Here is a 49,567-nt window from a genome sequence, read left to right on the forward strand (position 1 = left end):
ATCGCATAAATGTTGTAGGATGTTGCATCCTCAGCGATTGGTGTACCATTGCGGTCATAGATAGTTCCTCGTTTTGCAGGAACTGTTCGAGTTGTTTGGTGGACCCTGCTTGCTTCCTTAACTAGGTCAACACCAAATTTTGAGCCTGTACCAATAATTACTGCAAAGTTAACCAAAAAAACAGCAAAGAGACAGACGGCCAGAAGGCTCAAATTCTTTCCCACTAGTCTGCGGTTTTCTGCTGGAGATTTGCGATTTTTAATGGCAAAGCGTATGATTCTTTCTTTCCAGTTTTTCATTTACTACTCCGCCGATCGGATATTTTCATTATTTAATTGCAAGTCTTGAGAATTTGCAATCCCGGTCAAACGTTCTGATCGGATCAATTCATTAACTTCTTGTTTAGCATCATCCAACTCTGTCTTTTTTTCCTCAATTTGTGAATTGACTGTTGTCAAATCACTCTGAACCTGCAAAAGTTGAGTCTGCATATAGACTACACTGATTGCTAAGACAAGTGCTGTGATGGCAATTGAAAAGTAAAAGGCCTTTTCAACACGCGAAAATTTTTTTATACGAGCTTGTAGCAATTGGCTCGTTGTTCCTCTGTTTTCTGCCATTATTTCCTCTTACTTGTGAATTTTTCTTGCCACTCGAAGCTTGGCTGAGTGGGAACGATTATTGGCTTCCAATTCTTCCTTGCTTGGTAAAATCGGTTTCCGAGATACCAATTCCATTTTGGGCTTGAGATCGTCTGGGATGAAGGGCAAACCTTTAGGAACTTCAACTGTGGAAGCTTCCTTAAATAACTGTTTGGTCAAGCGGTCCTCTAGCGAATGGAAGGTAATCACTGATATTCTGCCATCTAGAGCCAGCATATCCATAGCCTGCTGGATTGATTCATCTGCAGCACCCAGTTCATCATTGACCTCTATACGGATAGCTTGGAAAATTTGTTTAGCTGGGTGTCCTTTTTTCTTGAGCTCCTTTGCCGGTTTGGCAGATTTAATAATCTCTGCTAATTCCGTCGTGGTCTCAATCGGTTTCTGTTCACGCGCCTGTTCAATTTTTCGAGCAATTTGTTTGGAAAACTTGTCTTCTCCATATTTGAAAAAGATTCGAACCAATTCGTGATAGTCATAATGATTAACGACTTCATAAGCAGTCAAATTAGCTTCCTGATTCATGCGCATATCCAGTGGTGCATCCTTCTTATAGGAAAAACCACGTTCACGCTGATCCAACTGCGGGCTTGACACACCTAAATCATAACAAATTCCATCAATTTCAGTCACACCTAAGTCATGTAAGCGATTCTTCAAATGACGGAAATTATCCTTGATGAAGGTGACCATTCCCTTTTCGATATAGGGTGCCAAACGTTTTTGCGCATTATCAATGGCATTCTGGTCTTGGTCAAAGGCATAGAGATGCCCTTTCTCGCTTAACTTACTTAATAAATACTCGCTGTGTCCTGCTCCTCCCAAGGTCGCATCAACGTAAATACCATCAGGTTTTACATCTAGCATATCAATGGTCTCATGGAGCATGACCGTTACATGATGAAATTCTTTTGTCATATCTTATCTATTTTACCACAAATCCGACTAGCTTGCACCCACTAAAGCCAAAACATTCCATTGCTACTTTATTCCTTGTATTCAAGAGGTTTCTCAGCTACTTGAGCTAGCGCTGAGTCTACTTCTAGATTTAAGTGTTGATGAACTGCCTCTGCCACTGCTCTTGGTATACCAACTGCAACAATCTCGTCCACACTGGCTTCCTTGATTTTTGTCAGAGATTTGAAATATTTCATCAAATTCTGCTTGCGTTTGGGGCCTAAGCCGTCAATTCCATCCAATTGAGAAGAGAAGGAATTTTTCGAACGGAGTTGACGGTGGAATGTAATGGCAAAGCGGTGTACCTCATCCTGAATGCGTTGCAAGAGGAAAAATTCCTGAGAATTGCGAGACAACTCTACCACCTCAAGCGGATCTCCAAAAAGCAATTCATGGGTTTGGTGCTTGTCATTCTTTTGAAGTCCTGCGATGGGAATGTCTAAGCCCAGCTCCTCTTGGATAACTTGCTTAGCAATGTTAACCTGTCCCTGACCACCATCGATGACAATTAGATCTGGCGGTGTCAAACCGTCACGCTGGACCCGTCCATAACGTCTACGAATAACCTCTCGCATACTTGCATAGTCATCTGGCCCGACCACCGTCTTGATTTTATACTTACGGTAATCCTTCTTGCTCGGTTTTCCGTTAACAAAAACAACCATAGCAGAGACTGGACTAGTCCCCATAATATTAGAGTTGTCAAAAGACTCGATACGGACTGGGGTTGGAATTTGTAGAAGTCGCCCAAGATTTTCAATAGCTCCTTGAGTCTTTTCAACTGATTTCTCTAATAGATTAAACTTCTGCTCTAAACTAACACGAGCGTTTTTGATAGCCAGATTAACCAGTTGCTTCTTCTCCCCTCGTTGGGGCTTGAGAACCTTTGTATCTACCAAAGCCTTGATAGCTTCTTCGTCAATATCTTGAGGGATCAGGATTTCATTGGGGATCAGGTGAGATTTCTCCTGGTAAAACTGCCCCACATAGGTCAGGAAATCCTCGTCTGGATCATTGTAGTAAGGGAAGAGATTGACATCGCGTTCAATCAGTTTACCTTGACGGACAAAGAAAACCTGAACACACATCCAACCCTTATCCACGTAGTAACCAAATACATCACGGTTTTGAAGATCTTTTGCCATGACTCGTTGCTTAGTACGAAGGGTGCCAATGGCCTGAATCAAATCACGGTATTCCGCTGCACGTTCAAACTCCATACTTTGGGCAGCCAAAGCCATCTTACTCTTGAGTTCATCGATGATTTTGTCGTCTTGTCCCTTGAGAAAATCAGAGACTTCTTGGGACATTGCTTTAAAATAGGCTTCATCCTTTCGACAAACCGTATGAGCCATGCACTGGCCGATATGGTAATAAAAACAAACCTTAGATGGTGGATTGGTACACTTGCGAAAAGGGAAAATCCGATCCAATAGCCGTTTGATTTCATTGGCTGCACCCACATCCGGATAGGGACCAAAATAGAGACCTCCGTCTTTTTTGACCTGACGGGTGATAATCAAGCGAGGATAGCGCTCATTTGTGATTTTGATGAAAGGATAGGACTTATCATCCTTGAGCATAATATTGTACTTAGGCTTGTTTTCCTTGATGAGATTAATCTCTAAAAGAAGGGCCTCAATATTAGACTCCGTAACAATAAACTCAAAATCCACAATCTCAGACACCAGGGCTTCTGTCTTGGTATCATGGCTCCCACGGAAGTAGGACCTCACCCGATTGCGTAGATTTTTAGCCTTTCCTACATAAATGATAGTACCGTTTTTATCTTTGTGAATGTAACAACCAGGGCTAGTCGGTAAGAGCTCCAGTTTTGATTTGATCAAGTTATTCATAATTCCATTATAGCAAAAAGCCCCCTGTATTGCTTAAATCAGAGAGCTCCAGTTCCCTTAGAAAATCACTTATTCCCCAGACTCATATAGTTCTTGAACTTCTTTTACATCTTGAGCTTGGATTCCATAATAGGAGCCTGCTGGTTGCATAACCGAAACTTCATTGGTGTGTTCCAAACCAATCGCATGACCTAGTTCATGCTCTGCTGTATGCATGATACGATCATAGGTATAGCCATAGTTTGGATTGGATAGATAATAATGATTCAAGCGAACGGTCACTGAAATAAATTGTTTGGTTAGGAGATTTGTCTGACTCTCCGCTTCGCCAGCAACAGCAGTCGAACCATCATTCATTTCGGTAGCGAAAATATCTGCCTGATCCGCTTCTGTCACAAGCTCAAAGTTAAAAGCCCCTGTCTGGTTCCAGTTAGCAATAGCTTCAAGGTAGGCCTTTTGGAAAGTGGCATCCATTTGAGGATCAATATAGATAGTTGCTTGCGCCTTTGACCATTTTGCTCCTGAATCTTGATGATGATCTGTCTGAGATAAACCTTGCAACTTGCCAGTTTCTTGCCATTGATTCCAACCTGCTTGGCCGACTCGAACCACTTTGCTAACTTGATTTAAAGTAGCAGGCAAATCCCCTGTCACATACCAGAGAATCCCAAAAGTGATGAGAATGAAGAAGATAAGCGTCCATACAAGGCGCCAAAACACACGTAAAATCCCTAGTAAAAACCGACATAACACACGAATAATCCAGCCCATAATTGCCCACCTTTCTAAAAAAATAAGAACCCATCTTTAAGCCATGGATTCCCATTCTAAAGATAGATTCTTAATTCTACTAAAACAAACTGAAAGAAAGCTAAAATTAAGACAAACGTTCTTCCAAAACAAAATCGATTGGCAAGGTAGTTAAAAAACGTTCCAATTGCTTTTCCCAATAATACCACTCATGGGTTCCTGCACTATGGCTATAGGTCACATCGAAACCAAGTTTCTTAAGATTTTTAACTGCTAGATTATTGGCAGAATAGAGATAATCTTGTTCGCCACACCAAACCCAGAGTTTGGTCTCCTTGTCTGACTTTTTGGCAAGGGTCTCAAGCGAGTAAGGGCTATTCACCCAATCATTAACTTTGCCAAAAACACCTCGCCAGTAGGCACGCGTTCCTAAATCTTGACTCTCAGGAGAAAACTCCTCGAAGCTAAGCGCCCCAGAAAAGCTAGCGGCATGGGAGAAACGGTCAGTTGACAGTGCTAACTTAAAGGAACCGTAGCCACCCATTGATAAACCAGCAATGAAGGTTTTATCTCGCTCGTTGGTCATATTGGGGAAGAAGCGTTTGAGCACCTTAGGCAATTCTTCTGCTAGAGCTGTGTAATAGTTATAGCCATATTGAGTATCTGTATACCAGCCATTGTTTGTATTTGGCATGACAACAATCAGATTAGTCCCTCGCAACAAGCGCTCTACATTGGTCCGCTTGAGCCAACTGTTGTGGTTCCCTGACATTCCATGAAGGAGATAGAGAACTGGAATATCTTTACTGTTTGGATCTGTCACCCGAGATGCATCAGGATAGAGAACATTTACTCCCCACTCCATATCTAAAACTTCTGAGTAATACTCAATCTTCATTACTGCCATAACTTGCTCCTTATTCGTTTGAGATAAGAAAAAGCCGAAACTCGACTTTCTCTCTTGCTATTTAATCCTTATTTTGCTTCCATGACTACTGGTAAAATGGCTGGACGACGTTTCGTTTGTTCAAAAAGGAATTTAGCTAAATTGTCACGAACCTTACCTTTTAGATCAGCCCAGTCAAAGTCCTCCCCTTGGAGATAGTCTTCAACTGTTTGGTTCACCAACTCTGTACTTTCGCGCAGAATATCTCGACTCTTCTTGAGGTAGACAAAGCCACGTGTATGCACTCGTGCTTTGGCAATGATTTTCTTCTCGCGACGGTTAACAGTGATAGCCACGATGAAAATACCATCTTCTGACAAGACCTTACGGTCACGAAGAACAACATTTCCAACATCCCCAATAGCATTTCCGTCAATCAAGACATCACCTGCAGCAACTGCACCAGACGGGACAAAGTCCCCATGTTCATAAGACATGGTTGTGCCCTTTTTCGGGATAAAAATACGTTCTGGCAACAACCCAACAGCCATAGCAGCCTTGGCATGAGCATCCAATTCACGGTATTCACCCTGGATTGGGAAGAGATACTGAGGTTGTAAAAGATTAATCATCAATTGAAGATCACGCGCATTCCCATGTCCTGATACACGTAAACTTTGAGTAATCGGCTTAACGACACCACCTGCTTGGTAGACCATATTTTCTACACGTGCCATCACAGCTTCTTTAGCGATTGATGGCGTTGTAACGATATAAACCAAGTCTCCATCCTTGATTTCAACATAGCGGTGACGACCGATAGACATTTTACGGAGTCCGTTAATCGGTTCACCCATACGCCCAGTTTCAAGAATAATTAACTCGTGGTCTTCAAAACGAGACATATCTTTAGGTTTAATCAAGAGACTTTCGTTAGCCAATGACAATTTTTTCAAGCGAATGGCTGTACGAACGATATTTTCAATATCAAACCCAGTCAAAACAACGCGACGTCCTGTCTCTGCAGCAGCATCAAAGACTTGCTGAATACGAGAAAGGTTACTTGCAACAGCGGCTACAATGATACGTCCATCCCAGTCAGAAATGGTTTGCGTAATTTCATCACCAACTTCACTTTCGCTGGCTACTTGAATATTACTGTCTGCGTTTGCTGAGTCGCTTAGAAGAGCTAAAACTCCTTCGCGACCAATTTCTGCTAAACGACCGAAGTCAGTCGCATATGATTCGCTAGCCGTTTGGTCAAATTTGAAGTCCCCTGTATAAACGATACTTCCTTCAGATGTTTTCAAAACGACACCCAGACTCTCTGGGATAGAGTGAGTTGTGCGGAAGAAGGAAACCTCCGTACCGCCAAAGTCGATTTCTGTATTTTCATCAATAACATGGAAGTCATCGAATTTTTTAGCACTATCATTTCCTTTAACAAAAAGCTTAGCAAGCTCAATTGTCAACTCTGAACCAAAAACAGGAACTTTCACTTCTGACAAAAGATAAGGAAGAGCTCCAATCGCATCCGCATGTCCGTGCGTTAAAAAGACACCTGCAATACGGTCGCTATTTTCAAACAGATATTCCATATTTGGAATAACGACATCGACACCCAACTGCTCATTTTCAGGATATTTTAAACCTGCATCTAAAACAAAGATTGAATCGTTAATTTCTGCGATGTACATGTTTTTCCCGTTTTCACGAACACCGCCTAAAGTTGTTAATTTAATATTGGTCATTTTCCCTCCGAAGTATTACTATAACGTGTTTGTAGAGCCTTCACAACTCACTTTTTGTAAAAGTCCAATTTACTTTTATCCGAATCTTTTCCTCTCATTATACCATTTTTTTACTAATTTTCAAAATGAAGATAGGATTTTAACTAGAGAACATTCACCACTGATAACCGAATCGCCTTGCTTTGTTTTCTCTTTGCGAAATCGCTGTCCGCCAAAGGACCTAGGGCCTTACTTCACAAGCAACTACTCGGTAAAAAATCGTAATAAGGAGCTTACTCACAAATAAAAAAAAGATTTAGAAGCTCTAAATCTTTTTAATCATCTTTAGTTTGGATAAATGTAAGTAACTTTACCTAAAAATTCATGTGGATTAAAGAAACCACGATAGTTAGCAATTTGTTTTTGACGTCTGTAGTTTGCTTCCAATACCTGAATAGAATTTTCACTTTGTACATCTGTCACATAAGCAACGTGTCCATATTCACCACCGTCCCAAACGGCGATTGCACCTACTACTGGAACATCTCCTACACGATAACCTTGAGCACTAGCATAAATCGCCCAAGTATTAGCATTTCCCCACCAGTTGCTAGCCCAAGGAGCCAATTCTTTTACGCCCCATGTACACTGACCAACAGGATATGAGTTCCCATAGTCTGTCGGAGTATTCACGACAACATCATCATCTGAAGCAGGATTCAAAGTACTAGTCGCCTCAGAAGCCGGAGCACCGTATGAATAAGTAGCCTGAGCTGGACCGCTTACTTCTAACACATCCCCTGGGTGGATCATATCAAAAATGCTTTTCCCGTTATTTGCTGCCAACTCATAAGGATCCATGCCATTTGCAGTAGCAATACCAAAAAATGAATCTCCGTCTTGGACAACGTAAGAAGATGCACTAACAGTTTGAGCTCCAACTGTCGCCAAAATAGCTGTAGATGTTAAACCAAGAGTCAGTTTAGCAACTGTTTTTTTCATAATAATTTTCTCCTAAAATTTTATTGATTATTTTTAATTTTTTTGTTGACAAGAGAATCATACCTGATTTACATGTCAGTTGTTTTAGAATTATGTTGTAGTCATGTTACAAATATGTATACTTTTACTACATAACATTCTAAAGAACAAATAATTTAAAAATTATAAGAGACAACAAAAACTGAGATAGATTATCTCAGCTTCTTTTCTTCTATTTTTCCATTAAAAAGTCATAGATTTCCTGTACTGTTCCAAGTGCCATCATTTCTTGATCTTTAACAGTTTGTTTGAGATTTTGATAAATCTGACTTTCAGCGATGTCCCGCTTGGCAGCATCTTTATTTACTTTCATTACACCATTTTCAATCGTAACAAAACCAAGTTCTTCAAAAATCTGAATCATTTTGACTAGCAAAATCTGTTCTATCTTCAAATAAGCTGATAAGTCCTTGAGCTTATAACGAATATCAAATTCCGGGAACTGGTAGATTGTCTTATAAAGCTTAGCGAATTGCTCTCTTGTACCATAACCTGTCAAATAGTATGCTTTAGCGATATCATTTTTAAAGTAAATAGCAGAGAAATTCTGTTCTTGTAACACTTGTTTGAGAAGACTGAGATTCTCGGGAATATTTTTTACAACGATTGCTGGGCTAGAAAGCATTTTTGGTAAATCACTGGTAAAATCTAGGACAGGCACTCCCTCTGGTAGCTCTACACTCTTACTACGGATGTTAAAAAGTTGAACACCGTCCACACGGGCATCTACCATCATCAACTGGAGGGTTGTTTGCCCATTCCATTGGTTAACAGAAAGGGTAACTGCCAATTCCAGTTGTTTTACCTGAGAAAACTCTGTAGCCTTTGATCCTTGACCAAAAGCTACTACCTCAAAGCTCGCGGTCCCTTTGGAAATCTTTAATTTTAGATGACTATCTCCCGCTCCCATAGAACGAGCATTTTCAACTTGAAAATCTCGAATATAAAAAACAGGTTTTTGGTTATCCATTCCAAAAGGAGCTAATCGTTCAAAGCTTTTAACCGTCTCTAAACTTAGGCTTTCCAAATCTAATTCTTCATCTAGATATAATGTATTCTTGCCCTTGGCATCTATCCCTTTGTCTTTTACATAGGTTTCTAAAATTTCCGACAAGGTGTCTAGCTGTTCCGCTTCAAGTGTCATACCTGCAGCGCCTGCATGCCCACCAAAGGCTATAAAAAGTTCCCGATGCGGATTCAAGGCTTCAAAGATATCGACTGCTTCAATACTTCGAGCACTCCCCTTGGCACGGCCATCTTCAATATTCAGAACAATAACTGTCTGCCCTAATTCTTCCAACAAGCGACCAGCTACAATCCCAAGCACTCCTGGGTTCCAACCTTCTTTGGCTAAAACTTGAACACTTTTGTTAGGGTCTACCAAGCTTTTAGCTTCTTCATAAATAGCCTGAACAATTTCCTTGCGTTCTTCATTTTTATCTTGAATCATGAGGGCAATCTCACGTACCTCTTCATCATCAAAGCCAGTTAGTAACTCAATAGCAGGATTAGGATCATCCAAGCGTCCTAGGGCATTTAATCGTGGTGCTAACTGAAAACCAACAGTTTCTTCTGTCACATCACTGCTAGAAATCCCTGCTATTTCAAATAACTCTTGAAGCCCGATTCGTTGAGTGTTGCGTAAAACTTCTAAACCGTACTGAAGCATGATGCGATTTTCATCAGTCAAACTGACCATATCAGCAATTGTCCCAATAGCAACCAAATCAAGCAACTCAACCTGCACTTCTTCCAAGAGGGCACAAGCTAGTTTAAAAGCCACCCCACAACCCGCCAAATGTTTAAAAGGATAGTCTGCTTCAGGATGCTCCGGATGAACGATTGCATAAGCATCAGGTAAGACCTCCGGTAGAGAATGGTGATCCGTTACAATAACATCTACTCCCATAGATTGAGCCAAGTCAATAGCCTCATGACCTGCAACTCCATTATCTACGGTTACAATCAAGGATATCTCTTGTTGCTCAATGAAGTACTTGTAAACACTGGCATTAGGACCATAACCATCTGTAAAACGATTAGGAAGATAGACTAAACACTCGGCTCCTAGTTGTTCTAATGTTTCTTTAAGGATAGAAGCTGATGTCATCCCATCTGCATCGTAGTCTCCATAAACGAGAATAAATTCACCCTGCTCTATAGCACGACGAATGCGATTCACTGCCTTATCCATATCGTGGAGAAGATAGGGATCATGCAAATCATCTAGACTTGGTGCCAAAAAACGAGACAAACTATCTTCATCCTTAATACCACGGCTAAATAATAGACGAGCAGCTTCAGGCCCTAGCCCAGCTTTCTTGGCGATTTTTGTAAAATCCGCATCCTCAACTTGAGGTGCAAATTGCCAATTATAAGTCGGAATAATCAAAATTCATCCACTCTTTCTTACGATTCTATCCCTTTATTATAACATGATTTCAAGTTTTTCTCCTCTTTATTTCCTTAACTCTTTCAATCAAAATCCCAAAAATCTCCGGTCCTTATCAAAGTTAAAAATCTATACACCAGTTGACAATTCTATACCTTTTCAACAAGACGTAGCCAAAATTTTAAAACATCTTCTCTTTATGCTACACTATTGACATGGAACATCATTTTAATCATCGAGCAGAATCTTTCGATTCTCCCAAAAATCAATTTCTAGCAGACCTTGTAAATGCAGAGATCAAGCAACAAGTCTCTGAGCTATCTACCAAATCAATCCTGGATTTTGGAGGAGGAACTGGACTTATCGCTCTTCCTCTAGCCAAACAAGCCAAGTCAGTGACCTTGGTTGACATCGCAGAAAAAATGCTGGAGCAAGCTCGTATCAAGGTTAAAAACCAAAAACTTGAAAATCTACACTTGATTCAACAAGACTTATTGCTTAAGCCATTAGAGCAAACATTCGATCTCATTATCGTTAGTCGTGTTCTTCATCACATGCCTCATCTTGATTCTAGTCTAGCTATGTTTCAGGAACATTTGACTCCCGGAGGACAACTATTTATCGCTGATTATACCGTACCAGATGGAGAAAACCATGGTTTTATTATTTCGGAACTTGAGGAGACTCTTAAAAATCATGGTTTCTCAGACATTCAGACCCAAATACTTTATAGTTCTGACCATCTTTTCCTTGATAAACCTTCTCAACTATTTCTCACATCGGCGATAAGATAATCACTTCTTAGAACAAGCGCTGAAATAATTCTACTTCATTTTTTCTTCAGTCATCAAGCTTTTCTGTCTACTTCTTTCCAACTATTTCTATTATAAAGACTCTCCTTAAAAAATAAGGAGAGTTTCTTGTTGCCATAAAACAAACATTTAGGAAAACGCTTGCATAATTTTTTACCCTGTGTTATACTAATTTTAAAATAAATTTATAGGAGACTATTGATGAAGAACATATTCCCTCAACACGAGAAAAAAATGGTTTATAGTATCCGTTCTTTGAAAAACGGAACAGGATCAGTCCTTATTGGTGCTAGCTTTATCCTACTTGCACTTGCAACTCCTCATGTTGCTGCAGATGAGAATTTATCAAGCACTAGAGAAAATGTAAGCGCTGTTACTGTTAACCCTGCAGATACAGATTCTATGCCAGCTCCAATTCCTGTTTCTGGTCAAAACAATGAAAACGATTCCCTTAAAACTGAAGAAAAGGCTAAAGAATCTGAAGTAGCTTTAACTACTGAAAGTGCTAAAGCTGAGGGTGCTACAACCAATCCTTCAAGCGATCAAGTAGAAAAGAAAGACGAGCCAGCCACAACTTCAGAGGATAAAAAAACTGAAGTAGCTGCAAGTCCAGTTTCAGATGAAAAAACAAAAGTAGAAACTAATTCTGAAACTCCAATCGCAGACAACTACTTCCGCATCCATGTAAAAAAACTCCCAGAAAAAGCTAAGGATTCTCAAGGTCTCTGGACTTGGGACGATGTAGAAAAACCTTCTGAAAATTGGCCAAATGGAGCCCAGTCATTTAAAGATGCCAAACAAGACGATTATGGCTATTACCTAGATGTCAAACTCAAAAATGAACAAGCCAAGAAAGTCAGCTTCCTCATCAATAATACAAAAGGGGATAATCTTACTGGAGACCGTTCTGTAGAGCGTCTATCTCCAAAAATGAATGAAGCTTGGCTAGATGAAAACTACAAAGTTTACAACTACCAACCTCAGCCTGCGGGAACTGTCCGCGTCAACTACTACCGTACTGATGGTAACTATGATAAAAAATCTCTCTGGTACTGGGGTGATGTCAAAAACCCAAGTAATGGTGAATGGCCTGACGGAACAGACTTTACAGCAACTGGAAAACACGGTCGCTACATTGATATTCCACTGAATGAAGCTGCAAGAGAATTTGGATTTTTACTATTAGATGAAAGCAAGAAAGGCGATGACGTGAAAATCAGAAAAGAAGACTATAAATTCACTGATCTAAAAAATCACAGTCAGATTTTCCTCAAAGATGATGACGAAACCATCTACACCAACCCCTACTATGTTCACGATATTCGCATGACTGGTGCCCAACATGTGGCAAAATCTCGTATCGAAAGTAGTTTCTCTACACTAGTTGGAGCTAAGAAAGACGATATCCTCAAACACTCCGGCATCACTGATTATCAAGGAAATAAAGTAGCTATCACAGACGTGGAAGTGGATGAAGCTGGTAAGAAAGTGACCTATATCGGTGACTTCTCTGACACTCAAAACCCTTACACTGTCAGCTATAATTCAGATCGCTTTACAACTCGTTCTAGCTGGCGTCTCAAAGACGAGACTTATAGTTACGATGGCCCACTCGGTGCAACTCTTAAAGAAGATGGCAAACGTGTTGATTTGACTCTCTGGTCTCCAAGTGCTGATAAAGTTTCCGTTGTCGTCTACGACAAGAAGGACCCTGAAAAAGTTGTTGGAACCGTCGATCTTAAAAAGGGAGAAAAAGGAACTTGGAACCAAACCCTGGATGAGAATTCAGGACTTGGCATCAGCAACTATACTGGCTACTACTACCACTACCAAATCGAACGCCAAGGTAAAACTGTCCTCGTTCTTGACCCTTATGCCAAATCACTGGCAGCTTGGAATGGTGACCTAGCAAAAACAGACCCTGCCCATAAAGTAGCTAAAGCTGCCTTTGTAGACCCATCAAAACTAGGTCCACAAGACTTGACTTATGGTAAGATTCGCAACTTCAAATCACGTGAAGATGCTGTCATCTACGAGGCACATGTTCGTGACTTCACTTCAGATCCTGCCATCGCAAAAGATTTGACTAAACCATTTGGTACCTTTGAAGCCTTTATCGAGAAGCTCGATTATCTCAAAGATTTGGGCGTGACCCACATCCAACTTCTCCCAGTCTTGTCTTACTACTATGTCAATGAATTGAAAAACAAAGAGCGATTATCTGCCTATGCTTCAAGCAACAGCAACTACAACTGGGGATATGACCCTCAAAACTACTTCTCCTTGACTGGTATGTACTCTAGCAATCCCAAGGATCCAGAAAAACGTATCGAGGAATTCAAAAATCTCATCAACGAAATCCATAAACGTGGCATGGGTGCTATCTTAGACGTAGTATACAACCATACTGCCAATGTTGACATTTTTGAGGACATTGAGCCAAACTACTACCACTTTATGGACGCAGACGGAACTCCACGTACTAGCTTTGGAGGCGGTCGTTTAGGAACAACCCACTACATGTCTAAACGAGTCCTAGTTGACTCTATCAAGTATCTGGTTGAAACTTACAAAGTGGATGGCTTCCGTTTCGATATGATGGGAGACCACGATGCGGCTTCAATCGAAGAAGCATACAAGGCTGCACGTGCCCTCAATCCAAATTTAATCATGCTAGGCGAAGGTTGGAGAACTTATACTGGTGATGAAAATACTCCTACTAAACCTGCTGACCAAGATTGGATGAAGAAAACAGATACTGTCGCTGTCTTTTCAGACGACATCCGCAACAACCTCAAGTCTGGCTATCCAAACGAAGGGCAGCCTGCCTTTATCACAGGTGGTAAACGTGATATCAATACCATCTTTAAAAATCTCATTGCTCAACCAACTAACTTTGAAGCGGACAACCCAGGAGATGTTATCCAGTATATCGCAGCCCATGATAACTTGACTCTCTTTGACATCATCGCCCAATCTATCAAAAAAGACCCAAGTAAGGCCAAAAACTATGCTGAAATCCATCGTCGCTTGCGACTTGGAAACCTCATGGTTTTGACGGCTCAAGGAACTCCGTTTATCCACTCTGGTCAGGAATACGGGCGTACCAAACAATTCCTGGATCCAGCCTACAAAACTCCTGTTTCAGAGGACAAGGTTCCAAACAAGTCTCACTTGTTGCGTGATAAAGACGGCAATCCATTTGTCTATCCATACTTCATCCATGACTCTTATGACTCTAGCGATGCTGTCAACAAGTTTGACTGGACCAAGGCAACAGATAAAAAAGCATATCCTGAAAATGTTAAGAGTCGCGACTACATGAAAGGATTGATTGCTCTTCGTCAATCTACAGATGCCTTCCGACTCAAGAGTCTACAAGATATCAAGGAGCGTGTCCGCCTCATTACTGTCCCAGGACAAAATGGTGTTGAAAAAGAAGACGTGGTCATCGGCTACCAAATTACTGCTCCAAATGGGGATATCTACGCTGTCTTTGTCAATGCAGATGAAAAGGCTCGTGAATTCACTCTAGGAACAGACTTTGCTCACTTGAGAAAGGCCGAAGTCTTGGCTGATGAAAACCAAGCAGGACCAGTAGGAATTGCCAACCCGCAAGGTCTCGAATGGACTGAAAAAGGCTTGCAATTGAACGCTCTCACTGCTGTCGTTCTCCGCTTGTCTCAAGGTGGTGCCATTGTCGCTCCAGCTGTGGAAGAAAAGCCAGAATTTGATCTTTCTAGCTTGAAAGTAGAACAAAATCAGGCCCAAAACCTAGCTGTCCAGCCTGAAACTCAAGAAACTGTTGTAGAGGCTCTTTCTCAAAAAGTCCTTCCAAACACAGGAACTGAAAACAAATCACCTCTTGCTCTTGCCGGATTCAGCATTCTGTCCCTTCTTGGACTTGGAAGCTTCCTAAAGAAAAAAGAGGAAAAATAGAGCTATAAACTTCAATAAGACAGCACGTCACAAATAATCAATAAAAAAGCAAGAACTAAAAAATTCTTGCTTTTTTACATGAACGAGTTAAAATAGAGACTTTTATTACCAAAGAATTCCCTTATAGGATAAAAGAAGAGCTAGGAATCATAATCCGTAGAAGAACATAAAGAGCCACTTTAATGTCACACATAGAGCTACAAATTCACGGATAAAGGCTGATATAATTCCTGTAGCAAGATACATCTTCTTCTCCTTTATCTAATTACATTTCATCATAATTATCCACATAGAAAAAGAGGAACTAAGGTCCTCTTATCCTTCTATCCTACTCTCTGCATCTGCCACAACTTGAGCAAGACTGGTTTGGCTTAATTCTTCTTCCATGGCTTCTTGAATTTTATCTAACTTTTCATCTAAAACCCCATGAATATTGGCTCCTACTGGACAGTCAGGATTAGGATTATCATGGAAACTAAAGAGTTGTCCAGTCTTTCCAAGGCATTCCACCGCTTGATAAATATCCAAAAGACTGATATCCTCAAGATTTTTGATAATTTCTGCCCCTCCAGTTCCACGCGCGACGGAAATCAAGTCTGCTTTTTTCAGTTGGGACAAAGTTTTTCGGATAATAACAGGATTGACTCCAACACTACTAGCGAGAAAATCACTAGTCACCTTGCTTTCCTTCCCTTTTAGGGCAATGATTACCAACATATGTGTCGCAATGGTAAATCGGCTTGAAATTTGCATGCAGTCCTCCTTTATTATCAACAAAGCTCATTCTTCTCTTATATTTATTATATCTCCTAGAGTTGTAATGTCAAGAGTTACGACTAAGCCAGTCGTCCAATTCAACATCATGTCCTTGACTCTGAGCAATTTCGTGCAACAAGTCCTGATTATGAGTATGGTGAATTCCATTGACTAAGCTTTCATAGTATACCTCATAATAGGGCAATTTCAAATCTCTAGCCAATTGTAATTCTGACTCAACATCGTAATCAACACGACGAAAATCTATATCCTTCAAGCCTTGGTCATCAAAATCCAAAATCATATATTGCGCCCGCAAATCCTCACGTAGACTTGCTGATAAAAAGAAGGGTTGCCCAATTGAACCTGGATTTAAAATGAGTTGTCCCTCGCTCCCATAGCGAAGAAATTGCTGGTGAATATGCCCATAAATCGCAATATCACAGTCAGGATTGGTTACCAAACGGTCAAAATCCTCCTGCTTGCCAAGATGGATCAGTTCTCTTCCCCAATTTTTATCCGGCAAATGATGGCTTATCCCTACCTTCAGATTTCCAAACTGGCGGTGTGTGTGCATGGGAAATGCCTGTAGAGCTTCAATATCATCTATACTAATTTCTTCCATAATATACTGACATTGGCGCAAGAGGTAGCGATGGCTAGGTCTACTTGTATCTAATTTTCGATGAGCAGCCCGCCATAAACTCTCTTCCCAATTCCCCAAAACTCGAACCGTAATCGGCAAGTCCTCTAATCGTCTGAGAATATTTTTTCGTCCTGTTCCAGGCATGAGAATATCTCCCAAAAGCCAATATTCCTCAGCGCCTGCCTTCTCTGCATCTGCTAAAACAGCTTCCAGTGCTCTTGTATTTCCATGGATATCTGAAAGTACCGCAATTTTTGTCATATGATCCCCTCTTGCATTCTCTCCTTTAATTATAACACTCTCAAAGTCAAAGTCAAAAAGCATTTTTGCTATCATGTTTTACTTTACTTTTTTAGTGAAAAGGATTACAATGAAGGTGATAAGAAATGAGGAGGTTTTTGCTATGACACAACGTTACGAAAACATCATGGTAGCAGTCGACGGTTCTAAAGAAGCTGATTTGGCTTTTATCAAAGGAGTTCAGTCAGCATTACGTAACCAGGCTAAATTAACCATTGCGCATGTAATCGATACTCGTGCTCTTCAAAGCATTTCAACATTCGATGCAGAAGTTTACGAAGAGTTACAAGTTGAGGCCCAAGATTTGATGGCAGAATATGAAAAGCGTGCAAAAGATGCTGGTCTTAAAGATATTCAAGTTGTCATCGAAATGGGAAATCCTAAAACTCTTTTGGCTAAAACAATCCCTGATCAAGAACACGTTGATTTGATTTTGGTTGGAGCAACAGGGCTTAACGCCTTCGAACGTTTACTTGTCGGCTCTTCATCTGAATATATCCTTCGCCACACAAGCGTTGACCTTCTCGTCGTCCGAGACAAGGATAAAACTTTATAATTAGACTAAAAAAGGAGCCAATGCGCTCCTTTTTATTGTTTATTTTTTCTTTCTTTATGACGTTCATAAGCTCTAATCTGACGCTCAAGCTCCTTCTTGATAGCTGGTTCTGGAGCATACTTCTCCTCCCAGCCTTCCGGCTTAAGTATCTTGTGAGTCACAGGATCAAACTGTGCCTTGCCATCTGGGAATATTTTACCCATGTTTGCCTGATGGACAATCTCGAATATCCGCTCTGGGTCCACTCCCATCAGTACAAAACTACCATATGTAAAATAGAGGGTGTCAATCAAGGCATCGACTTGTCCAACCAAAGTACTTGCAGCCGGTATTTTTTGAGAAACTTTATCTGCTGATACATCAAGCGCCTGGTGCAAATCTTGTACAGCTTGTTGAAATTCCTCTTCAGAATTGCTTGCAGCACGGACAAATTCAACTAACTCTTCAATCTTAAAGCCGGCGCGATAAGTCGCCCCTTGCAAATCCCAAGCTATTGGTTCTTCTTGAGTTCGCTCGTCCATCATATGATGGAAGGTTTTAACCTTGTTAAAATGATAGTCACGACTGACAAAGACTTTTTCAGAAGACAAAACTCCAAAATATTCCAAAGCCTTGTGAATCCCATCATTTTGGTTGCTGGCAGTAATATGCTTAGCAACTTCTTTTACGCTGTTGCTACCATTTCCCATGGCAACAGACATCCCAACACCAGCCAACATTTCCAAGTCATTATCTGAGTCCCCAAAGGCCATGACTTGATTGAGATCAAAACCATACTCTTTCCCGACACGACGGATACCCTCTAACTTAGAATTTCCTTGATTGATAATATCGGCCGCGAATGGATTACTTCTGGTAAATTTCAAATGATTTAATACTTCAGCAGCATGGTTTGTCTCCTCAGGCGTCATCAACATAAGCACCTGATAGATTGGTTGATTGATTAAGTTCAACAAATCATCTTCCTTCTGAGGAAGGGCCTTACTGACCATACGATTAAAGGAATGACTAACAGTACGAGTCAAAAATTTAGGTACAAATCGACTAACTAGCTGTGAAAGAGGGCTGAGTCCAAAGGACATAATCCGAGAACCGACAACGTCTTGTCGCGTTCCCATGGCAATCTCTTTTCGATTTTCCTTGGCATAAGAGATGATTTGTCTGAGACTTCTCTTATCAATAGGGCTAGCAAAAAGAACTCGATCTTTGTTAAAGATATATTGGCCATTGTAGGTCACTGCAAAATCCAGATCCAAATCATCCATCAAATCCTTAACAAAAAAAGGTCCTCGCCCTGTTGCTACCCCAACAAGCACCCCTTGTTCTTTCACAATCTTGATAGCTTCCTTAGTGGACTTCAAAACACTCTTACTGTCATTTACAAGCGTTCCATCAATATCAAAAAATACAGCTTTGACTTCCATTCTATCTCATTCCTTTCTTTTATGATACAATGATTATACCATATTTCAGAAAAAGTGAGTGAATCATGACTAAGAAAATCCTTGTTTTACATACCGGTGGCACTATCTCCATGCAGGCAGATGAATCTGGAGCTGTAAGGACTAGTGCTGATAACCCTATGAATCATATCTCTAATCCTCTCGAAGGTATCGAAGTCCATTCCTTGGATTTTTTAAATTTACCTAGTCCCCATATCAAGCCTAAACACATGTTAGCCCTCTACAAAAAGATTAAACAAGAGGCATCAGCCTATGATGGTGTTGTCATTACACACGGTACTGATACTTTAGAAGAAACGGCTTATTTCCTCGACACCATGGAGGTACCTCATATACCTATCGTCCTGACAGGTGCCATGAGATCTTCCAATGAACTGGGAAGTGATGGGGTCTACAACTATCTTAGCGCCTTACGAGTGGCCAGTGATGACAAGGCTGCAGATAAGGGTGTGTTGGTCGTTATGAACGATGAAATTCACGCCGCCAAATATGTCACAAAAACGCATACTACTAACGTTAGTACCTTTCAAACACCAACTCATGGACCACTCGGGCTCATTATGAAGCAGGAAATTCTCTACTTCAAAACGGCTGAACCTCGTGTTCGTTTTGACCTTGAGAGCATTCAAGGGCTGGTCCCTATTATCCCTGTTTATGCGGGCATGACCGATGAACTTCTCGATTTACTTCCTGTTGACCAACTAGATGGATTGATTATTCAGGCTTTTGGCGCTGGAAATGTACCAAAGGAAACAGCTGAAAAATTAAAATCTCTCAGTCAAGCAGGACTTCCTATTGCACTAGTCTCACGTTGTTTCAATGGGATTGCAGAACCTGTTTACGCCTACGAAGGCGGTGGTGTTTGTCTTCAGAATGATGGTGTATATTTTGTAAAAGAACTTAACGCTCAAAAAGCACGACTGAAGCTTCTTATTGCAATCAATGCTGGACTTAAGGGCGATGAGCTCCAAGCTTATATGGAAGGATAATAAAAAACCAGGAAATCAGCTAGATTCCTGGTTTTTTTATTACTTTTTGCGAGTTGATTTGCGTTCTGTCAAACCGTGAGGTAGGAGGACTTCACGTTCTTCTAATTCCTCTTTATGCATAATTTTAGTCAACATACGCATACTAATCGCACCTAAATCATACAAGGGTTGTGCGATAGTTGTAAGGCTTGGTCGAGTAAAGCGTGCGATTTGAGAATCATCACTCGTAATGATTTCAAAGTCTTCTGGTACTGAAACTCCATGATCAGCCAAGCCGTTCAAGAGACCAGCTGCCAATTCATCACCAGTCACAATCGCTGCAGTTGCTTTTGAAGAAACTAAGCGCTCTGCCAAAGCATAACCATCATCATAGCGATATTTAGATTCAAATACAAGTCCTTCACTATAGTTGACTCCTGCTGCTTTCAAAGCTTCTTTGTAGCCAACCAAGCGAATTTTACCGTTAATATCATCTACCAACGGGCCACTCACAAAGGCAATTTTTTTGTTACGCTTCAACAAATGGCGAACAGCATCCGCAGTAGCATTCTTATAGTCAATATTAACACTTGGAAGCTGGTGTTCTACATCCACTGTTCCTGCAAGAACTACAGGGGTACGTGAACGTGAAAACTCTGAGCGAATTTTCTCTGTCAAGTGATAGCCCATAAAGATAATACCATCAACTTGTTTTGAAAAGAGTGTATTCACTACTGCCACTTCTTTTTCATCATCCTCATCACTATTCGCAAGGACAATGTTATATTTGTACATCTCTGCAATATCATCAATCCCTTTTGCTAGCGCAGCAAAATACGTGTTAGTGATATCTGGGATGACAACCCCAACAGTTGTTGTTCGTTTGCTTGCCAAGCCACGAGCTACTGCATTTGGACGATAGTCTAGGCGATCAATCACCTCTAGAACTTTCTTACGAGTGTTTTCTTTGACATTCTTGTTACCATTGACTACACGACTGACAGTTGCCATTGAAACTCCTGCTTCTCGGGCAACGTCATAAATTGTTACTGTATCATCTGTGTTCATACCGTTTCCTTTCTAATGTTGAAAATTTTGTTTTCATGTTTACACCACTACTAGTTTACCACTAATTGTAAGCATTTTCAAGGGATATATAAACTTTCTTTGAAAAATTTTCACCGATAATCATGTTTTTGTAAATCAGTTTACTTTTCTTGATTTTTAGGCCAGTTTGCAGTATGATAATAAAAAATTAAGTAGGAGGCATGGATGGCTTTTACGGATTCTCATAGACGCTGTGCTAGCTTTGGAGTGGTAACCAATCTACCAGACGATGTGATTGACTCAATCTGGTACATTATTGATCATTTTTTAAAGCATGTTTTTGAATTAGAAGATGAGTTGGAATTTCAGCTCTTAAACAGTAACGGTTCCATCACCTTCCGTTTTTCAAGTGAGCATCTACCTACAACGATTGACTTCGATTTTAATCATCCCTTTGACCCATTGTACCCACCGAAAGTACTTGTTATGGATATGGACGGTAAGGAAACCATCCTCCTACCTGAAGAAAATGACCTATTTTAAAAACTCTAGCCTTCTGACTAGAGTTTTCTTTTTTTAATAAATAGAACGACTGACCACGATACCACTCGGTTTTTTAAATTCTAAATCAAGATAGTCCTGATAAGTCCCAGGGACGATAAAACCTTGGGGACTCAGGATATCAGTTCCAGCCTCTCCAACAATAGAGTCGGCCAATAGAACACAGTTTGTACTGAGAACAAAGTAGGTTTTAAATTTAGATGATGTGAACTTATAGAGGGTTGCATCAGCCTCGTGTTTCAGCTGATAAGAGTAGGTATGTTTGACCTCTCCTTCCCTTCTTTTCAGTAGTTGTGAACTTGGCTCCCAAGGTATCAAGAGGCTTTCTATCTCTCTCAATCGTTCTTCGATGGCTTTTTTCTGTTGTTGAGACAGGCTTAAACCATAGGTGAATAGGGTTTTCTGGCTTTCTCTCTTACAAAGTTCAATATATTTTTCACGATTAGCCTTAAATAAAACCCCGTCGCCAATTGTACCAAACAAGCGTTCTGAATGTGGGTCATAAGAGCCGTAGGAAATAACCTGACCTTGATAGCAGATATCTACATGACCCATGGCCAAGAAGAAAGATGATTCTGAAGTATGGATGAAAATTTCTAAATCAACAGATTTTTCATTTTTTCTCTCCAAATGCACTTCATTTTCTTCTACCTGATGACTAGATAACCTTTCATTCCATCGTCGTAAGGTGCTGATGGGAATCAAGGCTGTCATAAATATAGGCAGGGTCATTCTCATTCTACGCTTGAGCTTAGGATTGCTTCTCCCTTTTTCAAAAAAGAAACCATCTCTGAGACTGCTTGCCCCTAACATCAGTAAGTAAAAACCAAGTAAGAGTAATTCAAAATTTGTCGCATCATGAAAAGGAGAAATACTATAGAGACCAAATCCCATCATCCATAAAGCATCAAATAAGTAATTAATCCTTGGATGAATATGATTTTTCCGGTATAGTAACCAGGTAATCAGACTGATTAGGCCTGTAAAAAGCTGATAACTTCCAATGATAATAACCAAGAGATAGAGAGCGATGTCCTGCAAGATGACTGAATCAAATAGGATGAATGCAAGAAAAAGCTTGGCTAGAGTTACAAATATGTTTTCTCTACGGGACTTTTCTTGAAACCATCGCGTCAATAGTTGCCAAACTGCCGACAAGAAAAAGTAGGCCATCAGGAGTTGGTAACCCAGTATCGGAACTACCTGCCCAAAACAAATCAAGAGGAGCCCTAAGACAATAGCTACAAGACCTTCCCCTATACTTTTCCATTTACTATAAGTTTCAGAAACCTTGCCCATTTTCTTTCTCCAATTGAAGATATAAGTGACGAATCGGTTGTCCTAGGACTGGATGGATGAAATGAGGCGCAATTTCCTGCAGCGACTCTAAGACAAAGAGTCGCTCAGCAACATAAGGATGCGGTAAGATGAGGTCATCCGTATAAATAACTTGATCCTCTACAAAGAGCAAGTCCAAGTCAATCAAACGAGGTCCCCAATGCACTTCTCTAATCCGACCCATTTCTGCCTCAATGTCCAACAAGGTTTCTAACAAGACTGGAGCCGGCAGCCAAGTTTCGACTTCAACCACCTGATTGGCAAAACTATCTTGCTCGACACCACCCCAAGGCTCAGTTGTAATCACACTAGATTCTTTGAGAATACGAATCTCTCGAGTACGCATCTTGTCAAGAGCTAGTTCGAGATTAGCCGTCTTATCCCCCATATTGCTGCCTAGAGCAATAAAGGCTCTTTGTTTGCGGCGATGGATGGTTACTGAACAGGTATCAAGTGGTAGATGAATAGGCGCCCATGGTTTTTTGAGTTCCAGTTTAATTTCTTGAACTATTGGATAGATTTCAAAAGTACGCTCTACTAGTTTGTAGGCAACTGTTTCAATCAAGTCTTCAGTGGTTTCCTGAAACCAAGTCGTCCATTGCTGACAGAGCTCGCCATAATGGACAGAAGCTTCCAAATCTAAGTCAGTAGCAGCCTTGGTCATATCATAGGATAAGCTTGCATCAATGATAAATTTTTGGCCCAGTTCCTTCTCACTCGGGAAAAGACCATGATAGGCAAAAATTTCCAAGTCCTTAATGCGCAATTGATCCATAACTAGTCCTTTCTAGAAAAAATCGTTTGAATCGATTTTTATAACCCCATAAGACGGTATGCTTGATCTCGAAGATCTTTGTCTGTCTCAAATACTCCACGAGCTACTGTTGTCAAGGTTGCAGTTCCTGGTTTTCGAACACCACGCATGCTCATACACATATGCTCTGCTTCAATAACAACGAAAGCACCTTTGGCACCAAGATAGTCCATCAAAGCATCAGCCACTTCGATATTCAAGCGTTCTTGAATCTGTGGCTTTTTAGCATAAACTTCCACAGTACGAGCTAGCTTTGACAAACCTGCCACACGTCCGTCTGGAATGTAGGCGATATGAGCTTTCCCATAAAATGGCAAGAAGTGATGTTCACACATGGTATGGAAAAAGATATCCTTTTCTACTACCATATTGTCATCAATAATTTCAAAGGATTTTGACAAATGCTCCTCCGCAGTTTGACCAAGTCCTGAAAAAATCTCTTGGTACATGCGAGCTACACGAGCAGGAGTTTCCTGCAAGCCTTCGCGGTTAACATCTTCACCGACCGCTTCGATAATCATTTTTACAGCCGTCTCAATTTTTTGTGTATCCATTCTCTAATTTTTCCTCTCCATTAGATAGGCTCTCACTTGGGCTAAAAAGTATAATGAGCCCGTGATAATCCTAACTGTTTTTTTCTCTTCATTTTCTGTCATTTTTTGATCTAGAAATTCCTTCCAACTTTGATAGTTGAGATTTCTAGAATAAGCTACTTTTTTTAGTACTTTTTCGTCTGTCGCTCGACCGTCATCAAAGTGAGTCAATGTCAGCTCAGTATCTGGCAAAGTTTCTAACAAGTCTAACATATCCTCCAAGGCCTTGGTTTTGATACATGTAAAAAGTATTTCCTTGTGATAATCAGCAAATCGTTCTTCCAAGGTAGCTAATAAAGCCTTGACAGCATGGGGATTGTGAGCCCCGTCTAAAATCATTAAGGGTTCTCTACAAACAACTTCAAAGCGTCCTGGCCAACTTGTTTCTTCTAAGGCTTGAGCCAACAAGTCATTTTCTGGTAATTTCTGACCAGTCTCTTTGCAATAGCTATCTAACAAGGCCAGCGCCATCCCTGCATTCTCTATCTGGTGCAAACCCAGCAATCCTGTCTGGAAGCGACCTTGTCTAAGCGGGCTTGTATAGTCAAAGACTTCTCCCGTCTCCACACTCCCTTGATGACTGACTTGATAATCTTCCCCATAAACAAGCCTAGGAGCCTCTTTCACTTTCGCGATTTGGTTGATAACTGCTAAGGCTTCTGGGACAATATTCCCCGTTACCAGGGGAACTCCTTGTTTGATAATTCCAGCTTTCTGCTCCGCAATAGCTTCCAAGCTATCCCCTAGTAGAGCTACATGGTCCAACCCAATGGTCGTAATGCCCGTTAAAATCGGTTGACAGACATTGGTGCTATCCAAAAGTCCGCCCATACCTACTTCCATAATGGCCACATCGACTTGCTCAGAAGCAAAATAATCATAGGCTATAGCAGTGATAATCTCAAACTCTGTCGTTCCCTGCAAATCATGAGCATGTTCCCCCTCAAGTAGTGAGCGATAGTCTACCATCAAGGTCTCTAATCTTGCTTCTGGGATAGATTCCTCATTAATGGCAATCTGATCGGTATAATGAATCAGATAGGGTGAGCTAAAGACTCCAACTCTTAGCCCCATCTTTACCAACATGTTCTTCAAAAAGGCTATAGTAGATCCCTTACCATTGGTTCCTCCGATATGGATAACCTTGAGTTTCAGATGGGGATTGCCACGTAGGGCTAACAGCTTCACCATCCTTTCCAAACCAAAATGCGGTTGGTCTGTCCGATAGTTAGCTATCCACTGTTTCGTTTCGTTTTTATTCATCTTATTTATACTGTTTCAAGTTTAAATTTTCCGCATCATCTGCCAGACGAATGGCTGATGCGATTTCGACTGCCATCTTGTGGCTGGCTACATCGTGTACACGCACCACTTCCACACCTTGTCTAGCAGCGATACTAGTCACATGAGCTGAAGCCGTATCACGATTGCGGAAACCAGCTTCAGTTTCTGGATTGACTTCAAAGCCATTTTCTTCCAGAATATTGATGACAAAGCGCTTGCGAGAGACTCCTAAAAAGATAGGATAGCCCATCTCGTGTAATTTATCAAGGTCACGTAGAAGTAGCAGATTTTCCTTTTTGGTCAAGCCAAAGCCAATCCCAGGATCCAGCATAATCTTTTCTTTCGAAATTCCTGCTTTTTCCGCTCTTACTAGAGCACGGTCAAAGAAAGCTGTCATCAATTCTTCTACTGGTAGTTTTTCAAACTCAACTAAGTCTTCCTTTGTAAAAGGCTCTCCAAAGCCAAAATGAGGGAAGATAAGTGAACTAGGGTGCTGAGGGCGTGCCATTACTGGATTAAACATGATGACTACCTGAGCTCCAGCTTTGGCAACCACTTCCGCCATTTTCTCATCCCCCATAAGACCTGTAATGTCATTGACTATATGGGCCCCAGCCTTTAGAGCTGCTTCTGCAACTTGACTTTTCCAAGTGTCTACCGAAATCAAAACATCACTTTCTTGACGGATAGCCTCAATGACTGGAACCACACGTTGTATTTCCTCTTCAATCTCAACATAGCTACTTCCAGGTCGAGTAGACTCTCCACCAATATCTAAAATAGTGGCACCTTCAGCAATCAATTTTCGAGCTTGTTTTAAGGCTTCTTCAATAGCAAAAAATTGGCCCCCATCAGAGAAAGAATCTGGGGTGACATTGATAATACCGCAAATAGCTGTTTTTGTATGATTGTCTCTTTTTTCCACGATTATTACTCAAATTTCATTTAGATTGGTATTCCTCTATTTTACTGTTTTTTTTTGATTCTGTCCAATTATCCCTCGGTACTCTCAAACTTTACAAGAGCGAAAAAAAGAGAGTGGGACAGAAATCGGTAATTCGTTAGAATTCGATTTCGTCGTCCCACCTCCGCACAGTTGAGAGGGTTGTAAAAACTGATGAAATCAGCGTAGTAGAGACCACTCAACCACTGCGTCCTGCTCGAAAATCCAAAGACAATTGAGAGGCTAGAACTTTTGTCCCAGCCTCTTTTTTTATATTCTTATTTTTCAGTCAAAGCTGCAAGTCCTGGAAGAACTTTACCTTCAAGAAGCTCCATTGAAGCTCCACCACCAGTAGAAATCCATGAGAACTTGTCTGCACGTCCAAGGTTGATCGCTGCGGCAGCTGAGTCACCACCACCGATGATTGATTTAACACCTGGTTGTTTCACGATAGCGTCCATCACACCGATTGTACCAGCTTGGAAGTCAGGGTTTTCAAATACACCCATTGGTCCGTTCCATACAACTGTTTTAGCACCAGTCAAAGCTTCGTCAAATTTAGCGATAGATTTAGGACCGATATCCAAACCAAGGAATCCTGGGTCTACTGCTTCACCTTCAGTGTCTTTCACTTCAGTGTAGTCAGCAAATGCATTCGCTTCTTTTGAGTCAACTGGCAAGATCAATTTACCGTTTGCTTTTTCAAGAAGAGCTTTAGCGACATCCAATTTGTCTTCTTCTACAAGTGAGTTACCAATTTCGATACCTTGTGCTTTGTAGAATGTGTAAGTCATACCACCACCGATAAGAACTTTATCAGCTTTTTCAAGCAAGTTTTCGATAACACCGATCTTGTCTGAAACTTTTGAACCACCAAGGATCGCCACGAATGGACGTTCTGGAGCTTCAACTGCTTCTTGGATGTAGGCAATTTCGTTTTCAAGAAGGAATCCAGCAACTGCTTTTTCAACGTTTGCTGAGATACCAACGTTAGATGCGTGTGCACGGTGAGCTGTACCGAATGCATCGTTTACGAAGATACCATCTCCAAGTGATGCCCAGTATTTACCAAGTTCAGGATCGTTTTTAGATTCTTTCTTGCCGTCAACATCTTCGTAACGAGTGTTTTCAACCAAGAGAACTTGTCCATCTTCAAGAGCGTTAATCGCTGCTTCCAATTCAGCACCACGAGTAACACCTGGAAGGAATGTAACTTCTTGACCCAATTTAGCAGCCAAGTCAGCGGCTACAGGAGCAAGTGATTTACCTTCTTTGTCTGCTTCTTCTTTTACACGTCCAAGGTGAGAGAAGAGGATTGCACGTCCACCTTGTTCAAGGATGTACTTGATAGTTGGAAGAGCTGCAGTGATACGGTTATCGTTAGTGATCACGCCATCTTTTACAGGTACGTTGAAGTCAACACGAACGAGAACTTTTTTCCCTTTCAAGTCAACGTCTTTAACAGTCAATTTTGCCATTAGATATGACTCCTTCTTTTTTTTTACGTGTTAATTATATCACAAAATCAATAAAAGAGATAGCAAAACCTTAAACTTTTCTTGCTCTCTATTACATCTGGCAAAATTGACATTAACTTTGTTTAGCAAATAAAACCTTTATCCATTTTCATCTCTAATTAAACCTGTCTTTGATACTTTTTATTAAATAACCACTGCAGATTGATCCGAGGTTTGGGCTGGGCTTCAATAACTGGAGCAAAAACTTCTCTAATCTCCTGTTTTATTTCAGATTCATGAATCTCTCTTTTGGGTTGCTCCCCTGATAAATCAGTTACATGGAAAAATCTAAAGGTACTATCAAAAGCTACAGTTACACGATTTTTATGATATAAAAAATTCCCCATAGAGTTAGACAAAACTACTTCGGCTTTGGTATTTTCGATAGCATTTCCTCCATCATCATCGTAGCGAATCCCCTCAATTTTCGGGGTATAAATCGAACCCATATTTTCAAGTAGCATGACTAAGTCGGGCTCTGTCCCCTCCTTATGAGGCATCTGTTGCGCATAGTAGACCGAATAATATTTCAAGTTGCTATAAGCGTATAAACTCAACCCTAAGAATACAACTACCCCTATACTAAATACTAGGATAGTTCCTATAATGATCCCTTTTAATGCTTTCATCTCTAATTAAACCTGTCTTGATACTTTTTATTGAACAACCACTGCAGATTGATGAGGGGTTTACTCTGTACATCAAGTATGGTTTTAAGGGTCTCTCTAATCTCTCCTTTTATCTTTGTTTCATCAATTGTTGCAGTATCAATTTCTTTATACTCTTTATCGAGAGCCCACTCAAGCTCAAAATTCTTATCAAACTTATAGGATACATCGTTTTTATCACTGTAGTGATAACCTCCACCGAACTCACCAAAACTTGTAGGATGACCACTTGAATCAATAGAATTTTCGATAAAATTCGCTCCATCATCATCATAGCGAATACCTTCAATTTTCGGAGTGTAAATCTCCCCCATGTTTTCAATCAACATGACTAAGTCGGGTTCTGTTCCCTCCTTATGAGGCATCCGTTGTGCATAATAGACTGAGTTAGATAGCAAATTAATCGTAGTAACAGCATACATACTCGCTCCTATAAATACTACTAAGCCAATGCTCACTACTACAATGATTACAGCAATTACTACTTTTAATGCTTTCATCTTCTTTTTCCTTTCTTATTCCCAAACCAATTCTTGATGGGAGTAACGATAAATATCTTTTAAAACTCAATATACATAATCAATCTTCAAAGCAAAACATGCAGATATCTAACTACAACAATTCTTATGAAATAATAAAGATCTTAACATAAACATTCTAAGAATGCAAAAAGGCAGGAGCCAAAAATAGCTCTTGCCTTTTAATACTATTATCTTGTCAGACGGTAATTTAGAAGTTCAACTTAATCTTCTTTTTTCTTTTGAACGAGAAGTCCAAAGCCACCTAGGACTCCAACCAATCCAAGAGCCAGAAGATTTGCATCTACCCCTTCACCTGTACTTGGAAGTTGTTTTCCTTCAGGTTTTTCAGCTTGTCCTTGTGCTTTTGCTGGTTCCTGCTTATCTGCTTGTGCTACTGGAGCAGGTGCAAGAGGTTTGTCATCTTGGACATCCACTTTTGGCCCAATCTCAACAATCTCAGTAATAGTTTCTTTGATAAGCTCTGTTCCCTTAAGACTGCGGTTGCCTTCAGTATCAACTTCTACAAGATTTCGACGAAGTCCTTCAACTCCTGCTTGAACCAAGCGACGTTCTCCTGCTTTAAGACTAGGATTTACTCGTTCTTCATGGCCGTATGCAACTTTTTCTTCTTCAATCACCAATGCTGGATTGCTGATAGTCAAATCTTTGACTCCGTCTAGCGGTTGAACACGGCTTTCTACCTTGGTACCAACTTCAGTAATCTCAGCCACTGCTTCCTTGACTACTTCTGTCTCAAGAAGAGTGCGGTTGCCTTTGGTATCAACTTCAATCAGACGACGAGTCTGACCTTCTACACCTTCCTGAACGATTCTACGTTCACCCAACAAGAGGTCTCCTGAAGGACGTTCTTGACGTTCGAAGGCTTGAGTTTCTGTTTCAACCACTAGCTCAGGTAGAGCTTCAACTGTTGGAGCAGTTTCACCTTCTTCTAAGCTACCTACATGGTGGCTTTCTTCTGCAGGAGCTAGTTTCTTATTCAGCTTTTCTTTCATGTCCGCAAAGGCTGCTGGAGTTGGATTTGTTGAACCAATAAGAGTTTCTGCTTGAGCGATGATTGGATCGTCTGCATTTTTCTCACGAACTTTTCCTAGAAGAGTTTCAAGCTCTTCCTTAGCTGTTTGATAAAGCTGTACACCATCCAAGTCTGCACCTGCTTGTTTTAAATCGTTCAGGGCTTGGTTGACCGCTTCTTGACTAGCATCGTGGTTTTCTAAGATGGCTTTTGCTGCATCAAGCTTCTCAACAAGAGCTGCTTGTTTTGCTACATCCGCAAATGTATAAGCTAATGTTTCTTTGCGTCCTTGAGCAGATGTGATTTCTTGTTTCAGATATTCGTCGTTAATGGCTGCCTTAGGTGATACTAGAACATCAAATTCGACAGTTTGTCCTTGATAGTGCAACTCAAGTTTTTGACGACCTGTCTTTTGAGGATCATAGCCTGTAATTTCGACTCCTTGGTCTGTAAAGCTATGTTCTGTCTCAGTTTCATCGTCATACAAGACCTTGAAGCGTCCTTCTGATAAATCAAGAGCATCGCCTACAAAGTAATCAATCTTCGGTTGTTTACTAATATACAGGGCTGCGACTTCTTTTGGACCAGCTTCTTCACCAGTCACTTGAACCTTGAAGCTTCCTGCAACTGGAAGACCAAGATAGGTTACTGTTAACTCTTGTTCGCCATGATGGTGAGCATCGTAGCCGTTGACTACAACACCAGCATGACTAAGGTTGATGACTTCGTCTGCTTCTTCACCTTCGTATTTGACACGGAGAAGACCACCTTTAAGATTCAATTCCTCGCCAACTTGGTAAGTTGTCTTTTTAGGTGCTGCTTCTAGACTGACAGATTTAATCTTTCTTTCATCCTGAGGAATCGTTACAGCAAGAGTATTACTGATTTCTTTCCCTGGCAATTGTGTACGATAGTAAAGAAGGCTTGGACGTTTTTCAAAGCTCAATGGTTCTGTTGCCAAATCTCCTCCAACTACCGTATTTAAGGTAGCGATTGGAGTTTGTGAATCTGCCTTGTCATAGACTGTAATGGTTGCTCCAGCAGGAACTTCTGAGAATCCTAGTTGAATCTTATTATCCGTTAGAACACGCGCTGCAACTTTACTCATTGGAATGTTTTGGCTCTCCGTATCAAGAGTTTCATACATCTTCCAGTTATAGATACGAATGGCTTTCCACGGTGTTCCATTGTCAGACGTGATGACGTTCAAGCGCCAGTCTTGCGCAGTGATTGGGCTATCAAGGGTGATATCCGAAACATGGGCTTTATTGCCACGAACAGCTTTAGCTAGTTTCCATTCGCCTGCTTCATCTTTGTAGTAAAGGTCAAAGTCCTTAGTATTCATCAAACCATCGTTGACAGATTCTCCACCCGCACCAGCATGGTCCATGACCCATCTAACGACACGGCGTGGTTGTGTCAAACGGATATCAACGCTACCACTCAACTGAGCAGAAGACCATTTATCAGATAAGCTAGTGATAGTTCCATTCAACATACCTTCGATACCTTCGCCGCCTTCTGTGTCTGGGAAGGTACTTCCGATAACAGTAGCTCCTGGAACGATGTTCTCTGCTAGAGGTCTTGGAAGGCTTGTATCTTGGACAGTCATTCCCCACTCAAAGTTTGTAGTTGCTGCTTCAGAGCGAAGGCCATTCTTACCAACTGCGACAACCTTCAACTCCTGACTAGTACCAGTTGCACTAGCTGAACGGCTAACTTTTGGTAGATAGATCGTAGTGGCAGATGAGCCTGTCAATAGGCGCCAAGCATCGCCATCCTTCTCATAAACTTCATAGAAATCAGCGTCTTTATTTCCAGTAAATTGAACAATAGCTTCAGCTTCTTGGGCATTTTTAAGGGATTGTTTAGCTACTTTAAGAGCTGTTGGTGCTTGAGGAGCCTCTTGATTATCTGTCACAGTCAACTCACCCAAGTTAAATTGATATCCCTTAAGGGCAGCAGTATTTTCAAAAGTGAGCTTGATACCGTAAATAGTCTGACCTGCCAAGGCACTCAAATCAAATTCATCTTTTGTCCAATCGTCAGATAGAATCAGCTCTTTACGAGCATTCTCGCCACCATAAGTATAGTTTTTCTGAGTCGCAAACTCTACATAGACCTTGCTTCCCTTACCACCTTTATGAGCAACACGAAGTTTTGTTTTATCTGTTACTTCCAGTTTTGTAGAGTAGAGACGAACATCTTGGTTGGTATTTTCAGCTAAATCACCCGCAAACTTAAGTGAGTTACCACCATTGTAGGCATCTTCAAAGTCATAGTCAGCTTGAAGTTTAGCACCTGATGAAGTTTGCCACCAGCGCCATGTAGGCAAGATACCTGATACAGAACGATAGTTCCATTCAGAATCCTTAGAAACTTTGCCGTCTACAAACCATTTTTTACCATGTCCTGTGTTAAAGGATGTTGTAAAGGTACGGCCTACTGCTGGTGTACGGTCAGCTACAAGGTTGGCAATTCCGTACCAGTCCTTGTCCTCTGGTTTTTGACCAGTTGGATCTCCTTGATAACCTGTAAAGAAGATATTTTCATTCTTATGGTAGTCTTCGCCTGTCTTACCAAGACTAGTAATAGTATCAGGTGCAAAGAGTCCAAGCGACAAGCGGAGCTTGCCATTTTCATCTAGAAGGGCATCCCATTTCACTTTTGTCTTGTAGGAACCACCTTGTTGCAATTCCAAACCTGCAAAAACATCATACTGACTACGTCCAAGCCATTTTGCCATAGTTACAGAGTAGTCATTTTTCTCTTTGGTCCAGTTAAAGTTGGCAAAGAAGTGATCCGCAGGGACCTTGTCTCCCTCTTTTTCCATGAATTGGTAATTGTATTCACCCAAACCATCTTCATGATAGCGACCATATTCATAGGTCATGGCATCATACCAAGAATATTTCACTGGATGATTGACTTGAGCCGAATATTCCTTGGTATAGAGCATGAAGTCACGCATTTTCTTACCAAGAGGCGTTACGATATCTCCTGTTGTTTCTTGGTTGATAAAATATCCATCAAATCCATAATATTTAGCCAAATCAACCAACTTACGAGCGATAGGGAAAGTTCCGTCTTCGTCTTGTTTAAGGGCTTCGGCAAATTTTTCTTGGTCTGCAATACTATTAGACCAGTTGAAGAAGAGTGTACCCAATACAGGGACACCATTACGGTGACCAGCATCAATCACATCCGGAGTTGGAACGAGCCCTTCCCAAAAGACCATTGAATTCAAGTATTGCCAGTAGTCAAAAGCATAGGCTTTAAACTCTTCACCACCTACAGAAGCGTGGTCTTTAGCCTTAGAGTTAGTATTGGCAAGAGCTTCAACTTTAGCATCCTTATTGGCTTTTTCGTTGACTACATGCCCACGGTAACGTTTAGCCAATTCAACCGAGGAACGATTAATAGCGTCGTCTTCACGGGCACCCGGTTCCCATTTCAACAAATCTTCCCAAGTGTCAAACTTAATTTCTTTTGGTCGAAGACTTTTTTCTTCTTTCTTAGGAACATCTGAAACAGTTGCTTTCTCTTCAGCCTTATTTTCTGTAGCCACAGGTGCTTCTTTAGCCTTATTTTCTGTAGCTACAGGTGTTTCTTCAGCCTTATTTTCTGTAGTTACAGGTGTTTCTTCAGCCTTAGGCGCTTCAGCAACCGGACTAGCTACTTCCTTATCAGCTGCAGTCAATTGGTCCAAGGTTGGTTTTTCTTCTGAAATAGGTTGTTCACTAACCTTGTTTTCTGTCTCTTCCAACTGCTTTAATACCTCAGGTGAAGCTGTAGTTGGTTGCTCTGATGTGGCAGGCGATGCTTGCTCTGTAGCCACAGCAGTAGTCCTTGTTTCATTCGCTGGGATTGCAACTTCTTCTGCTAGAGCTTGGTTGGCAAATAAAACCGAACCAATCATCAAAGAGCAGGCACCCACTGATAATTTTCGAATACTATAGCGACAACGTTTCTCAAAAAATGGATTCTTCATTTTTTCTCCTTTCACTTCCAAAAAAAGTAAGCGCTTTATTTTTATTTTAAAAAAGTAACTGCCCTTAAAATAGCAGAACTGTTCATTTTTATTTTACGATATTTATAAGTAGAGTCAACAGTCATCCTAAAATATCTATAAAGGGGTGAATAAATAATATAAATTAGACAATCAATTACTTTTTTTACATTTTCATGATATTTTTCTAAAAAAATGTGTTTACTACTTGTTAGATTGCTTAGAATCCTTTAAAATAGAATGGGAGAAATTCCGCGATTAGTTTTCGGAGGGAAAATAAAATGTCCATTAATTGGCAGGAAATTGCATTTCACTTTTTAGGTGGCCTGGGACTATTCTTATATAGTATCAAAACCATGGGGGACGGTTTGCAACAAGCAGCTGGAGATCGTCTTCGATTTTACATTGACAAATATACTAGCAATCCTTTCTTTGGAATTTTAGTTGGAATTGGGATGACTGCCCTGATTCAATCGAGTTCAGGTGTTACGGTTATTACAGTTGGTCTGGTTAGTGCCGGACTATTGACCCTGCGTCAGGCTATTGGGATTGTTATGGGAGCCAATATTGGAACAACTGTCACATCCTTTATCATTGGTTTTAAATTGGGAGACTACGCATTACCTATGCTCTTTCTCGGAGCAGTCTGTCTCTTCTTCACAAAAAATAGAACCATCAATAACATCGGACGAATTGTCTTTGGTGTCGGCGGTATCTTCTTTGCCCTCAATCTTATGAGTGGCGCTATGGAACCCCTTAAGGATTTACAAGTCTTTAAAGACTATATGGTAGAACTTAGTAAAAATCCAATCTTGGGTGTTCTTGTCGGAACAGGTTTAACCCTTCTGATTCAAGCCTCCTCAGCGACCATCGGGATTCTACAGAATCTCTACGCTAGCCATCTGATTGACCTTCAGGGTGCCCTACCAGTGCTCTTTGGAGATAACATTGGAACAACCATCACTGCTATTATCGCTTCCTTGGGTGCTAATATTGCAGCCAAACGTGTGGCAGCAGCCCATGTGGCCTTTAACGTTATCGGGACTGTTATCTGTATTATCTTCCTCGTTCCATTTACAGGCTTAATCCAATGGTTTGAGAGCTTCTTAAATCTAGCTCCAGAAATGACCATTGCCTTTGCCCACGGAACCTTCAACATTACCAATACAATCATTCAGTTTCCATTCATCGGAGCTCTTGCCTTCATGGTAACCAAACTTATCCCTGGAGAAGACGAAGTTGTTAAATACGAGCCACTTTACCTTGATGAGCAACTGATCAAACAAGCTCCATCTATCGCTCTTGGAAATGCTAAAAAAGAACTTCTACACTTGGGTAATTATGCTGCGAAAGCCTTTGACCTCTCTTACGACTATATCATCAACTCTAATGAAAAAGTTGCAGAAAAGGGACATAAGACTGAAGAAGCTATCAATACCATTGATGAAAAATTGACTCGTTACCTCATTAGTTTATCTGGTGAAGCTTTGAGCCAAAAAGAGAGTGAAGTCTTAACAAATATCCTTGACTCTTCACGAGACTTGGAACGTATCGGAGACCACGCAGAAGCCTTGCTCAATCTTAACGATTACTTGCAACGTAAGAATGTTCAATTCTCTGAGGCTGCCTTAGAAGAACTAGCAGAGATTTATCTTAAAACTAGTGATTTCGTCAAAGATGCTCTTGAGAGTGTGGAAAACAACGACCTCGAGAAAGCTCAAGCTCTTATCGAGCGACACGAAGACATCAACAACATGGAACGTGTCCTTCGTAAGACTCACATCAAACGTCTAAATAACGGAGAATGTTCTACCCAAGCAGGTGTCAACTTTATCGATATTATTTCACACTACACTCGTGTATCAGACCACGCTATGAACCTTGCTGAAAAGGTTTTGGCAGAACAAATTTAAAACGAAAAAAATGCTTTGATTCTTTCGAATCAAAGCATTTTAAATAGTTCTCCAATCATAAAGGCAGATGCAGCAGAACCTCTGTACTTGGCTTCTTCTCTTTTGATAAAGCGGGCCAGATTGACTAACTCTGGCGCTGGGGTCTTGGGATTCTTGAGTAGTTCAAGTGTGACTAGCCCTGAAAGTCGGACTGCAAGCAAGCGCTCATTGGTGCCGGGCAACTGCTTAGCAGTCTCTACAAGTGCAAGCACTAGATCTTCACTCAGGTTTTGACGGGCATTATTGTAAAGATCCCGTATCAAGGTTTCTAGGTTTGGTTCTTCCATCCCTATCACCTCCATCTTTTCTGTTTAATAATTTTTGATTAAATCTACTGTAGAACGATCCAATTTTTTAACCAAGGCTTGTAAGAAAGCTTGAGCTTCAAGGAAATCGTCCATAGCATAAAGGGTTTGGTGAGAGTGGATATAACGGGCACAAACGCCGATTGTTGTTGATGGGACACCACCATTTTTCAGATGAGCTGCACCTGCGTCAGTTCCACCTTTTCCACAGTAGTATTGGTACTTGATTCCAGCTTCTTCAGCAGTTGTCAAAAGGAAATCCTTCATACCTGGGAGAAGCAAGTGACCTGGATCGTAGAAACGAATCAAGGTTCCATCACCAATCTTACCTTGACCACCATAAACATCACCAGCAGGTGAACAGTCAACTGCCAAAAATACTTCTGGATCAAATTTGGTTGTTGAGGTATGGGCACCACGGAGTCCAACTTCCTCTTGGACGTTAGCCCCAAGATAAAGTTCATTTCCCAGTTTTTGGCCTGACAAGTTTTCTGCCAATTCACTAACCATGAGAACTCCGTAACGGTTATCCCAAGCTTTGGAGATAATATTTTTTTCGTTAGTTGTTAGGATTGCACTACTATCTGGAACGATGGTATCTCCTGGGCGGATACCAAAACTTTCAGCCTCAGCCTTATCCGCAAAACCACCATCAAAGACGATATCTGAAACAGCTGGCATGGTTGGCCCACCTGTTCCACGAGTCAAATGTGGAGGTACTGAACCTGAGATGACTGGAATTTCACGTCCTTGGCGCGTAAAGAGTTTAAATCGTTGGCTGCTGACAACCATCGGGTTCCAACCACCGATTTCAACTACTCGGAAGGTCCCATCTGGCTTGATTTCACTCACCATAAAACCAACTTCATCCATGTGAGATGCTACCAAAACACGAGGTGCATCGACTGCTTCTGAATGTTTGATACCAAAAATACCACCTAGGCCATCAGTCACTACTTCATCCACGTGAGGAGTTATCTTCTCACGAAGATAAGCGCGTACAGGTGCTTCATGACCTGAGATAGCAGAAAGTTCTGTTACTTCTTTGATTTTAGAAAATAATGTTGTCATTTCTATCCCTTCTTTCTTTCAACCATTTTACCACTTTTTATAGGAGAAGGGTAGTGGGAAGGTGGATTTCTAAATTGTACCTTTTCCACTTTCTACAAATCCTATTTTATTTTCTAAGTAGTAAAACAGTATTCCCTTGTATATGAGGAAAGGTCTTAAAAAAAAATTATAACACCAACGTCTTTACTTTTATGAAACTATAAAAAATATTTGACTTTTTCTTCTACATTTTTTAAAATAGAACAAAATTAGAAAAAGGAAAAAATCATGACTAAAACAATTCTTGTTACAGGAGGGGCTGGCTACATTGGCTCACATACTGTCAAAGCTCTTTTAAATGCTGGATATCAGGTTCATGTCCTAGATAACCTCTCTACAGGACACCGTTCAGCTGTAGATAATCGTGCAAACTTTAAACAACTTGACGTTTATGATGCTAGTGCCTTAAAAACCTACTTGGAAGAAAATAAAATTGATGCAGTTCTGCATTGTGCAGGTGAAATTGTTGTTAGCGAAAGTATTGAAAACCCAAGCAAATACTTCACTGCCAATGTTGCTGGCATGAACCAAGTTCTTAAAGTCTTATCTGAAGTTGGCATTCAAAAAATCATGTTCTCTTCAACTGCTTCCCTCTATGGTAATAACTGTATTGACAAGCCAGCGACTGAAGATACCTTGCTCGACCCTGTTAACCCTTATGCAGAAACAAAATTGATGGGCGAACGAATGATTTACTGGATGGCTAATCGTTATGATTGGAAATATGTCATTTTCCGCTATTTCAATGTAGCTGGTGCAGAAATGGATGCTTCAAATGGTCTCCGTGTAAAAAATCCAACTCACATCATTCCCAACATCAACAAGACTGCATTGGGACAAAATGATAGCCTAAAAATATTTGGAGATGACTACGATACACGTGACGGTTCATGTATTCGGGATTACATTCATGTCTTGGACCTTGCACAGGCTCATGTTAAAGGAATGAACTACCTATTTCAAGAAGACAGTTCTTCTCAAATCTTTAACTTAGGAACTGAAAAAGGTTATACCGTCAAAGAAATCTTTAAAACTGCTGAAGAATTACTGAATCAAAAAATACCACACGAAATTGTTGCTCGCCGTGCTGGTGACCCAGCTAGCGTCCTAGCAGACGCATCAAAAGCTAAAAAATATCTTGATTGGAAGGCTAGCTACTCCCTTGAAGATATTATTTTATCAGATTATCGTTGGCGAGTTAAAGAGGGTAAAAATATTTTAGAATAAATAACAGAAACATCAATAATAAATAAAAACACAGATAGATGGCGCTTGATAAATACCAAGTATCATCTATCTGTGTTTTATACATTAATATCCATTTTTTTTGAATTTCTCTTTAAAGAAAAGTGATCTGGCACGGGGTCCTTACCTATTTCAGACCAAGGATGACATCGCAATATCCGTGCCAATCCCATCAGAACCCCCTTAAATCCATGCTTTTCAATAGCCTGAATCATGTAGTTTGAACAAGTAGGCTCAAATCTACAAGAAGGTGGGAATGCAGGAGATATAAAGCATTGGTAAAAGCGCACAGGTGCAATTAAGATTCGTTTCATTATTTATTAGTTGTTACAGCCATGGTGTGTAGTTGGCTGATTTCCTTTTTATTGAGACGACGTGATTCTCCTGGACGGAGACCTGTCAAGTCTAGGTGTCCAAAACGTGTCCGTGATAACTTATCCACTTGAAGCCCAACTGCTTCAAACATCTTTTTAACCTGGTGGTTACGTCCTTCATGAATGGTCAGTTGTACTACAGAACGGTTTTTAACAGGATCTACTTTGAGAATTTCGTAGACGGCCGGCTTAGTCTTCTTGCCATCAATCTCAAGACCACGAGTTAAGGGACGAAGATTTTCCTTGTTAGCAATCCCTTTTACACGCGCCACATAGACCTTATCGATTTCATTACGTGGGTGAATCATCTCGTCTGTAAAGTCACCATCATTTGTCAAAATCAAGACACCTGATGTATCCCAGTCCAAACGTCCTACAGGATAGATACGATCTTTCACATTAGGCAAAAGATCCACAACAGTCTTACGTCCCTTATCATCTGTCACACTAGAAATCACTCCGCGCGGTTTATTGAGCAGATAGTAAACCTTTTCTTCGTTATAGATGGGTTGGCCCTCAACCTCAACCTTATCACCAGACTTAATGGTTGTCGCTAATTCACGTACTACCTGACCGTTAACAGTCACCAAGCCTTGCTTGATCAACTCCTCTGCTTTTCTCCTACTGGCCACTCCTGCGTGGGCAATGTACTTATTGATTCTCATCTTCTTCTATCCTTTCACCAAATAATTGGCTTTCTTGTGCTTGAATTTCAAGCTCATCAATCACAGGCAGTTCTTCCAAATGGTTAATACCCATGTAATCTAGAAAATAATCCGTAGTTACATAAAGATTAGGGCGACCAAGAACCTCTTTTTTTCCGTCTTCTCGTATCAAGTCAAAGGCCTGTAACTTTGCCAAGGCTCCACTCGAATTAACCCCACGAATAGCGTCAATTTCTATACGTGTGATAGGTTGCTTATAAGCAATGATGGACAAGGTTTCAAGCGCAGCCCGAGATAGACTCTGGTTGATTGGCGCCTTAGAATATTCCTTCAAAATAGCTGCAAATTGAGGCTTGGTTACCAATCTGTAGGCACCTCCTGTCTCAATCAGTGCCAGACTAGAATCCTGGTCTTTTTCATACTTTTTGGCTAATTTTTCTAAGCTTTGCTGAATTCCTGTTGGTGGTAACGATAAGAGTTCTGCCAACTGGCGAGCCCTAATCCCATCTTCACCTGACACAAACAGGAGTGCTTCTATTTTTGCTAAAGTACTCATACTTCCTCTCTATCAAGCCTGACTTTGCTCTACTTGACTTTCCTCATTCTTTTTCATGAGATAGATATCTCCAAAACTCTCTTTTTGAATCAAGAGAATTTCTTGGGTTTTAATCAACTCCAAGGTTGCTAAAAAAAGTGTAATGACCTCTTGTAAATCCTTGGTTTCTTTAAACAAATCCTGCAGACGTAGTTGTTGCCCTTCTACCAGGGCTTCCCGAACGATGACCATCATATCCTCAATCTTATACTCATCTCGTAAAATGGTTGTATGGTTTTTCGAGAATTCTTCCTTTTTCTTGGTCAGTAAGGTTGAAAAGGCTAAGAAAAGATCAATCGTGGTCTTATCATGCACGAGTTCTGCATCTTCGTAAATTAACTCTGTCGGTGCTTTTGAGTAATATTGAGCTCGTTCTTGGTGCTTGACTTCCAACTGCTCTCCCAAAAGTTTAAACTTGCGGTATTCTTCAATCTGAGAAAGGAGATCTTGCTCTAGGTCATCCTCTAAATCAGACACTTCCGCAACCTTTGGCAAGAGCTTACGACTTTTGATCAGCATCAGTTGGCTAGCCATCACCATATATTCACCTGCCACTTCTAAACGCATGGCTTGTAAGGTTGATATGTAGGCTAGATACTGCTCAATAACCTCTGTAATAGGCACATCATAGATATCCATCTGGTACTTTGAAACCAAGTGTAAGAGCAAGTCCAAAGGCCCTTCAAAATCTTTTAATTTAATATCCATTATCTATATTTTTCTAAGGTCATGACTGTTTTTAATCCCAATTTTTTGGCGATTTCGTACAAGTCAACCTTCTCTTCAATTTGTCTCAGTATAAACTGTTCTCTCAATCCTTGAGCCGATAAATCTGCAAAACCTTTTTCCTTTAGAAAGGCTTCTAACTGACGAAAGGCCCATTGACGAGAGTATGGCCTACCAGCTTTTTCAAAGAGGTAGGTCTGTCCCATCAAGGGTTCTAACTCTGCAAGTAATTTTGTGGGAAGACTCAAGATTCTTTGTTGAGAGGCTTTATTGATTCTCAACACTTGAAAATCTAGATTCACATCACTTATTTTTATGGTTAGAATTTCACTAGGCAAGAGGCCCAATTCAACTATCAATAAGGCTATTAAACGCCCTTCTGGATAGGTACTTTCTTGCCAGAAAGAACTCAAGTCTAAAATCTCTGACTTGACTTGTTTTTTCTCAGCCTGTTTCGGCAATTCCAAACGATAAAAGGTGCCAATCTTTCCTTTCTGGTATAAAAAGTAAAGAAATTGATTGCAGGCAGAAACTTTACGCTTTTGGGCACTAATTTTAAAATTTGATAGTTGGGCTTGGTAGATTTTTAAACTTGTCTCAGAAATTCGTTCTCCAATAAGATCTAAAAACTGCTCCAAGTCATATTTATAAGACTGTTTAGAATTACTAGATAGATTTTGCTTTTCTTCTAAAAATGTTAAAATCCATTCTCTCATTTGCTTCGAATCTCATATTCCTTACTAAAATCATGCAGGAGGGCATTGACAGCTTTGAGGATTGACTTCCGCGTGATAATCCCTTGGAAAATACCATCCTTATCAACGACTGGCAGGAAAGACTCATCCACTAGCTTATGTAAAACATCCGTCAATGTATAGTTTGGATTAACTACCGCGACATCCTTCTTTGTCATGTGAACAATATCCATATCCGCCATGATTTCCTGACTCAAACCCTGCTCCATTTGATATGCAAAAATATCTCTAAGCCCTATGGTCCCAACAAATTTTTTCTCAGCAGTCACTACTGGAACTCGTGTATAAGTCATCTGGCTAAGGAGGAGAATTGCATGATCTGCATTGTGAGTATCAATGAGCACAGCCAAATTTTCAGCAGGAGTCAAAAAGGTTTCCTCTTGCTCCAGCAAAAAGAGTTCAAATTCTTTGGCAATCATCGAGCAAACTCCTTGGATAAGCCAGGATAAACCTCATGATTACGTGTCAAAAAGTCCACTTTGAAATAGCTGTCATCAATCTCTACACGAGCGTAGAGACATTCTCTGATGGTTCCACGTGGTTGGCTGATAGAACCTGGATTTAGAAAGAGGGTCTTCCCTTCCATCCAAGCATTTGGCACATGCAAGTGACCATAGAGACAGATATCAGCATCTTCTTCTTGGGCCCAGAAATCTAGTTTTTGGAAATTGAAGTTAATGTCAAATAAGTGTCCGTGGGTCTGGATAATCTTGGTAGGACCCAGTTGAGTCACTAAGCGTTCTGGATAATCTGAATAGAAATCCATGTTTCCTCTAACTACCTGAATCCCTTCCCAGAGTGGTGAATCTGGGCGAAGCTCCGAGTCACCATCGTGAAAAATGGCATCAACTTTCCCAAGATAGCGATCACGTATTTTTTCTACAATCAAGCTATCTCCGTGGGAATCGCTCATTACAATGATGGTTTGCTTTGCCATGATGGAAATACCTCCAAAAGTTTCTTAACGGCTAAGGCACGGTGAGATTGACTATTTTTTTCTTCAAGGGTTAATTCAGCTGATGACTTGCCTGTTTCTCCTACTAGGAAAAGAGGGTCATAGCCAAAACCATTTTCACCCTTAGGTTCAAAGTTAATGTAGCCTGGCCAATCAGCTTCGACCACCAAGCTTTCCTTACCTGGGCTAGCCACAACCAAAGTGGTGTGGAATTGTGCCGAACGGTCCTTGAGTTCAAAGACCATGGCTAATTCGTGCAAGAGTTTAGCATTGTTTTCCTGGTCAGTGGCTCCCACTCCTGCAAATCGAGCTGACCAAACGCCTGGCAATCCACCGAGGACATCGACTTTAAGACCTGAATCATCTGCTAGAACCATCTTGCCTGTCAATTTAGAGATGGTTTCAGCCTTAAGGCGAGCATTTTCTTCAAAGGTCATACCGGTTTCAGCAACTTCAGGCAGATCTGGGTAATCATTGAGATTCTCCACATCATATCCAAGTTTGTCAAAGATAGCACGAAATTCCTTGGTCTTCCCTTCATTACGAGTCGCTATCAACAAGGTTTCTCTGACTTTGCTAGTTTCAAAGAAGGCTTCGACATCTACTCCTTCTTTAGGTAATTCCACATGCAAGAGTTGTCCATTTTCAACTAAGAGCAAGGCACCTTGGCGTTGAATGACTTCCAAGTTTCGACCGGCTTCTGCGTTTAAAATCTCAACGATAAAAGAGAGCAAGCGGAAGTTGGAAGTCCAGCGCATTACCGTAATCGTGATTGGAAAACCATTTTCCTCATCACGGAAAATGCGAGCCAAATCCATAAAATCGAGATCAAGAGGATCTTTTATGAGGCTATAGATTCCACCGTAGACGTCCCAGACACCTACATACCAGTCCTTGTCATCCTTGTATTCATAAATTTTGTTTGTCATAATGTTACATGCTCCACATGAATCTCTTTTTCTAGCCATTCCGCTCCAATCTGAGCAAAACTATGGCTATTTGCAGTCGTATAAAAACGGTGTTGTAGAGGCCCTGCATCGCGGCCACGATTAATCTCGAAGTAATTAAGTAATACAGAAATATCACGTACACACTCTGCACCACTATCAATCAGTTTTACTTCTGGTCCCATCACATTTTGGATAATGGGTCTTAGAAGCGGGTAGTGGGTACAACCCAAAATCAAGCTGTCTACCTTGCCCACTAATGGACGCAAGGTTTCATAAACTACTTTCTTGGTCACACTGGTTGAAAGGGCCCCAGACTCAACCAAGGGAGCAAACTTAGGGCAGGCCAAACTTTCAACTTGCAAATTTGGATCTAGGTCATGAATTTTTTGACGATAGATATCTGATTGTACTGTCATCGGTGTTCCAATCACACCGATTCTCCCACCCTGACTTGCTTTGATAGCAGCTGAAGCACCCGGTAAAATCACTCCAAGAACAGGAATATCGAGTTTGGATTTAATTTCTTCCCAAACAACTGCTGTTGCAGTATTGCAGGCGATGACAATCATCTTGACATCCTTAGTCAAAAGAAAGTTGACCAACTGCCAAGTATATTCACGAATTTGCTCAGCAGGACGAGGCCCGTAAGGTGCCCGTGCCGAATCTCCAATATAGACGATTTCTTCATGTGGAAGCTGGCGCATGAGCTCACGTACAACGGTCAAGCCTCCAACGCCCGAATCCAAAAAACCAATTGGTCGATTATCCATACAGTCTTCTTTCTAGTCTTATTTTTCTGATTGATAGTTCATTATCATTACATTTCTCGCTGAAATTTCTGACAGACTGGTAAACTCCAGACTATCTCCCTCTTAATCATAATCAAATATCAATAGAATGCAAGGAAAAAGTCTTATCCTTAAATATCAGTTGAACATAGTGAGAAGTCTGGAATTTTCATCCCAGACTTTTCCTATTTATTTCTTTTTATTGTTAGCAAGGGCTGCTTTTTGTTGGCGAATGATTTGGTGGTAAACTTGTTGTACCTTAGCTTCGCTTGGCTTTTGACCATTTGCACTCAACAGAGTACGAACTGCTTCTGCATTCAAACGTGGGTTATTAGCAAATTCTTTTTCAATTTGCTTGCGCACCAAGTACATTCCTCCAAGAGCTCCACCTAGAAAAGCTAAAACAATCAATACAATTGCTAAAATAAGGTCCATAATATTTCTCCTGTTTCTTTTTGAATCTTCTATATTATACCATAAAGTCCCACGCCTGACTAGTTTGATTTACGCTTTCAAAAGGGTAGGGCATTACTCAGATTCTTTTTCTGCTCTAATCTTTTTTAATTCAATAAAATTAAAAAAAGAACTAAAATTTGGTAAAATAATTCAGTTTTTCCTGAAAAACCTTGCATTGAATCGATTTATTTGCTATATTAAGATTATACAAAACAAAGGAAACATCTTTCTGCAAGGCTTCTTTTTTTTACAAGAAAATGTATGCGCTTACAGATTTGAGAAAGGAGATTTCTATGGACAAAAGATTTTGGGAGAAATCCTGTAAGTATAGCATCCGAAAATTGACCGTTGGAACTGCTTCTGTTTTACTGGGAGCTGTTTTTCTAGCAACACAGAATGTCGCTGCCGATGGCATCGAAGTGAAAGAAAATCAAGCAAGTGTCAGTGAGACTAAGGTTCAAGTGAATACAAAAGTAGAGGAACCCACTCAAGAGGATAAGGAAAATCAACCAAGCACAGAAAATCAAACTTCTACTGAATTAGCTGATAAAGAGATACAAGCAGAAAAAGAAACACCTCAGACCAATAGTCAATCTGAGACTAACGCTGTAGCTAAACCTTCTGAAAACAAGGAGAGTGAAAAACCAGAACTTCCTATGACTAAGCAAGAAAACTATCAACTTCATTACGACCAACCAACTGCTCCTTCTTATGACGGCTGGGAAAAACAAGCCCTGCCAGTCGGAAATGGAGAAATGGGGGCAAAAGTTTTTGGGCTCATCGGTGAAGAAAGAATCCAATACAATGAAAAAACTCTCTGGTCTGGTGGACCGCAACCGGATAGCACCGACTACAATGGAGGAAACTATCAAGACCGCTATAAGGTCTTAGCAGAAATTCGTAAGGCATTGGAAGAAGGAAACCGCCAAAAAGCAAAACAATTAGCGGAGCAAAATCTCGTAGGACCAAACAATGCTCAGTATGGTCGTTACTTATCTTTTGGTGATATCTTTATGGTCTTTAACAACCAAAAGAAAGGCTTGGAGAATGTTACCGACTATCATCGTGGCTTAGATATTTCTGAGGCCATCTCGACCACTTCTTATACCCAGGACGGAACAAACTTTAAACGCGAAACCTTCTCTAGCTATCCTGACGATGTTACTGTGACCCACTTGAGTAAAAAAGGGGATAAGACCCTTGATTTTACACTCTGGAATAGCTTGACTGAAGATTTGATTGCGAATGGCGACTACTCCTGGGAATATTCGAATTATAAACAAGGGGCAGTTACGACTGATTCTAATGGTATTTTGCTCAAAGGAACTGTCAAAGATAATGGTCTGAAATTTGCTTCCTATCTTGGAATCAAGACGGACGGACAAGTCACTGCTCAAGATGGCTATTTGACTGTTACTGGAGCCAGCTATGCGACCCTTTTACTCAGTGCCAAGACCAACTTTGCTCAAAATCCAAAAACCAACTATCGTAAGGATATTGACCTAGAAAAAACTGTCAAGTCTATCGTCGAAGCTGCCAAGGTAAAAGATTATGAAACTCTAAAAAATGACCACATCAAGGACTATCAAAGTCTCTTCAATCGTGTTCAACTAAATCTTGGCGGTAGCAAGTCTAGCCAAACTACCAAAGAAGCTCTGCATACCTACAACCCAGAAAAAGGGCAAAAACTAGAAGAACTCTTCTTCCAATACGGACGTTATCTACTCATCAGTTCTTCTCGTGACCGGACAGATGCCCTTCCTGCCAACTTGCAGGGAGTTTGGAATGCTGTAGACAATCCACCTTGGAACTCAGATTACCACCTCAATGTCAACCTTCAGATGAACTACTGGCCTGCCTACATGAACAATCTTGCAGAAACTGCTAAGCCAATGGTCAATTATATTGATGACATGCGCTACTATGGTCGTATCGCTGCTAAAGAATATGCAGGTATCGAATCCAAAGAAGGTCAAGAAAACGGTTGGTTGGTTCATACTCAGGCAACACCATTTGGCTGGACAACTCCAGGTTGGAATTATTATTGGGGTTGGTCTCCAGCTGCCAATGCTTGGATGATGCAAAACGTCTATGACTACTACAAATTCACCAAGGATGAAACCTATCTCAAAGAAAAGATTTATCCAATGCTCAAGGAAACAGCCAAGTTCTGGAATTCCTTCTTGCACTATGACAAATCTAGTGACCGTTGGGTATCTTCTCCATCCTATTCACCAGAGCATGGAACCATCACGATTGGAAATACCTTCGACCAATCTCTTGTTTGGCAACTATTCCACGACTATATGGAAGCAGCCAATCACCTGAAGGTCGACCAAGACTTGGTGACAGAAGTGAAGGCTAAATTTGACAAGCTCAAACCACTTCATATCAACCAAGATGGTCGCATCAAGGAATGGTACGAAGAAGACAGTCCTCAATTCACTAATGAAGGAATTGAAAACCATCACCGTCACGTTTCTCATCTAGTTGGTCTCTTCCCAGGTACTTTATTTGGCAAGGATCAGCCTGAATACCTAGAGGCAGCACGCGCAACCTTAAACCACCGTGGAGATGGTGGAACGGGTTGGTCCAAGGCCAATAAAATCAACCTCTGGGCCCGTCTGCTTGATGGAAATCGTGCCCATCGCTTATTGGCAGAACAGCTCAAATCTTCAACTCTTGAAAACCTCTGGGATACACACGCGCCTTTCCAAATCGATGGTAACTTTGGTGCAACCAGTGGGATGGCAGAAATGCTCCTCCAATCACACACTGGCTACATTGCCCCATTACCAGCCCTTCCAGATGCATGGAAAGACGGGCAAGTTTCAGGTTTAGTCGCTCGTGGCAACTTTGAAGTCAGCATGAAATGGAAAGAAAAGAATCTTGAAACGCTATCTTTCATTTCTAATGTTGGCGGAGATTTAGTCGTAGACTATCCAAATATTGAAGCTAGCCTCGTCAAGGTTAACGGTAAGGAAGTGCAAGCAAGTCGCATCAAAGACAATCGCATCCAGATTTCTACTCAAAAGGGCGATGTCATTACCTTTGAAAACTTCCCTGGCCGTATCACACGTCTAACTGCTCAACGAAAAGATTCAACGACTGCAGAACTCAATTTCAATGTTGTTGAAGGGGCGACTCATTATGTCATCCATCGAGAAAGTAGCGATGAAAACAGTCAAACCTCTACGGTACGTGAGTTTACAACCATTCAAACTCGTTTTATCGACCGTTCTATTGATTCAAGCCACGCTTATACATACACTGTTCAGGCTATTTTAGGAGACCGCTCAACACCTATTTCTGATGCTGCTTCTATTGATTCCTTTAGTGAGTTGGTAGATGACCGTGACAACCGCATCCAGTACGGAGCTGCCTTTGGAGATTGGTCTGACTCAGAACTATTTGGTGGAACCGAAAAATACGCCGATATCTCAAATGGAAATTATTCCGATAAAGATGCAACTGCGACAATTCCTTTCAATGGCCCTGGAATTGAAATCTACGGACTCAAATCTTCTCAATTAGGACTTGCTGAGGTTACAATCGATGGCAAATCTGTTGGAGAGCTTGATTTCTATACAGATGGAGCTACTGAAAAGGGTGTCCTAATTGGTCGTTTTACAAATCTTTCTTCAGGCCCTCACCTCATGACCATCACTGTTAAACGAGAACATAAGGGACGAGGAAGTGAACGTTCAAAAATTTCCTTAGACTACTTCAAGATTTTCCCAGGGCAGGGAGAAACCGTTGAGAAAATAGATGATCGTGATTCTCGTATCCAATACGGTTCAGCATTTAAAGACTGGACTGATGCGGAACTCTATGCCTCTACAGAGAAATATGCAGATATTAATGCAGATGAGAGTCTCGCTCCTGAAGCAACTGCAAGAATTCCATTCTCTGGTACAGGTATCCGTATCTATGGACTGAAAACATCTGCCCTTGGCAAGGCACTTGTAACACTCGATGGAAAAGAAATGCCAAGCCTTGACTTTTACACTGCCGGAGATACTGAAAAAGGAGCATTGATTGGAGAGTTTACTAATCTAGCAGATGGCGACCATGTCCTAACTTTGAAAGTGGACCCAGATTCTCCAGACGGTCGAAAGAAAATCTCTCTTGATTCATTCGATATTCTAAAAGCTCCATCAGTATCATTAGATACACCAAGCCTCGAACCTATAAAGGTAGAAGATAAGACAGTTACCCTAACTTTACCAACTGGTAACTGGGATGCTGTAGCTGTGACATTCCCTGGTGTTACAGATCCCCTAGTCCTAAGAAAAGTCGATGAAAATCATCTTGTCACTTCTGGCGAGCAAACTATATTAAGCATAAAGGATAACAAGGTAGAAATCGGCATTCCTGAAACTACGGAACGTAAAACTGGCAATCCAATAGAAGCTTATGCTATCCTAGGAGAAACACGAAGCAGTACTATTGTAACAGTCTTTCCAAAAGGGGAAACTGCACCTGTAGAAGATCAAGTTGTTACAAGCAAAGGTGACGAGCCTGCTCCAGTAGTAACCATTCCTGAATATACTGACCCAATTGATACTGCGGGAGAACAGGAAGCGCCTATTGTGGATATTCCTGAGTACACTGAGCCTATCGGTACTGCGGGAGAACAGGAAGCGCCT

At 40.9% G+C, this 49,567-nt stretch carries 42 protein-coding genes (1 of these 42 cut by a window edge); 8 read left to right on the forward strand and 34 right to left on the reverse strand.

Annotated elements, in window-relative coordinates; translation table 11 throughout:
- The 9 genes from pbp2X to recJ form a co-directional block, all read right to left on the reverse strand.
- Nucleotides 1-299, reverse strand: the beginning of a protein-coding gene (pbp2X, locus tag M1F91_RS04565) for a penicillin-binding protein PBP2X (RefSeq protein WP_247912811.1). Its footprint begins 1,957 nt before the window's first position; only the first 299 of its 2,256 coding nucleotides appear in the window; it begins with the start codon at nucleotides 297-299; its stop codon lies off the left edge, out of view.
- Nucleotides 300-302: 3 nt separating this feature from the next.
- A complete protein-coding gene (gene ftsL / locus M1F91_RS04570; RefSeq protein WP_247912812.1) occupies nucleotides 303-620 on the reverse strand; it encodes a cell division protein FtsL in 318 nt (105 codons plus the stop codon).
- Nucleotides 621-629: 9 nt separating this feature from the next.
- Nucleotides 630-1,580: a 16S rRNA (cytosine(1402)-N(4))-methyltransferase RsmH gene (gene rsmH / locus M1F91_RS04575; RefSeq protein ID WP_247912813.1), complete on the reverse strand. Its 951-nt coding sequence runs from the start codon at nucleotides 1,578-1,580 to the stop codon at nucleotides 630-632.
- 68 nt (nucleotides 1,581-1,648) lie between these two features.
- Nucleotides 1,649-3,475 (reverse strand): excinuclease ABC subunit UvrC, encoded by a 1,827-nt coding sequence (gene uvrC, locus M1F91_RS04580; RefSeq protein WP_247912814.1) that lies wholly within the window; start codon nucleotides 3,473-3,475, stop codon nucleotides 1,649-1,651.
- 69 nt (nucleotides 3,476-3,544) lie between these two features.
- A complete protein-coding gene (locus tag M1F91_RS04585; RefSeq protein ID WP_247912815.1) occupies nucleotides 3,545-4,246 on the reverse strand; it encodes a M57 family metalloprotease in 702 nt (233 codons plus the stop codon).
- A 106-nt stretch (nucleotides 4,247-4,352) separates the two neighbouring features.
- On the reverse strand, nucleotides 4,353-5,132 hold the full coding sequence (locus M1F91_RS04590) for an alpha/beta hydrolase family protein (RefSeq protein ID WP_004251768.1): 780 nt from the start codon (nucleotides 5,130-5,132) through the stop codon (nucleotides 4,353-4,355).
- Nucleotides 5,133-5,200: 68 nt separating this feature from the next.
- Nucleotides 5,201-6,862, reverse strand: coding sequence for a ribonuclease J (locus M1F91_RS04595; RefSeq protein WP_004251767.1), 1,662 nt, complete (start codon nucleotides 6,860-6,862; stop codon nucleotides 5,201-5,203).
- 324 nt (nucleotides 6,863-7,186) lie between these two features.
- Nucleotides 7,187-7,843: a CHAP domain-containing protein gene (locus tag M1F91_RS04600; RefSeq protein WP_247912816.1), complete on the reverse strand. Its 657-nt coding sequence runs from the start codon at nucleotides 7,841-7,843 to the stop codon at nucleotides 7,187-7,189.
- 211 nt (nucleotides 7,844-8,054) lie between these two features.
- Nucleotides 8,055-10,274, reverse strand: a complete 2,220-nt coding sequence (recJ, locus tag M1F91_RS04605) for a single-stranded-DNA-specific exonuclease RecJ (protein WP_247912817.1) — start codon at nucleotides 10,272-10,274, stop codon at nucleotides 8,055-8,057.
- Between the two features lie 215 nt (nucleotides 10,275-10,489).
- On the opposite strand from recJ, the gene M1F91_RS04610 reads away from it, so the two are divergent.
- Complete coding sequence (locus M1F91_RS04610; protein WP_247912818.1) at nucleotides 10,490-11,068, forward strand: class I SAM-dependent methyltransferase; 579 nt, start codon at nucleotides 10,490-10,492, stop codon at nucleotides 11,066-11,068.
- Between the two features lie 219 nt (nucleotides 11,069-11,287).
- Nucleotides 11,288-15,025 carry a pullulanase gene (locus tag M1F91_RS04615; RefSeq protein ID WP_247912819.1) on the forward strand — a complete coding sequence of 1,246 codons (3,738 nt, stop codon included), beginning with the start codon at nucleotides 11,288-11,290 and terminating at the stop codon, nucleotides 15,023-15,025.
- Between the two features lie 315 nt (nucleotides 15,026-15,340).
- Here M1F91_RS04615 and M1F91_RS04620 read toward each other — a convergent pair whose 3' ends face one another.
- On the reverse strand, nucleotides 15,341-15,778 hold the full coding sequence (locus M1F91_RS04620; protein ID WP_247912820.1) for an Rrf2 family transcriptional regulator: 438 nt from the start codon (nucleotides 15,776-15,778) through the stop codon (nucleotides 15,341-15,343).
- A 70-nt stretch (nucleotides 15,779-15,848) separates the two neighbouring features.
- Nucleotides 15,849-16,688: a metallophosphoesterase family protein gene (locus M1F91_RS04625; RefSeq protein ID WP_247912821.1), complete on the reverse strand. Its 840-nt coding sequence runs from the start codon at nucleotides 16,686-16,688 to the stop codon at nucleotides 15,849-15,851.
- A gap of 142 nt (nucleotides 16,689-16,830) precedes the next feature.
- Between M1F91_RS04625 and M1F91_RS04630 the strand changes: the two genes are divergently transcribed.
- Nucleotides 16,831-17,283, forward strand: a complete 453-nt coding sequence (locus M1F91_RS04630; RefSeq protein WP_247912822.1) for a universal stress protein — start codon at nucleotides 16,831-16,833, stop codon at nucleotides 17,281-17,283.
- Between the two features lie 32 nt (nucleotides 17,284-17,315).
- Here the strand turns inward: M1F91_RS04630 and M1F91_RS04635 are convergent, their stop codons facing one another.
- Nucleotides 17,316-18,707 carry a Cof-type HAD-IIB family hydrolase gene (locus tag M1F91_RS04635; RefSeq protein WP_247912823.1) on the reverse strand — a complete coding sequence of 464 codons (1,392 nt, stop codon included), beginning with the start codon at nucleotides 18,705-18,707 and terminating at the stop codon, nucleotides 17,316-17,318.
- Nucleotides 18,708-18,772: 65 nt separating this feature from the next.
- Here M1F91_RS04635 and M1F91_RS04640 point away from each other — a divergent pair, with 65 nt between their 5' ends.
- On the forward strand, nucleotides 18,773-19,735 hold the full coding sequence (locus tag M1F91_RS04640) for an asparaginase (protein ID WP_247912824.1): 963 nt from the start codon (nucleotides 18,773-18,775) through the stop codon (nucleotides 19,733-19,735).
- A gap of 39 nt (nucleotides 19,736-19,774) precedes the next feature.
- On the opposite strand, the gene ccpA is transcribed toward M1F91_RS04640, so the two are convergent.
- The gene (ccpA, locus tag M1F91_RS04645) at nucleotides 19,775-20,782 is read right to left on the reverse strand and encodes a catabolite control protein A (protein WP_004251755.1); all 1,008 of its coding nucleotides are present in this window, start codon (nucleotides 20,780-20,782) and stop codon (nucleotides 19,775-19,777) included.
- A 204-nt stretch (nucleotides 20,783-20,986) separates the two neighbouring features.
- Here ccpA and M1F91_RS04650 point away from each other — a divergent pair, with 204 nt between their 5' ends.
- Nucleotides 20,987-21,304 carry a DUF960 domain-containing protein gene (locus M1F91_RS04650; RefSeq protein ID WP_004251754.1) on the forward strand — a complete coding sequence of 106 codons (318 nt, stop codon included), beginning with the start codon at nucleotides 20,987-20,989 and terminating at the stop codon, nucleotides 21,302-21,304.
- 33 nt (nucleotides 21,305-21,337) lie between these two features.
- On the opposite strand, the gene M1F91_RS04655 is transcribed toward M1F91_RS04650, so the two are convergent.
- The 9 genes from M1F91_RS04655 to M1F91_RS04695 form a co-directional block, all read right to left on the reverse strand.
- Nucleotides 21,338-22,621: a DUF308 domain-containing protein gene (locus tag M1F91_RS04655; protein ID WP_247912825.1), complete on the reverse strand. Its 1,284-nt coding sequence runs from the start codon at nucleotides 22,619-22,621 to the stop codon at nucleotides 21,338-21,340.
- On the reverse strand, nucleotides 22,605-23,435 hold the full coding sequence (gene folK / locus M1F91_RS04660) for a 2-amino-4-hydroxy-6-hydroxymethyldihydropteridine diphosphokinase (protein ID WP_247912826.1): 831 nt from the start codon (nucleotides 23,433-23,435) through the stop codon (nucleotides 22,605-22,607). The genes M1F91_RS04655 and folK overlap by 17 nt, the downstream gene beginning before the upstream one ends.
- A gap of 38 nt (nucleotides 23,436-23,473) precedes the next feature.
- The gene (gene folE, locus M1F91_RS04665) at nucleotides 23,474-24,028 is read right to left on the reverse strand and encodes a GTP cyclohydrolase I FolE (RefSeq protein WP_045614600.1); all 555 of its coding nucleotides are present in this window, start codon (nucleotides 24,026-24,028) and stop codon (nucleotides 23,474-23,476) included.
- A gap of 3 nt (nucleotides 24,029-24,031) precedes the next feature.
- On the reverse strand, nucleotides 24,032-25,330 hold the full coding sequence (locus M1F91_RS04670) for a folylpolyglutamate synthase/dihydrofolate synthase family protein (RefSeq protein ID WP_247912827.1): 1,299 nt from the start codon (nucleotides 25,328-25,330) through the stop codon (nucleotides 24,032-24,034).
- A 1-nt stretch (nucleotide 25,331) separates the two neighbouring features.
- Nucleotides 25,332-26,276, reverse strand: a complete 945-nt coding sequence (gene folP / locus M1F91_RS04675; RefSeq protein ID WP_247912828.1) for a dihydropteroate synthase — start codon at nucleotides 26,274-26,276, stop codon at nucleotides 25,332-25,334.
- 296 nt (nucleotides 26,277-26,572) lie between these two features.
- Entirely contained in the window at nucleotides 26,573-27,772 is a 1,200-nt protein-coding gene (locus M1F91_RS04680; RefSeq protein ID WP_006151517.1) for a phosphoglycerate kinase, read from the reverse strand.
- A 158-nt stretch (nucleotides 27,773-27,930) separates the two neighbouring features.
- A complete protein-coding gene (locus M1F91_RS04685; protein WP_247912829.1) occupies nucleotides 27,931-28,440 on the reverse strand; it encodes a hypothetical protein in 510 nt (169 codons plus the stop codon).
- Between the two features lie 2 nt (nucleotides 28,441-28,442).
- On the reverse strand, nucleotides 28,443-28,979 hold the full coding sequence (locus tag M1F91_RS04690) for a hypothetical protein (protein WP_247912830.1): 537 nt from the start codon (nucleotides 28,977-28,979) through the stop codon (nucleotides 28,443-28,445).
- Nucleotides 28,980-29,221: 242 nt separating this feature from the next.
- A complete protein-coding gene (locus M1F91_RS04695) occupies nucleotides 29,222-34,024 on the reverse strand; it encodes a bacterial Ig-like domain-containing protein (protein ID WP_247912831.1) in 4,803 nt (1,600 codons plus the stop codon).
- Between the two features lie 299 nt (nucleotides 34,025-34,323).
- Between M1F91_RS04695 and M1F91_RS04700 the strand changes: the two genes are divergently transcribed.
- Complete coding sequence (locus tag M1F91_RS04700; protein WP_247912832.1) at nucleotides 34,324-35,955, forward strand: Na/Pi cotransporter family protein; 1,632 nt, start codon at nucleotides 34,324-34,326, stop codon at nucleotides 35,953-35,955.
- A gap of 29 nt (nucleotides 35,956-35,984) precedes the next feature.
- On the opposite strand, the gene M1F91_RS04705 is transcribed toward M1F91_RS04700, so the two are convergent.
- Together M1F91_RS04705 and pepA are read right to left on the reverse strand one after the other, a co-directional pair.
- Nucleotides 35,985-36,281: a bacteriocin immunity protein gene (locus M1F91_RS04705; protein ID WP_247912833.1), complete on the reverse strand. Its 297-nt coding sequence runs from the start codon at nucleotides 36,279-36,281 to the stop codon at nucleotides 35,985-35,987.
- 24 nt (nucleotides 36,282-36,305) lie between these two features.
- A complete protein-coding gene (gene pepA / locus M1F91_RS04710; RefSeq protein WP_247912834.1) occupies nucleotides 36,306-37,370 on the reverse strand; it encodes a glutamyl aminopeptidase in 1,065 nt (354 codons plus the stop codon).
- Nucleotides 37,371-37,637: 267 nt separating this feature from the next.
- Here pepA and galE point away from each other — a divergent pair, with 267 nt between their 5' ends.
- Nucleotides 37,638-38,636 (forward strand): UDP-glucose 4-epimerase GalE, encoded by a 999-nt coding sequence (gene galE / locus M1F91_RS04715; protein WP_247912835.1) that lies wholly within the window; start codon nucleotides 37,638-37,640, stop codon nucleotides 38,634-38,636.
- Between the two features lie 77 nt (nucleotides 38,637-38,713).
- On the opposite strand, the gene yidD is transcribed toward galE, so the two are convergent.
- From yidD to M1F91_RS04765, 10 genes are all read right to left on the reverse strand, one after another.
- Nucleotides 38,714-38,968, reverse strand: a complete 255-nt coding sequence (yidD, locus tag M1F91_RS04720) for a membrane protein insertion efficiency factor YidD (protein WP_247912836.1) — start codon at nucleotides 38,966-38,968, stop codon at nucleotides 38,714-38,716.
- A complete protein-coding gene (locus M1F91_RS04725; RefSeq protein WP_247912837.1) occupies nucleotides 38,968-39,693 on the reverse strand; it encodes a pseudouridine synthase in 726 nt (241 codons plus the stop codon). Before M1F91_RS04725 ends, yidD begins: the two co-directional genes overlap by 1 nt.
- The gene (gene scpB / locus M1F91_RS04730; protein WP_247912838.1) at nucleotides 39,680-40,249 is read right to left on the reverse strand and encodes an SMC-Scp complex subunit ScpB; all 570 of its coding nucleotides are present in this window, start codon (nucleotides 40,247-40,249) and stop codon (nucleotides 39,680-39,682) included. The genes M1F91_RS04725 and scpB overlap by 14 nt, the downstream gene beginning before the upstream one ends.
- Before the next feature lie 12 nt (nucleotides 40,250-40,261).
- On the reverse strand, nucleotides 40,262-40,996 hold the full coding sequence (locus M1F91_RS04735) for a segregation/condensation protein A (protein ID WP_247912839.1): 735 nt from the start codon (nucleotides 40,994-40,996) through the stop codon (nucleotides 40,262-40,264).
- The gene (xerD, locus tag M1F91_RS04740; protein ID WP_247912840.1) at nucleotides 40,996-41,730 is read right to left on the reverse strand and encodes a site-specific tyrosine recombinase XerD; all 735 of its coding nucleotides are present in this window, start codon (nucleotides 41,728-41,730) and stop codon (nucleotides 40,996-40,998) included. The genes M1F91_RS04735 and xerD overlap by 1 nt, the downstream gene beginning before the upstream one ends.
- Nucleotides 41,727-42,188, reverse strand: a complete 462-nt coding sequence (gene cbpB, locus M1F91_RS04745) for a cyclic-di-AMP-binding protein CbpB (RefSeq protein ID WP_247912841.1) — start codon at nucleotides 42,186-42,188, stop codon at nucleotides 41,727-41,729. The genes xerD and cbpB overlap by 4 nt, the downstream gene beginning before the upstream one ends.
- Nucleotides 42,185-42,706: a metallophosphoesterase gene (locus M1F91_RS04750; RefSeq protein ID WP_247912842.1), complete on the reverse strand. Its 522-nt coding sequence runs from the start codon at nucleotides 42,704-42,706 to the stop codon at nucleotides 42,185-42,187. The genes cbpB and M1F91_RS04750 overlap by 4 nt, the downstream gene beginning before the upstream one ends.
- Nucleotides 42,682-43,653 (reverse strand): nucleoside-triphosphate diphosphatase, encoded by a 972-nt coding sequence (locus tag M1F91_RS04755; protein WP_247912843.1) that lies wholly within the window; start codon nucleotides 43,651-43,653, stop codon nucleotides 42,682-42,684. The genes M1F91_RS04750 and M1F91_RS04755 overlap by 25 nt, the downstream gene beginning before the upstream one ends.
- Nucleotides 43,650-44,444, reverse strand: a complete 795-nt coding sequence (gene racE / locus M1F91_RS04760; RefSeq protein WP_247912844.1) for a glutamate racemase — start codon at nucleotides 44,442-44,444, stop codon at nucleotides 43,650-43,652. Before racE ends, M1F91_RS04755 begins: the two co-directional genes overlap by 4 nt.
- Nucleotides 44,445-44,651: 207 nt before the next feature.
- Nucleotides 44,652-44,897, reverse strand: coding sequence for a YneF family protein (locus tag M1F91_RS04765; RefSeq protein ID WP_247912845.1), 246 nt, complete (start codon nucleotides 44,895-44,897; stop codon nucleotides 44,652-44,654).
- A gap of 314 nt (nucleotides 44,898-45,211) precedes the next feature.
- Here M1F91_RS04765 and M1F91_RS04770 point away from each other — a divergent pair.
- On the forward strand, nucleotides 45,212-49,567 hold a 4,356-nt coding region (locus tag M1F91_RS04770), incomplete at its 3' end, for an SIALI-17 repeat-containing surface protein (RefSeq protein WP_247912846.1).

It is taken from the genome of Streptococcus sp. oral taxon 431 (genome assembly GCF_023110115.1).
In the GTDB taxonomy this organism is placed as follows: domain Bacteria; phylum Bacillota; class Bacilli; order Lactobacillales; family Streptococcaceae; genus Streptococcus.

Excerpts from the sequence above, each read along its gene's own strand:
- M1F91_RS04595 (WP_004251767.1), bottom strand. The coding sequence starts at position 6,862 with ATGACCAATATTAAATTAACAACTTTAGGCGGTGTTCGTGAAAACGGG.
- xerD (WP_247912840.1), bottom strand. The coding sequence starts at position 41,730 with ATGAGAGAATGGATTTTAACATTTTTAGAAGAAAAGCAAAATCTATCT.
- cbpB (WP_247912841.1), bottom strand. The coding sequence starts at position 42,188 with ATGATTGCCAAAGAATTTGAACTCTTTTTGCTGGAGCAAGAGGAAACC.
- M1F91_RS04640 (WP_247912824.1), top strand. The coding sequence starts at position 18,773 with ATGACTAAGAAAATCCTTGTTTTACATACCGGTGGCACTATCTCCATG.
- M1F91_RS04690 (WP_247912830.1), bottom strand. The coding sequence starts at position 28,979 with ATGAAAGCATTAAAAGTAGTAATTGCTGTAATCATTGTAGTAGTGAGC.
- ccpA (WP_004251755.1), bottom strand. The coding sequence starts at position 20,782 with ATGAACACAGATGATACAGTAACAATTTATGACGTTGCCCGAGAAGCA.
- racE (WP_247912844.1), bottom strand. The coding sequence starts at position 44,444 with ATGGATAATCGACCAATTGGTTTTTTGGATTCGGGCGTTGGAGGCTTG.
- M1F91_RS04765 (WP_247912845.1), bottom strand. The coding sequence starts at position 44,897 with ATGGACCTTATTTTAGCAATTGTATTGATTGTTTTAGCTTTTCTAGGT.
- uvrC (WP_247912814.1), bottom strand. The coding sequence starts at position 3,475 with ATGAATAACTTGATCAAATCAAAACTGGAGCTCTTACCGACTAGCCCT.
- M1F91_RS04635 (WP_247912823.1), bottom strand. The coding sequence starts at position 18,707 with ATGGAAGTCAAAGCTGTATTTTTTGATATTGATGGAACGCTTGTAAAT.
- pepA (WP_247912834.1), bottom strand. The coding sequence starts at position 37,370 with ATGACAACATTATTTTCTAAAATCAAAGAAGTAACAGAACTTTCTGCT.
- galE (WP_247912835.1), top strand. The coding sequence starts at position 37,638 with ATGACTAAAACAATTCTTGTTACAGGAGGGGCTGGCTACATTGGCTCA.
- folK (WP_247912826.1), bottom strand. The coding sequence starts at position 23,435 with ATGGATCAATTGCGCATTAAGGACTTGGAAATTTTTGCCTATCATGGT.
- M1F91_RS04695 (WP_247912831.1), bottom strand. The coding sequence starts at position 34,024 with ATGAAGAATCCATTTTTTGAGAAACGTTGTCGCTATAGTATTCGAAAA.
- M1F91_RS04650 (WP_004251754.1), top strand. The coding sequence starts at position 20,987 with ATGGCTTTTACGGATTCTCATAGACGCTGTGCTAGCTTTGGAGTGGTA.
- M1F91_RS04670 (WP_247912827.1), bottom strand. The coding sequence starts at position 25,330 with ATGAATAAAAACGAAACGAAACAGTGGATAGCTAACTATCGGACAGAC.
- M1F91_RS04585 (WP_247912815.1), bottom strand. The coding sequence starts at position 4,246 with ATGGGCTGGATTATTCGTGTGTTATGTCGGTTTTTACTAGGGATTTTA.
- M1F91_RS04735 (WP_247912839.1), bottom strand. The coding sequence starts at position 40,996 with ATGGATATTAAATTAAAAGATTTTGAAGGGCCTTTGGACTTGCTCTTA.
- scpB (WP_247912838.1), bottom strand. The coding sequence starts at position 40,249 with ATGAGTACTTTAGCAAAAATAGAAGCACTCCTGTTTGTGTCAGGTGAA.
- M1F91_RS04655 (WP_247912825.1), bottom strand. The coding sequence starts at position 22,621 with ATGGGCAAGGTTTCTGAAACTTATAGTAAATGGAAAAGTATAGGGGAA.
- M1F91_RS04630 (WP_247912822.1), top strand. The coding sequence starts at position 16,831 with ATGACACAACGTTACGAAAACATCATGGTAGCAGTCGACGGTTCTAAA.
- M1F91_RS04725 (WP_247912837.1), bottom strand. The coding sequence starts at position 39,693 with ATGAGAATCAATAAGTACATTGCCCACGCAGGAGTGGCCAGTAGGAGA.
- M1F91_RS04680 (WP_006151517.1), bottom strand. The coding sequence starts at position 27,772 with ATGGCAAAATTGACTGTTAAAGACGTTGACTTGAAAGGGAAAAAAGTT.
- M1F91_RS04700 (WP_247912832.1), top strand. The coding sequence starts at position 34,324 with ATGTCCATTAATTGGCAGGAAATTGCATTTCACTTTTTAGGTGGCCTG.
- M1F91_RS04590 (WP_004251768.1), bottom strand. The coding sequence starts at position 5,132 with ATGGCAGTAATGAAGATTGAGTATTACTCAGAAGTTTTAGATATGGAG.
- ftsL (WP_247912812.1), bottom strand. The coding sequence starts at position 620 with ATGGCAGAAAACAGAGGAACAACGAGCCAATTGCTACAAGCTCGTATA.
- M1F91_RS04755 (WP_247912843.1), bottom strand. The coding sequence starts at position 43,653 with ATGACAAACAAAATTTATGAATACAAGGATGACAAGGACTGGTATGTA.
- M1F91_RS04705 (WP_247912833.1), bottom strand. The coding sequence starts at position 36,281 with ATGGAAGAACCAAACCTAGAAACCTTGATACGGGATCTTTACAATAAT.
- M1F91_RS04600 (WP_247912816.1), bottom strand. The coding sequence starts at position 7,843 with ATGAAAAAAACAGTTGCTAAACTGACTCTTGGTTTAACATCTACAGCT.
- yidD (WP_247912836.1), bottom strand. The coding sequence starts at position 38,968 with ATGAAACGAATCTTAATTGCACCTGTGCGCTTTTACCAATGCTTTATA.
- M1F91_RS04750 (WP_247912842.1), bottom strand. The coding sequence starts at position 42,706 with ATGGCAAAGCAAACCATCATTGTAATGAGCGATTCCCACGGAGATAGC.
- M1F91_RS04615 (WP_247912819.1), top strand. The coding sequence starts at position 11,288 with ATGAAGAACATATTCCCTCAACACGAGAAAAAAATGGTTTATAGTATC.
- folE (WP_045614600.1), bottom strand. The coding sequence starts at position 24,028 with ATGGATACACAAAAAATTGAGACGGCTGTAAAAATGATTATCGAAGCG.
- rsmH (WP_247912813.1), bottom strand. The coding sequence starts at position 1,580 with ATGACAAAAGAATTTCATCATGTAACGGTCATGCTCCATGAGACCATT.
- M1F91_RS04625 (WP_247912821.1), bottom strand. The coding sequence starts at position 16,688 with ATGACAAAAATTGCGGTACTTTCAGATATCCATGGAAATACAAGAGCA.
- M1F91_RS04685 (WP_247912829.1), bottom strand. The coding sequence starts at position 28,440 with ATGAAAGCATTAAAAGGGATCATTATAGGAACTATCCTAGTATTTAGT.
- M1F91_RS04620 (WP_247912820.1), bottom strand. The coding sequence starts at position 15,778 with ATGCAAATTTCAAGCCGATTTACCATTGCGACACATATGTTGGTAATC.
- M1F91_RS04610 (WP_247912818.1), top strand. The coding sequence starts at position 10,490 with ATGGAACATCATTTTAATCATCGAGCAGAATCTTTCGATTCTCCCAAA.